The 56,916-nt window shown below is 73.2% G+C and carries 46 protein-coding genes (1 of these 46 only partly in view); 29 read left to right on the forward strand and 17 right to left on the reverse strand.

The window, feature by feature from the left end:
* The 4 genes from ACZ4Z3_RS39180 to ACZ4Z3_RS39195 form a co-directional block, all read left to right on the forward strand.
* A partial coding sequence (locus ACZ4Z3_RS39180; RefSeq protein ID WP_468505522.1) for an alpha-glucosidase C-terminal domain-containing protein occupies positions 1-378 on the forward strand: 378 nt, incomplete at its 5' end.
* A gap of 29 nt (positions 379-407) precedes the next feature.
* Entirely contained in the window at positions 408-1,790 is a 1,383-nt protein-coding gene (locus ACZ4Z3_RS39185; RefSeq protein WP_468505523.1) for a maltokinase N-terminal cap-like domain-containing protein, read from the forward strand.
* 4 nt (positions 1,791-1,794) lie between these two features.
* Complete coding sequence (gene glgB, locus ACZ4Z3_RS39190) at positions 1,795-4,044, forward strand: 1,4-alpha-glucan branching enzyme (RefSeq protein WP_468505524.1); 2,250 nt, start codon at positions 1,795-1,797, stop codon at positions 4,042-4,044.
* A gap of 43 nt (positions 4,045-4,087) precedes the next feature.
* Positions 4,088-4,486, forward strand: coding sequence for a MarR family winged helix-turn-helix transcriptional regulator (locus tag ACZ4Z3_RS39195; protein ID WP_468505525.1), 399 nt, complete (start codon positions 4,088-4,090; stop codon positions 4,484-4,486).
* Between the two features lie 85 nt (positions 4,487-4,571).
* On the opposite strand, the gene ACZ4Z3_RS39200 is transcribed toward ACZ4Z3_RS39195, so the two are convergent.
* The gene (locus ACZ4Z3_RS39200) at positions 4,572-4,991 is read right to left on the reverse strand and encodes an SseB family protein (protein ID WP_468505526.1); all 420 of its coding nucleotides are present in this window, start codon (positions 4,989-4,991) and stop codon (positions 4,572-4,574) included.
* 273 nt (positions 4,992-5,264) lie between these two features.
* Between ACZ4Z3_RS39200 and ACZ4Z3_RS39205 the strand changes: the two genes are divergently transcribed.
* Positions 5,265-6,554, forward strand: coding sequence for an alpha-L-fucosidase (locus tag ACZ4Z3_RS39205; RefSeq protein WP_468505527.1), 1,290 nt, complete (start codon positions 5,265-5,267; stop codon positions 6,552-6,554).
* Here ACZ4Z3_RS39205 and ACZ4Z3_RS39210 read toward each other — a convergent pair.
* The 3 genes from ACZ4Z3_RS39210 to ACZ4Z3_RS39220 all read right to left on the reverse strand — a co-directional run bounded on the left by ACZ4Z3_RS39210 (position 6,530) and on the right by ACZ4Z3_RS39220 (position 9,336).
* The gene (locus tag ACZ4Z3_RS39210) at positions 6,530-7,111 is read right to left on the reverse strand and encodes a cysteine hydrolase family protein (RefSeq protein ID WP_468505528.1); all 582 of its coding nucleotides are present in this window, start codon (positions 7,109-7,111) and stop codon (positions 6,530-6,532) included. The two genes, ACZ4Z3_RS39205 and ACZ4Z3_RS39210, sit on opposite strands and share 25 nt — an antisense overlap.
* Entirely contained in the window at positions 7,108-8,574 is a 1,467-nt protein-coding gene (locus ACZ4Z3_RS39215) for a purine-cytosine permease family protein (RefSeq protein WP_468505529.1), read from the reverse strand. Before ACZ4Z3_RS39215 ends, ACZ4Z3_RS39210 begins: the two co-directional genes overlap by 4 nt.
* Positions 8,575-8,721: 147 nt before the next feature.
* Positions 8,722-9,336, reverse strand: coding sequence for a TetR/AcrR family transcriptional regulator (locus tag ACZ4Z3_RS39220; RefSeq protein WP_468505530.1), 615 nt, complete (start codon positions 9,334-9,336; stop codon positions 8,722-8,724).
* A gap of 88 nt (positions 9,337-9,424) precedes the next feature.
* On the opposite strand from ACZ4Z3_RS39220, the gene ACZ4Z3_RS39225 reads away from it, so the two are divergent.
* The 8 genes from ACZ4Z3_RS39225 (at position 9,425) to ACZ4Z3_RS39260 (ending at position 20,045) form a co-directional block, all read left to right on the forward strand.
* Entirely contained in the window at positions 9,425-10,207 is a 783-nt protein-coding gene (locus tag ACZ4Z3_RS39225; RefSeq protein WP_468505531.1) for an SDR family NAD(P)-dependent oxidoreductase, read from the forward strand.
* 128 nt (positions 10,208-10,335) lie between these two features.
* The gene (locus tag ACZ4Z3_RS39230; protein WP_468505532.1) at positions 10,336-10,650 is read left to right on the forward strand and encodes a hypothetical protein; all 315 of its coding nucleotides are present in this window, start codon (positions 10,336-10,338) and stop codon (positions 10,648-10,650) included.
* 50 nt (positions 10,651-10,700) lie between these two features.
* Positions 10,701-12,212: a S8 family serine peptidase gene (locus ACZ4Z3_RS39235; RefSeq protein WP_468505533.1), complete on the forward strand. Its 1,512-nt coding sequence runs from the start codon at positions 10,701-10,703 to the stop codon at positions 12,210-12,212.
* A gap of 29 nt (positions 12,213-12,241) precedes the next feature.
* On the forward strand, positions 12,242-13,855 hold the full coding sequence (locus ACZ4Z3_RS39240; RefSeq protein ID WP_468505534.1) for a hypothetical protein: 1,614 nt from the start codon (positions 12,242-12,244) through the stop codon (positions 13,853-13,855).
* Positions 13,852-15,000 (forward strand): hypothetical protein, encoded by a 1,149-nt coding sequence (locus ACZ4Z3_RS39245; protein WP_468505535.1) that lies wholly within the window; start codon positions 13,852-13,854, stop codon positions 14,998-15,000. The genes ACZ4Z3_RS39240 and ACZ4Z3_RS39245 overlap by 4 nt, the downstream gene beginning before the upstream one ends.
* Before the next feature lie 41 nt (positions 15,001-15,041).
* A complete protein-coding gene (locus ACZ4Z3_RS39250) occupies positions 15,042-17,240 on the forward strand; it encodes an endonuclease (protein WP_468505536.1) in 2,199 nt (732 codons plus the stop codon).
* 88 nt (positions 17,241-17,328) lie between these two features.
* Entirely contained in the window at positions 17,329-18,783 is a 1,455-nt protein-coding gene (locus tag ACZ4Z3_RS39255; RefSeq protein ID WP_468505537.1) for a glyceraldehyde-3-phosphate dehydrogenase, read from the forward strand.
* A 98-nt stretch (positions 18,784-18,881) separates the two neighbouring features.
* Positions 18,882-20,045 carry an aromatic acid exporter family protein gene (locus tag ACZ4Z3_RS39260; protein WP_468505538.1) on the forward strand — a complete coding sequence of 388 codons (1,164 nt, stop codon included), beginning with the start codon at positions 18,882-18,884 and terminating at the stop codon, positions 20,043-20,045.
* Between the two features lie 15 nt (positions 20,046-20,060).
* On the opposite strand, the gene ACZ4Z3_RS39265 is transcribed toward ACZ4Z3_RS39260, so the two are convergent.
* The 10 genes from ACZ4Z3_RS39265 to ACZ4Z3_RS39310 form a co-directional block, all read right to left on the reverse strand.
* Positions 20,061-21,290, reverse strand: a complete 1,230-nt coding sequence (locus ACZ4Z3_RS39265) for a PP2C family protein-serine/threonine phosphatase (RefSeq protein WP_468505539.1) — start codon at positions 21,288-21,290, stop codon at positions 20,061-20,063.
* A 151-nt stretch (positions 21,291-21,441) separates the two neighbouring features.
* Positions 21,442-22,269: an endo alpha-1,4 polygalactosaminidase gene (locus ACZ4Z3_RS39270; protein ID WP_468505540.1), complete on the reverse strand. Its 828-nt coding sequence runs from the start codon at positions 22,267-22,269 to the stop codon at positions 21,442-21,444.
* Positions 22,266-22,931, reverse strand: a complete 666-nt coding sequence (locus ACZ4Z3_RS39275) for a spherulation-specific family 4 protein (RefSeq protein ID WP_468505541.1) — start codon at positions 22,929-22,931, stop codon at positions 22,266-22,268. The genes ACZ4Z3_RS39270 and ACZ4Z3_RS39275 overlap by 4 nt, the downstream gene beginning before the upstream one ends.
* Positions 22,928-23,968, reverse strand: a complete 1,041-nt coding sequence (locus ACZ4Z3_RS39280; protein WP_468505542.1) for an NAD-dependent epimerase/dehydratase family protein — start codon at positions 23,966-23,968, stop codon at positions 22,928-22,930. The genes ACZ4Z3_RS39275 and ACZ4Z3_RS39280 overlap by 4 nt, the downstream gene beginning before the upstream one ends.
* Positions 23,969-23,975: 7 nt before the next feature.
* Entirely contained in the window at positions 23,976-24,689 is a 714-nt protein-coding gene (locus ACZ4Z3_RS39285) for a nucleotidyltransferase family protein (RefSeq protein WP_468505543.1), read from the reverse strand.
* A 70-nt stretch (positions 24,690-24,759) separates the two neighbouring features.
* Positions 24,760-25,761, reverse strand: coding sequence for a GDP-mannose 4,6-dehydratase (locus ACZ4Z3_RS39290; protein WP_468505544.1), 1,002 nt, complete (start codon positions 25,759-25,761; stop codon positions 24,760-24,762).
* Positions 25,762-25,825: 64 nt separating this feature from the next.
* Positions 25,826-27,244, reverse strand: a complete 1,419-nt coding sequence (locus tag ACZ4Z3_RS39295; protein ID WP_468505545.1) for a hypothetical protein — start codon at positions 27,242-27,244, stop codon at positions 25,826-25,828.
* Positions 27,241-28,749, reverse strand: a complete 1,509-nt coding sequence (gene pelF / locus ACZ4Z3_RS39300; protein WP_468505546.1) for a GT4 family glycosyltransferase PelF — start codon at positions 28,747-28,749, stop codon at positions 27,241-27,243. Before pelF ends, ACZ4Z3_RS39295 begins: the two co-directional genes overlap by 4 nt.
* Before the next feature lie 87 nt (positions 28,750-28,836).
* A complete protein-coding gene (locus ACZ4Z3_RS39305; RefSeq protein WP_468505547.1) occupies positions 28,837-30,981 on the reverse strand; it encodes a hypothetical protein in 2,145 nt (714 codons plus the stop codon).
* 417 nt (positions 30,982-31,398) lie between these two features.
* The gene (locus tag ACZ4Z3_RS39310; protein ID WP_468505548.1) at positions 31,399-31,923 is read right to left on the reverse strand and encodes a hypothetical protein; all 525 of its coding nucleotides are present in this window, start codon (positions 31,921-31,923) and stop codon (positions 31,399-31,401) included.
* Between the two features lie 507 nt (positions 31,924-32,430).
* Between ACZ4Z3_RS39310 and ACZ4Z3_RS39315 the strand changes: the two genes are divergently transcribed.
* The 4 genes from ACZ4Z3_RS39315 (at position 32,431) to ACZ4Z3_RS39330 (ending at position 38,073) form a co-directional block, all read left to right on the forward strand.
* The gene (locus ACZ4Z3_RS39315; protein WP_468505549.1) at positions 32,431-35,196 is read left to right on the forward strand and encodes a M4 family metallopeptidase; all 2,766 of its coding nucleotides are present in this window, start codon (positions 32,431-32,433) and stop codon (positions 35,194-35,196) included.
* Positions 35,197-35,298: 102 nt separating this feature from the next.
* Entirely contained in the window at positions 35,299-36,183 is an 885-nt protein-coding gene (locus ACZ4Z3_RS39320; protein WP_468505550.1) for an SDR family oxidoreductase, read from the forward strand.
* A gap of 33 nt (positions 36,184-36,216) precedes the next feature.
* Positions 36,217-36,375: a hypothetical protein gene (locus ACZ4Z3_RS39325; RefSeq protein WP_468505551.1), complete on the forward strand. Its 159-nt coding sequence runs from the start codon at positions 36,217-36,219 to the stop codon at positions 36,373-36,375.
* A 252-nt stretch (positions 36,376-36,627) separates the two neighbouring features.
* Positions 36,628-38,073: a family 43 glycosylhydrolase gene (locus ACZ4Z3_RS39330; protein ID WP_468505552.1), complete on the forward strand. Its 1,446-nt coding sequence runs from the start codon at positions 36,628-36,630 to the stop codon at positions 38,071-38,073.
* A 767-nt stretch (positions 38,074-38,840) separates the two neighbouring features.
* Here ACZ4Z3_RS39330 and ACZ4Z3_RS39335 read toward each other — a convergent pair.
* Both ACZ4Z3_RS39335 and ACZ4Z3_RS39340 read right to left on the reverse strand, forming a co-directional pair.
* Positions 38,841-40,238: a hypothetical protein gene (locus ACZ4Z3_RS39335; RefSeq protein WP_468505553.1), complete on the reverse strand. Its 1,398-nt coding sequence runs from the start codon at positions 40,236-40,238 to the stop codon at positions 38,841-38,843.
* On the reverse strand, positions 40,235-41,512 hold the full coding sequence (locus tag ACZ4Z3_RS39340; protein WP_468505554.1) for a glycosyltransferase: 1,278 nt from the start codon (positions 41,510-41,512) through the stop codon (positions 40,235-40,237). The genes ACZ4Z3_RS39335 and ACZ4Z3_RS39340 overlap by 4 nt, the downstream gene beginning before the upstream one ends.
* A gap of 691 nt (positions 41,513-42,203) precedes the next feature.
* On the opposite strand from ACZ4Z3_RS39340, the gene ACZ4Z3_RS39345 reads away from it, so the two are divergent.
* From ACZ4Z3_RS39345 to ACZ4Z3_RS39390, 10 genes are all read left to right on the forward strand, one after another.
* Positions 42,204-43,199, forward strand: coding sequence for an NAD-dependent epimerase/dehydratase family protein (locus ACZ4Z3_RS39345; protein ID WP_468505555.1), 996 nt, complete (start codon positions 42,204-42,206; stop codon positions 43,197-43,199).
* 93 nt (positions 43,200-43,292) lie between these two features.
* The gene (locus ACZ4Z3_RS39350; protein WP_468505556.1) at positions 43,293-44,960 is read left to right on the forward strand and encodes a carbamoyltransferase family protein; all 1,668 of its coding nucleotides are present in this window, start codon (positions 43,293-43,295) and stop codon (positions 44,958-44,960) included.
* A complete protein-coding gene (locus ACZ4Z3_RS39355; protein WP_468505557.1) occupies positions 44,957-46,045 on the forward strand; it encodes a glycosyltransferase family 2 protein in 1,089 nt (362 codons plus the stop codon). The genes ACZ4Z3_RS39350 and ACZ4Z3_RS39355 overlap by 4 nt, the downstream gene beginning before the upstream one ends.
* Complete coding sequence (locus ACZ4Z3_RS39360) at positions 46,042-46,743, forward strand: D-glycero-alpha-D-manno-heptose-1,7-bisphosphate 7-phosphatase (protein WP_468505558.1); 702 nt, start codon at positions 46,042-46,044, stop codon at positions 46,741-46,743. Before ACZ4Z3_RS39355 ends, ACZ4Z3_RS39360 begins: the two co-directional genes overlap by 4 nt.
* Positions 46,740-47,867 (forward strand): glycosyltransferase family 9 protein, encoded by a 1,128-nt coding sequence (locus tag ACZ4Z3_RS39365; protein ID WP_468505559.1) that lies wholly within the window; start codon positions 46,740-46,742, stop codon positions 47,865-47,867. Before ACZ4Z3_RS39360 ends, ACZ4Z3_RS39365 begins: the two co-directional genes overlap by 4 nt.
* Positions 47,864-48,829, forward strand: coding sequence for a glycosyltransferase (locus tag ACZ4Z3_RS39370; RefSeq protein WP_468505560.1), 966 nt, complete (start codon positions 47,864-47,866; stop codon positions 48,827-48,829). Before ACZ4Z3_RS39365 ends, ACZ4Z3_RS39370 begins: the two co-directional genes overlap by 4 nt.
* On the forward strand, positions 48,826-50,094 hold the full coding sequence (locus ACZ4Z3_RS39375; protein WP_468505561.1) for a glycosyltransferase: 1,269 nt from the start codon (positions 48,826-48,828) through the stop codon (positions 50,092-50,094). Before ACZ4Z3_RS39370 ends, ACZ4Z3_RS39375 begins: the two co-directional genes overlap by 4 nt.
* Before the next feature lie 123 nt (positions 50,095-50,217).
* Positions 50,218-50,874, forward strand: a complete 657-nt coding sequence (locus ACZ4Z3_RS39380) for a D-sedoheptulose-7-phosphate isomerase (RefSeq protein WP_468505562.1) — start codon at positions 50,218-50,220, stop codon at positions 50,872-50,874.
* A complete protein-coding gene (gene rfaE2 / locus ACZ4Z3_RS39385; protein ID WP_468505563.1) occupies positions 50,871-52,466 on the forward strand; it encodes a D-glycero-beta-D-manno-heptose 1-phosphate adenylyltransferase in 1,596 nt (531 codons plus the stop codon). Before ACZ4Z3_RS39380 ends, rfaE2 begins: the two co-directional genes overlap by 4 nt.
* A gap of 3 nt (positions 52,467-52,469) precedes the next feature.
* On the forward strand, positions 52,470-53,750 hold the full coding sequence (locus ACZ4Z3_RS39390) for a glycosyltransferase family 9 protein (protein WP_468505564.1): 1,281 nt from the start codon (positions 52,470-52,472) through the stop codon (positions 53,748-53,750).
* A 92-nt stretch (positions 53,751-53,842) separates the two neighbouring features.
* On the opposite strand, the gene ACZ4Z3_RS39395 is transcribed toward ACZ4Z3_RS39390, so the two are convergent.
* On the reverse strand, positions 53,843-55,219 hold the full coding sequence (locus ACZ4Z3_RS39395; protein ID WP_468505565.1) for an MFS transporter: 1,377 nt from the start codon (positions 55,217-55,219) through the stop codon (positions 53,843-53,845).
* Positions 55,220-55,702: 483 nt separating this feature from the next.
* On the opposite strand from ACZ4Z3_RS39395, the gene ACZ4Z3_RS39400 reads away from it, so the two are divergent.
* Together ACZ4Z3_RS39400 and ACZ4Z3_RS39405 are read left to right on the forward strand one after the other, a co-directional pair.
* Entirely contained in the window at positions 55,703-56,725 is a 1,023-nt protein-coding gene (locus ACZ4Z3_RS39400; RefSeq protein WP_468505566.1) for an NAD-dependent epimerase/dehydratase family protein, read from the forward strand.
* A 172-nt stretch (positions 56,726-56,897) separates the two neighbouring features.
* Positions 56,898-56,916, forward strand: partial view of a hypothetical protein gene (locus ACZ4Z3_RS39405; protein ID WP_468505567.1) — the beginning only. 545 nt of this gene lie beyond the right edge of the window; the window shows 19 of its 564 coding nt (coding positions 1-19); its start codon is at positions 56,898-56,900; its stop codon lies beyond the right edge, outside the window.

Genomic DNA, 56,916 nt, shown 5'->3' on the forward strand with positions numbered 1-56,916 from the left:
GTCACCAACGTCGAGGCGTCGATGTCCTCACCCTCGTCGCTGCTGCACTGGACCCGCCGCATGATCGAGATCCGCAAGCAGAACCCCGCCTTCGGACTGGGGTCGTACACGGAACTCCACTCGTCCAACCCGGCGGTCCTCGCCTATCTGCGCGAGTACAAGGACGACCTGGTGCTGTGCGTGAACAACTTCTCCCGGTTCGCGCAGCCCACCGAACTCGATCTGAGCGCCTACGACGGACGCCACCCCGTCGAACTCATCGGCCAGGTCCGTTTCCCCGCCATCGGTGAACTCCCCTATCTCCTCACCCTCGCGGGCCACGGCTTCTACTGGTTCCGGCTCTCCCGAGTCCTCTCCCGCGCTGCCCTAGGGCGTTGAAGCGCGGGCCGGTGAAAGGACGCGTCACCATGCCGAAGACCGCATTGCTCCGGCCGAGCAGCGACAGGGGCGCCGCCGACCTGATGACCTCGCTCGCGGGACTGCTGCGCGACTGGCTGCCCCGGCAGCGCTGGTTCGCAGGCAAGGACCGGCCGGTCACGGACCTCGCGCTGCTGTCCATGACGGAGCTGTATCCGGGATGTCTGCATCTCCTGGTGCACACCGATCATCCCGGTCACAGCAGTCACGGCGGGGTCCCGGCTCCCGGCGGCACTCCCCCGGCCGGCGACTGCTACCAGCTGCTGCTCGGCGTACGGGACCATCCGGCGCCGCGCCTGGGCCGGGCCCTCATCGGTCAGGTGCAGGAGGGTCCGCTCGCGGGGCACACGGTCTACGACGCGCTGTACGACCCCCGGTCGGCGCACCTGCTGCTGGAGCGGCTGCGGAACCCGGGCGCGGCGGGCCCGCTGCGCTTCGAGGCGGACCCGTCGGCGCACGTACCGGCCGGACTGGCGCCGCGTCTGCTGGACGCCGAGCAGTCCAACTCGTCGCTGGTGTACGGCGACGCGTTCATCCTGAAGGTGTTCCGGCGCATCCAGCCCGGCGTCAATCCCGATCTGGAGGTGCCGGGCGCCCTGGCGGGCCAGGGCTGCGGCCGGGTGCCGGCGCCGGTGGCGTGGTTCCGGACGACCCGTCCGTTCGCGGCGACCCTCGGTGTGCTCCAGCCGTTCCTGCCCGACGCCTCCGACGGCTGGACGCTGGCGCTGGGCGCGCTCGCCGCCGGCGACGACTTCACGGCGCAGGCCCGTGAGCTGGGGCGGGCCACGGCGGAGGTGCACCTCGCGCTGGCGTCGGCCTTCCCCGCCGGGGAGCACGACGAGAACGCGCGGACGGCGGCCGCGATGACCGAGCGGCTCGACGCGGCGGCGCGCAGTGTGTCGGCGCTGCGGCCGTACGTGCCGGGGCTGCGGACCGCGTTCCGCGCGCTGCTCACCTGCGATGCCGGGCCGCCCGCGCAGCGCGTCCACGGCGATCTGCATCTGGGGCAGGTGCTGCGGGCCGGCCGGGAGTGGTTCGTCATCGACTTCGAGGGCGAGCCGTCCCGTCCGCTCGCCGAGCGGTGCGGCGCCCAGTCCCCGGTGCGGGACATCGCGGGGATGCTGCGCTCCTTCGACTACGCCGCCCGGCAGCGACGACCGTGGCGCCCCGAGTGGGCGCGCCGGTGTCGCGAGGCGTACTGCGCGGGCTATGCCGCCCGCGCCGGCTGGGACCCGCGCAAGAAGCACGGTCTGCTGCGCGCGTATGAGACCGACCGGGCCGTGTACGAGGTTCTGTACGAGGCACGGCACCGACCCGACTGGCTCCCCGTACCGATGGCGGCGATCGAGCGTCTCGCCGTAAGAGGAGGCTGAAGCAGTGGCCCTGCGCGACATCACTCCCCCCGAGTCGGCCGGTCCGCCGCCGCACCCGCCGGGCACCTTCGCGGGTGCCCCTCCCCTGTCCGCCGAGGACCGAGGGCGGCTGCTGGCGGGCGCCCACCACGACCCGCACTCCCTGCTGGGCGCGCACCCGGTGCCCGGCGGGATCGCCGTCCGGGCGCTGCGGCCGTACGCGCACGCGGTGCGGGTCGTGATCGACGGGGTGCGCACGTACCTCTCGTCGGAGGGCGACGGTCTCTTCGCGGGGGTGATGCCGCTCGACACGATCCCCGACTACACGCTGCTGGTGTCGTACGAGGACGCCGACCTGGAGATCCACGACCCGTACCGGTTCCTTCCGGCGCTCGGCGACCTGGATCTGCATCTGATCCGTGAGGGCCGCCACGAGCAGTTGTGGAAGGCGCTGGGTGCCGAGCCGATGGTCCACCAGGGTGTGGCCGGCACCCGTTTCACGGTGTGGGCGCCCAACGCGCAAGGGGTGCGGGTCGCCGGGGACTTCGGCTGCTGGGACGGTACGGCGTTCCCGATGCGGTCGCTGGGGTCGTCCGGGGTGTGGGAGCTGTTCCTGCCGGGCGTCGGTGAGGGCGCCCGGTACAAGTTCGAGATCACCTCACGGCACGGGCACCGTCTCCTCAAGGCCGACCCCATGGCGCGGCAGGCGGAGGTGCCGCCCGCGACGGCGTCCGTGGTGACGGTCTCGCACCACGAGTGGGGCGACGCGGAGTGGATGGCGCGGCGCGGGGACACCCCGGTGCACGAGGCGCCGTTCTCCGTGTACGAGGTCCATCTGCCGTCCTGGAAGCCCGGGTTGACGTACCGGCAGCTCGCCGAGGAGCTTCCGGCGTACGTGCGGGACCTGGGTTTCACGCATGTGGAGTTCATGCCGGTCTCCCAGCACCCGTTCAGCGGGTCCTGGGGCTACCAGGTCACCGGGTTCTACGCGCCCACGGCCCGGCTCGGCGGCCCGGACGACCTGAAGCATCTGATCGACTCCCTGCACCAGGCGGGGATCGGCGTGATCATGGACTGGGTCCCGGCGCACTTCCCCAAGGACGACTGGGCGCTGGCCCGCTTCGACGGGGAGCCGCTGTACGAGCCCGGGGACTGGCGGCGGGCCGAGCATCCGGACTGGGGGACGTACGAGTTCGACTACGGGCGTACGGAGGTCCGCAACTTCCTCGTCGCGAACGCCGTGTACTGGTGCGAGGAGTTCCACGTCGACGGGCTGCGGGTGGACGCGGTCGCGTCGATGCTCTACCTCGACTACTCACGTGACTCCGGCCAGTGGTCGCCGAACGTGTTCGGCGGGCGTGAGGACCTGGACGCGGTGGCCTTCCTGCAGGAGATGAACGCGACCGTGTACCGGCGGGCGCCGGGCGTGGTGACCATCGCGGAGGAGTCCACGGCGTGGGACGGCGTGACCCGGCCGACGGACGGCGGCGGGCTGGGCTTCGGGCTGAAGTGGAACATGGGCTGGATGCACGACTCGCTCGGCTACATGGCGAAGGAGCCGGTGCACCGCAAGTACCACCACAACGAGATGACGTTCTCGATGATGTACGCGTACAGCGAGAACTACGTGCTGCCGATCTCGCACGACGAGGTCGTGCACGGCAAGCAGGCGCTGGTGTCGAAGATGCCGGGCGACTGGTGGCAGCGGCGGGCGAACCACCGCGCCTATCTCGGCTTCATGTGGGCGCACCCCGGCAAACAGCTCCTCTTCATGGGGCAGGAGTTCGCCCAGGGCGGTGAATGGTCCGAGCCGCACGGCCCCGACTGGTGGCTCCTCGACCCGGCGTACGGCGCGGAGCCCGATCACCGGGGTGTGCGGGACCTGGTCCGTGATCTGAACACGCTCTACCGGGGCACACCGGCGCTGTGGCAGCGCGACAGTGATCCGGCGGGCTTCCAGTGGGTGAAGGGCGACGCCGCCGAGGACAACGTCTTCGCGTTCCTGCGGCTCGCCGCGGACGGCACCCCGCTGCTGTCCGTCTCCAACCTCAGCCCCGTGGTCCGCCACGACTACTGCCTGGGGGCGCCCGGCGACATCGCCGCCTGGCAGGAGGTCCTCAACACCGACGCCGCGGCCTACGGAGGCGGTGACGTCGTCAACCCCGACCCGGTGAAGGTCGAGCCCGCCCCCTACGACGGCCGCCCGGCCACGCTCCGGCTGACCCTGCCGCCGCTGGCGACGATCTGGCTCAAGCCGGTGCAGATCCCGGTGTGAACTGCGCGGACGGACTCCCCACACCCTCTGTTACCGTGCACATATGGCAGCGAACACGGCCGATGCCCGGCTCGAGGAACGGTGGCGGGCCATCCTCGCGGTGCATGCCCGCACGATGTGCGAGATCGACCGCGCGCTGCATCCCCACGGCCTCGGGGCCAGCGACTTCGAGGTTTTGGACGTCCTCGCGTCCGGGCTCGCCGCCGCGGACGCGGACGACCACTGCCGGGTGCAGAACATCGCGGGGAAGGTCCACCTCAGTCAGAGCGCCCTGTCCCGGCTGATCGCACGGCTGGAGAAGGACGGCCTGGTCACGCGCGCGGTCTGCGCCGAGGACCGGCGAGGGGTGCGGGTCGCGCTGACCGACAAGGGCCGCTCGCTGCACTCCGAGGTGCTGCCCCTGCAGCGGGACGTCCTCGCGAGGACGCTGCGGAGCGACTGATCCCGGCCCGCGGCGGCCCCGGGCTCCCCCGGGAAGGGGGCGAGGCCTGTACGCCCCGAAGGCCCCCCTCCCTGGCGGACGGGGGTCAGAACTCGTGCCCCCCGAGCAGTGTGCCGACGTCGTGGGCGTCGAGGGTCAGGCCGTACGGTGAGCCGGCGTCGATGGTCAGGGACAGATCACTGTCGGGCCACTGGGAGGCGAGGGCCCCGAGCGGCACCAGACGGTAGCGGGAGACGAACGGCAACAGCTCGGCCATCGCCGGCTCCGAGGTGAACACCGGCACGACCTGTTCGCCTCCGGGCTGCTCCAGGACGGGCAGCGCCACGGCCGTGGGATCGTTCAGGGCCGCGTCGTCGGCGTCGTCCGGCACGGGGACCAGGACGTCGCTCCCGGCCAGGGTGTCCAGCGCGGCCGTGTCGCCGTTGTCGAGGGCGAGGGCGGTCAGCGCCTGCTGGGCCGGTGTGGCGTCCTGGGGCGCGGGATGGTTGTTGGCGGGTATGTCCATTGGAAGATCCCTGATAGTGGGGACGGGCCGCCCGGACAAGATCCGTACCGGGCGCGACGCCCCTCGCGTACCCGATCCACGGACAGCCATTCCTGCAACCCCGCCGACGCCCCGCCGATGCCCGGTGCGGCGGACGGGGCGCAGGTGAGGGGCTCACTTCGGACACGGTCCGTCGGCACCGACCCCGCTGGGGCCGGGCGGCGGGTGAGAATCGACCAGCAGTGGTGACCGGCGCCCACGCGTCCGCCGAGGCGCTGCGCCTAGCGTGGGCGCATGACCATGCAACCCTGGTTTCCCGCCGCCAAGCTGGGCATCTTCCTCCACTACGGCATCTACGCCGTGGACGGGGTGCCCGAGTCCTGGTCCTTCTACTGGGGCGAGGTGACGCACGAGCAGTACATGAAACAGCTCGACGGCTTCACCGCCTCCCGTTACGACCCGCGGGCCTGGGCCGACCTGTTCGCCCGCGCCGGGGCACGGTACGCGGTGCTCACCGCCCGGCACCACGACGGTGTCGCCCTGTGGGACACCGCGCAGGGCGACCTGAGCGTGGTCCGGCGGAGCCCGGCGGGCCGGGACCTGGTCGCCGGGTACGTCGACGCGCTGCGCGAGCGCGGCCTGAAGGTCGGCCTGTACTACTCGCACTCCGACTGGAACCACCCGGACTACGCGAGCGTCCGCCACCCCGACATCGAGCGGTGGCCGGAGAGCCACCCCGGTGGCAACGACGCCAACCCGTACTCCCATGCCGCGCCCGGCGAGGAGGACCCCGTGGCCTGGGACCGCTTCCTCGCCTACCGCGACGCCCAGGTGGGTGAGCTGGTCGAGCGTTTCCGCCCCGACCTGCTCTGGTTCGACGGCGAGTGGGAACGCACCGAACAGCAGTGGCGGATCGCGGAGTTGGCCCGGCTGATCCTCTCGGAGAACCCGGACACCGTCCTCAACGCCCGCATGCTGAGCCACGGCGACTACGCCACCCCGGAGCAGGGCGTGCCGCTCGAAGCACCCGACGGTCCATGGGAGTTGTGCCTCACCGTCAACGACTCATGGGGCTTCCAGCACCACGACGACAACCAGAAGTCGGTGCGCCAACTGGTGCGCTACTTCACCGAGACGATCGGGATGGGCGGCAATCTGCTGCTCGGCGTCGGGCCCCGCGAGGACGGGACGATCACCGACGAGCAGGTCGAGCGGCTGGAGGGGCTCGGCACGTGGATCGGCCGCCACTCCGACGCCGTGTACGGCACGGTCGCCGGGCTGCCCGCCGGCCACCACTACGGCCCCAGCACGCTCTCCGCGGACCGGCGCACCCTGTATCTGATGTGCTTCGACGTGCCGCGCGAGTCCGTGGCGGTACGGGGACTGCGCAACCCGGTCACCCGGGTCACCGTTCTCGGCACGGGCACCGAACTGGACCACCGGGTGATCGGCGGCCTCGACGCCGTACCCGGCGTGACCTGGATCGACGCCCCCGGCGAGGCCGACCTCGACCCGTACGCGACCGTGCTCGCCGTCGAACTCGACGGGGAACTGGACCTCTACCGGGGCGCGGGGCGCGACTGAGCGAGGACCTCCTCGACGGTCACCACGCGCACCAGGGGCCGGTACAGGCCCAGTACGTGCAGGGCCTTGGCGTGGGAGTCGTCGTCGGCGCCCGCGCAGGCGTCGGCGACCACCAGCACCTCGACCCCGGCGTCGGCGGCGGCGAGGGCGGTGGACAGCACACAGCAGTCGGTGCTGACCCCGGCCAGGACCAGGGGCCCGTCCCCGCCGAGGCGGGCGGCGAGGTCCGGGCCCCATTTGCCGAAGGTGGGCGCGTCCAGGAGGTGCCGCGCGTCGCCGGGGAGGCCCTCGGAGAAGTCGTCGACCAGGTGCCAGAGCGGGGCGTCGGCCGGCCGCAGGGCGAACGTCCACCGGTCGTAGTACGCCCGCCAGGCGCCCTCGGGGTGCTCCGGCGCGATGAAGCGGGTGAACACGACGCGGTCGCCGAACGCCGGCAGCAGGCGCCGCACCCCGGCCGCGGCCTCGTCGAAGCGGGGTGCGGCCCACGGGCTGTCCGGCTCGGCGAAGACCCGCTGCATGTCGATGACGGCGAGCAGACCGCAGGAGCCGCTGGTCATGCGCGTCCCTCCTGCGCCCGCACCCGGCTCCGGGACAGCAGCAGGGTGCCGAGGAAGCCGACCGCCAGGGCGATGAGGACGCCCAGGTTGGCGAAGGCCCAGTCGCCGGTCCTGCCGCCGAGGCCGAGCGGGCCGAGCAGATAGCCCTGCCAGTCCAGCCAGCCCGCCGCCGTGTTGGTGACCAGGCCCCAGCCGAGGGCCGTGGCGGCGAGGGTGAGCAGGAGGGGGCCCGGTGGGATGTCGCCGTAGCGGCCGTCCGGGCGGAACAGGTCCTCCTCGGCGTAGTCGCGGCGCCGCAGCAGCAAGTCGGCCAGCATCACCCCGCACCAGGCGGCGATGGGCACGCCGAGCGTGGTGAGGAAGCCGATGAACGGGCCCAGGAAGTCGTCGGCGAAGAAGACGATGTAGACGGCGCCCGCGATCATCAGGACGCCGTCGACCAGCGCGGCCAGCGGGCGGGGCACGCGCAGGCCCGCGGCGAGCAGGGCGAGGCCGGAGGAGTAGATGTCGAGGACCGCGCCGCCGACGAGACCGAGCACGGCGACGGCGGCGAACGGGATCAGGAACCAGGTGGGCAGGAGCGTGGTGAGCGCCCCGATGGGGTCGAGGGCGATCGCCTCGCCGAGTTCGGCGGAGGAGCCGGCGAGGAGCAGTCCGAAGACCAGCAGGAGCAGCGGGGCCAGGGAGGCGCCGAAGGTGGTCCAGCCGACGACGCCCCGGCCGGAGGCGGTGCGGGGCAGGTAACGGGAGTAGTCGGCCGCCGCGTTGACCCAGCCGAGGCCGAAGCCGGTCATCATGAAGACGAGGGCGCCGATGAACTCCTGGGCGGAGCCCGCGGGTAGGGCGCTGACGGTGGACCAGTGGATGTGGTCGGCCACCAGCACGACGTACACGATCGTCAGTATCCCGGTGACGACGGTGATCACGGTCTGGAGGCGCATGATGAGGTCGAAGCCCATGACGCCGACGACCACGACGAGCGCGGCGACGAGGACGAGCGCCACCACCTTGGTCTCGTCGCCCCCGCCGGTGCCGAACCTGCGGAAGACGGTCGCGGTGGCCATGGTGGCGAGGGCGCACAGGACGGTCTCCCAGCCGACGGTGAGCAGCCAGGACACGGCCGCGGGCAGCCGGTTCCCGCGCACCCCGTAGGCGGCGCGGCTGAGCACCATGGTGGGCGCCGAGCCGCGTTTCCCGGCGACCGCGACGAAGCCGCACAGCAGGAACGAGAAGACGATGCCGAGGATCCCGGCGGTCAGGGCCTGCCCGAAGGAGATGCCGAAGCCGAGGGCGAACGCGCCGTAACTCTTGCCGAGGACGGAGACGTTGGCGCCGAACCAGGGCCAGAAGAGGGTGCGGGGGGTGCCCTTGCGGTCGGCGTCGCCGATCACGTCGAGGCCGTGGGTCTCCACCTGGAGCGGGCGGGCCGCGGGGGTGCCGTCGGAGGGCGGGGCGTCCGTCATCGTCGACCTGCCTGTCTGATCGCGCTGATCACGTCCAGGGGACCGTAGGTGGGCCGGTCGGACGCGTCAAGGAGGCACCCGCACGGGACGGCGAGCCCCCTCGGGTACCGGCGCGCCCCTCTCGGATGCCGGCCGTGCGCGGGCGGGTCAGCGGCCGGCGCCGTCCGGCAGCACCGCTTCGGCGAAGGTCCGGGCCGCGCGGGCGGGGCCGTCGGCGCCGAGGGCCTGCACGGAGGCGTAGGCGCCCTCCAGGATCAGGGTGAGCTGGTCGGCGAGCAGGGCCGGGTCGGGGACGGGGACGGGTGCGGTGCGGGCCAACTCCTCGGTAAGGTCTCCCATGCGGGCCCGTACCCACGCCTTCAGCTCGACCGCCAGGCGGTGGCCGGTGGAAGCCGTGTCGGGTAGTTCGGACAGTGCCATCAGGAAGGGGCAGCCCCGGCAGCGTTCGGGCGCGGTCTGGGCGCGGAGTGCGTCGAACAGGGCCAGGACGCGCTCCCTCGCCGCGCGGCCGTCGGCCCTGGTGGCCGCCGTGAACCACTCCCGGTAGCCGTCGGCCGCGCGCTCGACGTACGCGGCGATCAGATCGTCCTTGGAGGCGAACAACCGGTAGAGCGTGGTCGGGGCCACCCCCGCCTCGGCGGCGATCCTGTCCACGCCGACGGCTCGGATGCCGTTCCAGTAGAAGAGTACGTGCGCCACGTCCAGCAGGTGTTCGCGTGTCTGCGCCGCAGTGCGTCTCGGGGCCGTCCTTGCTTTCGCCACGCAGGGCAGTCTACGGTGCCAACAGTTGATAGGGAACGTTCCCTAACATCGAGTGTCGCGCCGTGAACTCGGCGGAGAGGGTGGGGACATGACGGGATCCAGGGGACTCGCGGGCAGGACCGCGGTGGTGACGGGCGCCTCGCGCGGCATCGGCCGCTCGATCGCGGAGCGCCTGGCCGCCGAAGGGGCGCTGGTCGCGGTGCACTACGGCAGCGACGAGGCGGCGGCGCGCGCGACCGTGGCGACGATCGAGGAGGCGGGCGGCCAGGCGTTCGCGGTCCGCGCGCTGCTGGGCGCGGACGGGGACGTGGACACGCTCTTCGCGGGATTACGGGCGGGGTGGGGCGACCGACCGCTGGACATCCTCGTGAACAACGCGGCCTTCATCGACTACGGCGCCACCATCGACAAGGCCACCCCGGAGTCGTACGAGCGGCTCTTCGCGGTCAATGTGCGGGCGCCTCTGTTCATCACCCAGCGGGCGCTGCCGCTCATGCGCGACGGGGGCCGGATCGTCAATGTCTCCTCCGGCGTCACCTGGTTCGCCACACCGGAGATCGTGTACGCCATGTCCAAGGGCGCGCTCAACGTCTTCACCCGGTCGCTCGCCAACTCCCAGGGCTCCAGGGGCATCACGGTGAACACGGTCTCGCCGGGCATCACCGACACGGACATGAACATGAACTGGCTGCGCGACAGCGCGGACGCCCAGCGGTCCGTCGCCGCGATGACGGCGCTCGGCCGCCACGGCGAGCCGGCCGATGTCGCCGACGCGGTGGTGTTCTTCGCCTCGGACGACGCGCGCTGGATCACCGGGCAGACCCTGGAGGTCAACGGCGGGCTGCTGCTGGGGCCGCCGGGCGAACGCTGAGGCCCGCCCCGGCCGCCGGGCCGGTGTGGCCCTCACCTCGGCTGGCGAAAAACCCCTTTTGCACATATTCACCGCAGCTGTCAGCATCGAAAGGGGGACAGCCGACTCAAGGAGAGACCGGGGACACCGTGGCAGCTGAGCAAGGCGACGGCCCCGGTACGGAGTTCGTCGAGGCCCTCGTGCGACTGCGTGCCGGAGCATCGGTCGGCGAACTGGCCGCCTGGGCCGCCGTCCACGGGCTCGAGGTGACCCCCATGGCCGCGGGCGCCCTCCTCACGGGTCCCGCCGACCGGTTCACCGCGGCCTTCGGCGAACCTCCGGGTCCCCGGGCGCAGTCCCGGTCGCTCCCGGTCCCGGCGGCGCTCGGGGACACGGCGCGGTCCGTCACCGTACTGCCGCCGCCCGCCCTCGGCACCGACACGGACGCCCCCTTCCCGGACTGAGCGACGACCGTCCCGGCCGCCCACCCCCACGGCGCCCCCTGGAGGACACGATGACGCTCCCGATGACCCCCCAGTACGGGCAGCCCGCGCCGGAGAACGTGTACGGCTATGTGTCCGCCCGGTCGAGGGGCGGGGTGCCGATGACGCGGGCCACGCGGTGGGACGCGGCCGAGCCGTTCCGGACGGACCCGGAGAGCCAGGAGCGGGCCGAGGCGTACCTCCTCGCGGCCGGGCTCACCATCACCGCCGAGAGCCGGCTCGGCTTCGCCGTGAGCGGGCCGCCCGCCGCGTACGAGGAACTGACGGGCGGCCGGGTCGAGACGTACGAGGACCTGCACCAGGTCGAGATGGACCACATCCGGTACGTGACCCAGCTGGACATCGTGGGCGAGCGGCAGCCCGCGTCGCACGGGGTGGGCGATGTGCCGGGCACCGACGCGATCGAGGCCGTGGCGCTGGAGTCGCCTCGCACACCGGCGCGTCTGGTGCCGTCGGCGCAGCCGCCCAACGTCGACCGGTTCCACCTCCGCCTGCCGGGCGACGTCGCCATGCTGCTGGGCGCCACCCGGGCCCATGCCCGGGGCCAGGTGGGTCTGGGGGTCCAGGTCGCGATGGTGGACACCGGGCAGTTCCCGCACACCTACTTCGCGGCGCACGGCTACCGGATCGCCCCGACGGTCGCGGTCCTGCCCGGCACCAACCCCGCGCAGGATCCCGTCGGGCACGGCACCGGGGAATCGGCGAACGTCTTCGCCGTGGCGCCCGGGGCGGAGCTGCGGCCCTACCGGGCGAGCGACAACTCCGGGAACCTGACGGGAGCGTTCACGGCGTTCATCCGCGCGAAGGCCGACTGCGTGGCCGCGAGGGCCGCGGGCACTGCGCAGGTGCTCACCAACTCATGGGGCGGGTCTCGGACCTTCCCTCCCGTGGGCCCGCCCACGGAGACGGACAATGTGTTCGCCCTGGAGATCCGCGACGGGATCGAGCAGGACGTGACGGTGGTGTTCTCCGCGATGAACGGGCAGTTCGCGATGGAACCGCAGGTACCGGGTGTGCTCTCGGTCGGTGGGGTGTTCGTGGGACCGGAACTGGAGCTGCGGGCCTCCGACTACGCGAGCGGGTACACCAGCCCCTGGTTCGAGGGCGTCGTGGTGCCCGTGGTGTCCGGCCTGGTGGGGATGCGGCCCCGGGCGCAGTACCTGATGCTGCCGGTGCCGCCCGGCTGCGCGCTCGACGTGTCGGAGAGCCGCGTCCAGGGGGACGGGCGGCGGCCCGAACGCGGCGACGACACGGGGCCGAACGACGGGTGGGCGCTGTTCTCCGGTACGTCGGCGGCGGCGCCGCAGGTCGCGGGGGCGGCGGCGGTACTGCTCGGGGCCCGCCCGGAGCTGACCCCGGCCCAGGTCGTGGAGGCGCTCGCCGAGACGGCGGTCGACGTCACCATCGGCTCGAACCATCCGCGATTCAACCGTCCGGCGCGGATCGGGCCCGACGAGGCCACCGGCGCGGGTCTGGTGAACGTCGACGCGGCCCTGTCCTTCGCGCTCGACCGGTTTCCCTGACGGCCCGCAACGCGAAGCGCGGAGGAGCCATGTCGCTGTGGGAACGCACCCCCGAGCGCCGTCGGGCGACCGCCTGGCCGCAGGCGGGGACAGCGGCCGGGGCGGCGGCGGTCACGGCGGCCGACGAGGGCGGCGGGCTGCGGCCGGGGACGCTGCACCGCGGGGTGAGCGGGGTGGACCGGGGCCCGGTGCCCATGTCCGCCGAGCAGTTCGACGGGCTGAGGGACCCGATGGCGAGGGTGTTCTTCCGGCGGGACCGCTGGCCGATGACGCTGGAGGAGGTGCTCGACGGGCTCACAGAGGCGGGGGAACTCCCGGCGCAGTCCGTGTACCTGATCGGTGAGGCCGGTCAGATCCCGCCGCACGAGGCGCCGGGGCTGCGCCGCGACTTCCGTTTCGCGATCAGCCGCGCGGTCCCCGGCAAGGACGCCGACCTGCTGGTCAGCAGCGATCCCGGCTCGCTCTTCCTCCAGGTCGCCGCCTGGGACCCCCAGGCCGGGGTCTTCAACTACTACATGCGGATCTCGCCCGCCTGGGTGTGGACCGGTGACTCCTGGTCGGCGCTGGCCCCGGAGTCCCGGGGCAAGGGCTGCTTCGACAGCCATGTCAACGGCAGCGTCGTGATGAAGGAGCTGAAGCAGCCCTGGAGCAACTGGCAGTCCATGTCGGCGACGATCCAGCTCGCGCCCGACGACCCGCTGCGCGCCAACCCCCTGTATCGCCAGGTCATCGGCGCCGAGCGCCTGGAACTGACGGTGAAGGGCCTCGTCTCGCGGTGGACCGCCGCGCGCCTGTCGGCGGTCGTCGCCGACGGCCTGGTGGCCCACCCCGACCGGCTGCTGCGGCAGTTGTTCACCAGCACCACGGTCAACCTGGCCAGTACGTCCACGCAGAGCGCGACCGTCGCCTCCTCGGGCCAGGACCTGGTCCTGCCGCTGGGGTTCTGGCTGAACGCCGACGCCCTGCTGAACGACCTCGGTCTGCCGGTGGGCGTACGGAGCGCGCCGTCCGCGCCCGCGTCCCTGTACGTGGACAGCGTCGCCGCGTTCGGTTTCCGGATGGAGGAGCGGGTCAGCGGGTTCGCGCGGCCCGGCGACACGTTCTTCGCCTTCATGGTGCCCGAGGCCGCGTACGAGGACAACGACGTGGTGCGACAGGCGGTGGAGCGGGGCCTCGTGCCGGCCAGGTTCGCGGCGTGCGCGCTGATGGTCGACTTCACCGAGCCGGTCTTCAGCCCGGTCCGCGCCCACCTGATGCGATACGTGCCGAACACACCGGTGCCGGTGGCGACGTGGTGCGACGACATCGCCGCGGCCGTGGTCGCCGCCGCCCGGACTCTGCCCGTCGACAGTCCGGAGGCGGAGTTCGCGCGCAACTGGGCGGTCCCGGCGGCGGAGTGGCGCGAGGTGTTCGCCCGGCGGGTGGACGCGTATCTGGAGAAGGTCGCGGCCCGGATCCGCACGGCGTCGGGCTTCGACGACTGTGTGCGGCTCGCGGAGTCGCGTCGCCGCACGTTCAAGGAGATGCGGCTCAACGAGTTCGCGCTCACCCTGCCGACGACCGGCATCCCCGCCGACGCGCCTCGGCTGCGCATGCACGAGGACGGCACCGTCGGTGTCTCGACCAGCGGAGGTTCTCCATGACCAGCATCACCACGTACGGGCCTCCCGGCCGACTCGCCGACCTCGACGACGTGGGCAGACAGGCCTGGCACGTCTTCATCAGCGACAGCGTCGACCAGGCGATCGCCGGCCCGGACCCCGCCGAGGTGCTCCACAACAGCCCCCGGCCACAGTTCTACAACCTCACCAGGACGGACACCGCCGAGGACGCGGTCCGGGCGGCCGTCACCTGGACGGCGTTCCCGAACCGGCTGAGGTCCGCGATCTCCGACCGTCAGCGCTGGCAGCGCGCCGACGCCAGCCGTGACGTGCAGGACGAGTACTGCGAGTGGAGCGTGACCCGCGACGACTCGGGGAGGATCATCCGCGTCGCCTTCACCTGTGAGGGCCCCGAGTACTGGGACGTGCTCGCGCGGACCGACCCGGACAAGGTGCTCGACCTCTACCGGGCGCACATCGACCCGTCCGTACGCAGGAGCGATCTCTTCGGCCCGGACGGCCGGTACGTGCGGCGCAACAAGTGGAACGACTCCACGACCCAGGGCGCGATGCACCTCATCCAGCCGTCCAACACCCTCGGCGCCGAGATCGAGTTGGCGGCCGCCGCGACGATACGGCGGGTCGTCGGCGGGCGGGAACTCACCGGCGCGCAGGAACTCATCGCCTGCGCCAAGTACGGCGTACCGGACCGCAACAGCGATCCGCACATCGGTGAGGTGGTCAACTCGGTGGCCCGGCAGAAGGCGGACATCACGCTCACCGACCCCGTCGGCATCTACTTCGACGACCTGGCCACCGACGGCTGGAAAACCCCCGACGGCTCCGACCCCAAGAGCTTCTGGAGGTTCGAGCGCGGCGACACCGACGTCCCCGTGCGGGCCGTCTACGAGGTCCCCGGCGACCGGGGCTTCACCGTGGGCGACATCACCATCGGCGGTCGGCCCATCGAGTTCGGCGCCCAGATCACCGACTTCGTCACCGTGAAGCTCACGGCCACCGCCTGCCGTGTCGGACTGAGCACGGCCCGGCCGCAGACCGCCTGCGTGGAGGTGGCCGCGGAAAACGGCCTGCCACCGGGCGCCCTCTCCCCCGGCGCGCTCTCCGCGCAGGGCCACCTCGGCACCCGTCCCGACCAGGCGTCGCGCAGCACACGGCTCGTGGCGTAGCACACCCGACCCATCCCACCGCCAGACCCGGGAGGCGGATCATGACGACGGCGGAACTCTTCTCCCCCACGGAACCCGGCTACCTGTCCCAGCTGACGAGCGCCGCCGCGCGCTACGCGGACCGCACCGAGCGGCGGGAGCGGAACCGGGAAGTGCTGCGCACCCGCGGCGTACTGCACGCCGACGAACCGGAGCGGGTCGAGAAGCGGCTGGCGCGGCTCGGCGCGGACTGGTCGCTGGCGACGGCGATCGAGCGGGAGCCGTCGGACCCGGTCGCGGCGGCCGGGAGCACCCTGCGGCTGCCGCCGGAGAGCTTCGGCAGCGATGTGCTGGGGCTGGAGCGGCTGATCGGACGCAACAACCTCACCCCGGTGGCGTTCCTGGAGGAGGGCGCGCTCGTCTCCCGCTCGGTCGGGCGGGTCACCATCAACGGGCCCGGCGGCGGTCACGGCACCGGCTTCATGGTGTCGCCGTCCCTGCTGCTCACCAACAACCATGTGCTGCGCAGCCAGGAGGAGGCCCGCCGCAGTGTGGTCGCGTTCTCGCTCCAGGCCGGGACCGACGGCAGGCCGCTGACACCCGCGGTGTTCCAGCTGGAACCGCACCGGTTCTTCGTCACCGACCGGGAGCTGGACTTCAGTCTGGTCGCGGTGGCCGAGCGTGGGGAGCGGGGCGAGGCCCTGGCGTCCTTCGGCCGGCTGACGCTGAGCGAGGCGCAGGGCACGGTCGTCGTCGGGGAGTTCGTCAACATCATCCAGCACCCGCGGGGCGAGCCCAAGCAGTTGGCGCTGCGCGAGAACCAGATCGTGGACATCCTCGACCGGTTCACGCACTACGAGAGCGACACCCGTGAGGGTTCCTCGGGTTCGCCGGTCTTCAACGACCAGTGGGAGGTCGTCGCGCTGCACCACTCGGCCGTTCCGAAGACCGACGCCGAGGGACGTCCGCTGAGCGTCGACGGGGTGCCGTGGACGCCGGACATGGGCGACGACCGGCTGGCGTGGAAGGCCAACGAGGGGGTGCGGATCAGCCGGGTGCTGCGCGCCCTGCGCGAGATCACCCTGACCGGGGCGGCCGCCCGGCTCCGAGACGAGGTGTTCGTCCCCCGGACCGCCGCGGCCGGTCCCGCCCCGGCGCCGGTGGAGAGCGCCCCGCCGCCGGCCGCGCCCGCTCCGTCGGGCAACGGTGCCGCGGCCCGGCCCGGACCCGGCGGTTCGCGGGCGTTCGTCGCCGACGGCACCGCCCATCTGACGATTCCGCTGCGGATCAGCGTCGGTCTCGACCCGTCGGTGTTCCCCGTCGCGAGCATGACCGCCCCGCCGCCCGGCCCCGTGACCCCGGCGCCGCCCCCGGCCGGGCGGCCCGGTACGGCGTCCGCCGCGGAGCGCGACGTCGACGCGGCCCTCGTCAACCACCGGCTCGCCCTGGAGCGGCCGTACTACGACCGGCCCGCAGACGCCGCCGCACGCGAGGCCTATTACGCGGGCGTCGCCACCGACGACGGGGACGCGCTGCGGCGCGCGCTCACCGAGCTGCTGACCCGGACCCACAACCCGCGGCCCCGGTACAAGCCGATGCGGCTCGTCTACCCGTGGGTGGATCTGCACCGGGACGGCCGGCTGCGCAGCATCTACTCCGGGAACGACTTCTCCGCCGAGGAGTTCATCCGCGCGGACGCGGCCGTCGAGGCGGCCCGGACGGCCCGCATCCAGGAGCTGTTCCTGCACGAGGGGACGGCGGGACCGGCCGAGTTCGAGGCGGAGTTCGACGCGCTGGAGGCGTCGATGCCGTTCAACTGCGAACACGTGGTGCCGCAGTCGTGGTTCCTGAAGAAGGAGCCGATGCGGGGCGACCTCCACCATCTGTTCGCCTGCGAGGTCGGCTGCAACAGCTTCCGCGGCAACTTCCCGTACTTCGACTTCCCCCACTTCGACGAGGCGGTCCGGGACGCCTGCGGGCTGCGCGAGTCCAACGGGTTCGAGCCGCAGGAGGGCAAGGGCACGGTCGCCCGCGCCACCCTGTACTTCCTGCTGCGCTACCCGAAGCAGGTCGGCGACACCGCGCGCGAGTTCCCGGAGGACCGGCTGCCCCTGCTGCTGTCGTGGCACGCGAGCGAGCCGGTGACCGAGTACGAACTGCACCGCAACGCCGCCATAGGGGAGCTCCAGGGCAACCGGAATCCGCTGATAGACCACCCGGAGTGGGCCGAGCAGATCGACTTTTCGGGGGTCTGGCCCTGATGTGTCAGGGCTTGTGACCACCCCGGTGACGGGATCCGACGGGCGGCGGTTTAGCATATGAGCGCCGCCTAGCTCGAAAGATAAATCTGTGACTGTCAACGAGGACTCGTTCACCCTTTGGAAGCACCGCGAGGAGATCGCGGAGTCGATGATCCCGATCATCGGGAAGCTGCATCGCGAGCGGGACGTCACGGTCCTGCTGCACAGCCGCTCCTTGGTGAACAAGTCGGTGGTCAGCATCCTGAAGACGCACCGCTTCGCCCGGCAGATCGCCGGTGTGGAGCTCGCGGTCACCGACACGCTGCCGTTCCTCCAGGCCCTCACCACCCTCGACCTCGGGCCTTCCCAGATCGACATCGGCCTGCTCGCCGAGGCGTACCAGGCCGACGACCGGGGCCTGTCGATCGACGAGTTCACCGCCGAGGCCGTCGCCGGTGCCACCGGCGCCAACAAGATCGAGGGCGCGGAGGGCCGCGACGTCGTTCTCTACGGCTTCGGCCGCATCGGCCGCCTCGTCGCCCGGCTGCTAATCGAGAAGGCCGGGTCCGGCAACGGGCTGCGGCTGCGCGCCATCGTGGTGCGCGGCGGCGGGGGGCGGGCCGCAGAAGACATCGTCAAGCGCGCCTCGCTGCTGCGCCGCGACTCCATCCACGGCCAGTTCCAGGGCACGATCACCGTCGACGAGGCGAACAGCACGATCGTCGCCAACGGCAACACCATCAAGGTGATCTACGCGAACGACCCGTCCGAGGTGGACTACACCGAGTACGGCATCAAGAACGCCATCCTCATCGACAACACCGGCAAGTGGCGCGACCGCGAGGGCCTGTCGCAGCACCTGCGTCCCGGCATCGACAAGGTCGTCCTGACCGCGCCCGGCAAGGGCGACGTCCCGAACATCGTGCACGGCGTCAACCACGACACGATCAAGCCGGACGAGCAGATCCTGTCCTGCGCGTCCTGCACCACCAACGCGATCGTGCCGCCGCTGAAGGCGATGGACGACGAGTTCGGTGTGCTGCGCGGTCACGTGGAGACCGTCCACTCGTTCACCAACGACCAGAACCTGCTGGACAACTACCACAAGTCGGACCGCCGCGGCCGCTCCGCGCCGCTCAACATGGTCATCACCGAGACGGGCGCCGCGTCGGCCGTCGCCAAGGCGCTGCCCGATCTGAAGGCGCCGATCACCGGCAGCTCGATCCGCGTGCCCGTCCCGGACGTGTCGATCGCGATCCTCAGCCTGCGCCTCGGCCGGGAGACCGACCGCGAGGAGGTCCTCGAGTACCTCCGGGGCGTCTCGCTGACCTCGCCGCTCAAGCGCCAGATCGACTTCACCAACGCGCCCGACTCGGTCTCCAGCGACTTCATCGGCTCCCGCCACGCCTCGATCGTCGACGCGGGCGCCACCAAGGTCGACGGCGACAACGCGATCCTCTACCTCTGGTACGACAACGAGTTCGGCTACTCCTGCCAGGTCATCCGGGTCGTCCAGCACGTCTCCGGCGTGGAGTACCCCACGTACCCGGCCCCGGCGGTCTGACCGTCCGGGCAGGGCTCTCACGGTCATGGGGCCGGGTGGACGACGCGTCCACCCGGCCCCGTGGTGTGACGGCCGAGGTCCGTGGCACTAGCAGTGCCATGGATCGGACGAGGCGAGGAACGGAAGTGGTGCGGCGGCACGGCGGGGCCGTCGTACAGGCGGTGCGGCGCGCCTGGTCGGGGCCGGGCCGGGAGCGGGACCTGACGGCGCAGGCCGGGAAGGCCGCGCTGGCCGCGTGCGTGGCGTGGGCCGTGGCCGGCTGGTGGCTGACGGCGCCGATGGCGTTCGTGGCGCCCTGGTTCGCGATCGTGCTGGTGGAGTCGACGGTGTACCGGTCGGTCGCCCACGGTCTGCAGCAGCTGGCCGCGTTCGCGGTCGGCACGGTCGCGGCGACGGCCGGTGCCCTGCTGCTGAACCACACCCTGGTGGCGATGGTCCTGGTCCTGCCGGTGGTGCTCCTGCTGGCGCAGTGGCAGCGGCTGGGCGCCCAGGGCATCTACGCCGCGACCGGCGCCCTGTTCGTGCTCACCGGCGGCCAGGTCACCGTGGCCGCCGCCGGGGCCCGCCTTGCGGAAGCGGTGTTCGGGGCACTGGTCGGGATCGCCGTCAACGCCCTGATCCGTCCCCCGCTGTATCTCCGCGACACCCGCGCCGCCCTCTCCGAGGCCGCCCGGGAGGCGCAGGCCATCCTGGAGGCGGTGGCCGACGGGCTCACCGACGGCGCGGGCGATCCGGATCCGCACGCCGCCGGGGAGTGGCACGAACGCGCCCTGCGCCTGTCCCGCCTCGTCGACCAGGCCCGGTCGGCGATCGGCTGGAGCCGGGAGAGCATGTGGGTCAACCCGCGCGGCCGCCGCACCCGGGCCCTCGCGCCGCCCGGCCGGGCCTACGACGACGCCCTCACCGTGCTCGACCATGTCGCCGTGCACACGGCGGGCGTGACCCGCACCGTGCTGGAGACCTCCGCCCACGGCTCCCGGCCGGCCCGGCCCGTGCCGGAGATCACCGGCCCGTACGCGGACTTCCTGCGGCACACCGCCCGCGCCGTCGGCCTGTACAGCCGGACCCGGTTCTCCGCGGCCGGCGCCGACAGTGACGCCGACCGCGCGCTGCGGGAGACCGTCGAGGAGCTGTCCCGCACTCTCGACGACCTGCACCGCCGACTGCCCGACGCCGTCCGCGACGACCCCGACGCCCTCAGCACCCACGGCACCCTGCTGGCGCAGGCCCGCCGGCTGGCCGATCAGCTCGCCCAGGGGTGATCCGGCACCGGCCGGTCACAGGTCGATGATCACGAGGGCGGTGTCGTCGGTGGCGCCGCTCAGGGGCAGCAGATCGAGCAGGAGGGCGTCGGCGAGGTCCTCCGCGTCGGCACGGCGATGACGGGTGAGGGCGTCGGCGAGGCGGGCCAGACCGGTGTCGATGTCCTCGACGCGGCGCTCGATCAGCCCGTCCGTGTACAGGACGAGGGTGTCGCCCTCGGTGAAGTCGACGGTGGCCTGCGGGCGGGCGACGCGGTCGGGACGCGCGCCGAGCGGCGGGTCGGTCGCCTGGTCGAGGAAGGTGACCGAGCCGTCCGCGCACAGCAGCGCGGGCGGCAGATGGCCCGCGCTGCTGTACATGATGGTGTGGTCGCTCCAGTCGATGCAGGTCTGGACGACGGTGGTGTTCTCGGCGCCCTCGACGGAGTCGGCGTACAGGCCGAGGGCGTCCAGCGCCTCGGCGGGACCGTCCGCGACGAGGGACGCTGCGCTGAGCGCGCTGCGCAGCTGGCCCATGGCGCAGGCGGCGGCGAGCCCGTGCCCGACGACATCGCCCACGGCGACACCGATCCGGTCCTCGCCGGGCATGTCGACGAGGTCGTACCAGTCGCCGCACACGTTCAGCGCGCCGGTGGCCGGCCGGTAGCGCACCGCCGCGCGATGGTGGCGGACGGGGCTGGGCGCGGGCAGCATCGCCCGCTGCAGGGCGAGGGCGACCTCGCGTTCCCGGGCATGCGCCCGGCGGAGGCGATCGTTGACCTCCTGCAGCTCACGGGCTCGGGTGTACAGCTCGGCCTCCAGGACCTGGGCCCGGTCGCCCAGCGGGCGGGAACGGGCCCGGATCAGCTCCGTGACCTCCTCCACCTTGTGGATCAGCAGCACCACCGTGCCGTCGGGGCCGACGAGGGGTGCGTTCACCGGGCTCCAGTAGCGCTCCTCCCACTCGCCGGGCTTCTCCGCCGACTCCACGTCGTAGCGTTGCAGCGCCATCGCGTCCCGCTCGCCGCTCTCGACCACCCGGGCCAGGGAGGCGGCCAGGTTCCGCATGCCGCTGGCGCCGGGGTCGGTGGGGTTGTCGGGGAACACGTCGAAGAGGTACCGGCCGACCACCTGTTCCCTGGTGCGGCCGGACTGCCGCAGGAACTCGTCGTTCGCGTCCGCGTAGACCAGGTCGGGCGTCAGCAGCGCCACCATGCCGGGCAGCGCCTGGAACACAGCCGCGTAGTCCGTCTCCGTCTCCGCCATGGTGCGCCGCCTCAGCGTCTGTGCTTGTGCTGCGATCTCCACCATAGGATCCCGCAGCCGGGACGGCGCGTCTCCGGCACCGAGAAAAACCGCTGGTCACGCAGTGTGGCCGAAAGGGGGGCGCGGAGCGACCGGCGGGCGGCGCGGGCGCTCAGCAGGGCTTGCGCCATTCGTCCAGCTCCGGTCGTTTCACCATCGAGGACAGCCGCAGGCGCCGGGACTCCGAGCAGAAACTGCTCCTCGGTTCGGTGTACTCGACGTGGAACACGGCCTTCCCCGCGTCGATGAACGGGCTGAGGTCGGCGCACTCGTCGTACTGGGCGCACTCCTCGTTGACCGCGAAGTCGAAGTGGGCGAGGAGTTGGGGGATCTGCGGGAGGTCGTTCTTCAGTCCCACGGACAGGCCGCGCTCGTGGGCGATGTCGGCGATCATGCGGTTGTAGGCGAGCTGGTGGCGGGCGGTGAGCGGGAAGCCGGTGTCGTTGCCGTAGCCCTCGACCAGGTCGGGTTCGACCGCGTCGAAGCCCTTGTCCCGGCACATGTCGAAGCGGCGTTCCATCAGCGGCCGCAGGACGTCCAGGCGTCGGATGTCCAGCCAGCGTTCGCCGGCCCAGCCGTTGGTCTCGCCGAGCACCGAGCGGGGGAAGGCGTCCTTGTCGGGCCGGAAGTCCTCCCAGGCGCCCACGTTGACGTAACAGATGACCTTGCGGCCGTCGCGGTGCAGCCGGGCCACGTCCGCCGCGGAGTTCTCGAAGCCGTCGATGTCGTAGACCGGCACGTCCGCCGACGGGTCGACCTTCCCGTCCAGCTGCCACTGCCAGGCCAGCCCCGGCCGGGGCCGCCACCGTTCCCCGGCCGGGCCGGAGGTCGGCGTGCCGCGCCCCTCGGCCGGTCGGTCCGGGGTGCCGGTACAGCCCGCGAGCGCCGCCGCCACCAGGGTGGCCAGCAGGGTCGTGTACGCCAGTGCCGTCCGCCTCATCGTTCGGCGCTCCCGGTCAGCGCGGGCGTCAGCCGGGCCCACGGGTTGGGTGGTTCGCCGGTGACGGGGCCGCAGACGCCCGCGCCCCGCTCGTGCGCGGTGCGCACGGCGAGCGGCACGAGCGCCTCGGGCACCCCGTAGACGAGGTGGCACAGCCGTTCGGGCGGGTGGCGGGCGGTCCACGCCGGTCTGCTGAACGACGCCACGTACGTCGACCAGTGGCCCTCGAAGGTGACGGTCAGGTCGGCGAGGCGGGCGTAGCCGGGGGCCGGGTGCACGCCAGGGTTCAGGACGACCGTCTCCGCGCCGAGCCGACGCAGCGCGCGGACCAGGCGACGGCAGGCGGGCAGGCCGTCCGGGGTGGCCGTCACCTGGTCGAGGAAGCAGCCGTCGACCGCGTACCACTGCCGGTGACGGCGTACGTCGTCGGCGATCTCGGCGCGGTCGCGCATGCCGTAGTCGGTGTCGACGTAGCCGAGGAGCCGGGCCCCGGCCCTTCGGAGCGCGGCGGCGGCCGCGCCGAACGCGGGGTCGGGCTCGTCGCCCGGCCCGTTCGCCGGGTTGAGGACGACCGCGTAGATGCGGGCCGCGGCCGTGATCAGCCGGTGCCAGGCGCCCGGGTCCTCGGCCGGGTGGACGTAGAGCGGCACGAGCAGACTCACCGCGGGCCTTCCCAGAGCGCGGTCAGGGCGTCGTCGAGGGAGTACTCCGGCCACCAGCCGAGCGCCTCCTCGGCGGCGGAGATGTCCGAACACTGCCACGACACGTCAGCCGACCGAACGGACCCGCCCCCGGCCCCCGCCCCGACGCCGCGCCCTCCCGCCGCCCCGACCTGACCGGCACGCGCGACCTGACCGGCATGACCGGCGTGGCCATCCGGGCCGGGTGAGTACGCCGGAGCGGCGAGGCCCGCCGAGGGGCCCGAGCCCGCCGGGCCCCCCGCCCCCGGCGCGCTCTCCTCGATGCGGCCCCGGAAGCCCGCCTTGGAGGCCAGGAGGTGTACCAGCTCGCGTACCAGGACTGCCTGGCCGCCGCCGATGTTGAGGATCGGGGGCAGGGGGCCCGGTGCCGTGGCCGCGAGGACGGTGGCCCGGGCGACGTCGCGGACGTCGACGAAGTCGCGGTACGCGGAGAGGTCCCCCAGCCGCAGCACCCCGTCCCGGTCGGTCGTGCGCAGCAGGCGGGTGATCCGGCCGGGCAGTCCGCTCGCCGGTGCCCCCGGCCCGACGGGGTTGCCGACGCGCAGGACCACCGCGTCCAGGCCGGCGCCGGCGACCGCGACCGTGCCGGCCAGCTTGGTGGCGCCGTACGGGGCGGTCGGGCGGGTCGGCGCCGACTCGGTCGCCCGGGTGCCGGGCGCGCCGGGCCCGTACTCGGCGGCCGAGCCCAGGTGCACGAGGCGGGCGCCGGGCGCCGCCTCGCGCAGGGCGGCGCACAGGACCGCCGGGCCGCGGGCGTTGACCTCCGCGAGGGTCACGGCGTCGCCTCCGGTGGCGCCCGCGCAGTTGACCACGGTGTCCGGCGCGAGGGACGCCAGGGCCTTCGCCAGGTGTTCGGGTCGGACGGTGGCGAGGTCCACGGGGAACTCGGCGGCCGGCGAGCGCCCGCCGCCGAGGACCCGCGCGCCGGGCAGGGTGCGCAGCCGTGCGGCGACATGGCCGCCCAGATAGCCGGTGGAACCCAGGACGAGAATGCGCATGCGGTGCTCAGGCTCCCTTGAGCAGAAGCGACTTACGGGTGGTGAACTCGGCGTTGGCACGGTCGTAGTCGTCGGGGCGCCCTATGTCGAGCCAGTACCCGTCGAACTCGTAGGCGTGCGGCTGGTTGCGGGCCCTGATCAGGTCGAGGACCAGTTCGTCGAAGCCCAGGGGCAGTCCGGGCGTGTAGCCCTCCAGCGTCGAGCGGGACACCCCGTAGACGCCCATGGAGACCCGGTAGTCGATGCTCGGCTTCTCGGTGAACGCGACGACCTTGCTGTCGTCGGTGGTGAGCACCCCGAAGTCGATGTGCACCTTGCGGGCGTACGTGGCGATGGTGAGCGGCGCGCCGGACTCGCGGTGCCGGCGCAGGACGTCGGCGTAGTCGAGGTCCGTGAGGACGTCGCCGTTCATCACGAGGAACTCCTCGGGGAGCCGGTCGCGCAGGTTGAGCAGCGGGCCCATGGTGCCGAGGGGACTCTCCTCGGTGGCGTAGTCGACGGTCAGGTCCCACTGGGAGCCGTCGCCGACGTAGGCGCGGATGATCTCGCCCAGGTGGCCGATGGCGATGGTGCAGTGGGTGAATCCGGCGGTGGAGAGCTGGCGCAGCACGATCTCCAGGATGGCGTGCTGGTCGCCGATGGGGACGAGCGGCTTCGGCAGCGCGGTCGTGTAGGGCCGCAGCCGTACGCCCTTGCCTCCCGCCAGGATCACTGCGTGCATGGTGCTCCTCCTTCAGGGACTTCGTGGACCGCGCGGCCTCGCCGGCCGTGCGGGTCGTGCCGGACGGGAGTCAGATGTTGTAGATCCCGGTCTTGTAGCGGGCGAGGTTGGCCGGGTCGCGGAAGAACTCCACGGTCTCGGCGAGTCCTTCCTCCAGGGAGTGGGCGGGCTGCCAGCCGGTGGCGGCGGTGAGTCTGCTCGCGTCGGCGACGAGCCGCATGACCTCGGAGTTGGCGGGCCGGATCCGGGCGGCGTCCTCACGGACGTCGAGGCCGGTGTCCATCACCTTGCCGATGAGGGCGACGAGGTCGCCGACCGCGATCTCCCCGCCGGTGCCGGCGTTGAAGGTGCGGCCCACGACCCGCTCGGCGGGCGCGGTGCCGACGGCGAGGAACGCCTGCGCGGTGTCCTTGACGAAGGTGAAGTCGCGGGTGGGCCGCAGGTCCCCGAGGGTGATGGTGCGCTCCCCCGCCGCGACTTGACCGATGACCGTGGGGATCACTGCGCGCATGGACTGGCGGGGTCCGAAGGTGTTGAACGGCCGCAGGGTGACCACGGGGGTGTCGAAGCTGGCGTGGTAGCTGTCGGCCAGCCGGTCGCCGCCGGCCTTGGAGGCGGCGTACGGGGACTGGGTCTGGATGGGGTGGTCCTCGGTGATCGGCACGGTCTGCGCGGTGCCGTACGTCTCGCTGGTGGAGGTGTGCACCAGGCGGGGTGTGCCGAGGGCGCGGACGGCCTCCAGCACGTTGAGGGTGCCGGTGACGTTGGTGTCCACGTAGCTGTGCGGGGCCCGGTACGAGTACGGGATCGCGATGAGCGCGGCCAGGTGGTAGGCGGTGTCGGCGCCGTCGAGGAGGCCGCGCACCGAGCCGGGGTCGCGGACGTCGCCGAGGACGATCTCCACGTGGTCGAGGACGTCGGGGTGGAGGGTCTCCAGCCAGCCGTAGGAGGAGAAGGAGTTGTACTGGGCCATGGCGCGCACGCGGTGTCCGGAGGCGACGAGTGCCTCGGTGAGGTGGGAGCCGATGAAGCCCTCGGCTCCGGTGACGGCGGCGAGCGGTGCGGAGGTCAACGGTGGTGTCCTTCCGGTAGGTCGGATGTGGGGGCTGTGGCGGGGTCGTGGGTGAGCGCGGGGCTCAGGCGTGCGGCGCGGGCCGGCCGAGCACGCGCAGCGCGCACGCCGACAGACACAGCGCGGCGGCGGCGCAGCTCAGCGGCAGCGCCGGGTCGCCGGGTGGCAGGCGCAGCAGAGTGATCGTTCCTGCGGCGCCGGCCGCGGCGAGGCAGATCAGGGCCGGGGGCCAGGCCGCGCCGAACGCCTGGAGCAGCAGCGCGGTCCACAGCGCGGCCGCGAGGAGCAGCAGGGCCGCCGGGTCGGCGCCGGTGAGCAGGGCCGCCGGCAGCAGCGGCAGCAGGTAGGCGAGCAGGCAGAGGCCGAGGACGCCGGCCGAGCGGAGCAGGAACCCGGCGGGGGTCGCGACGGCCCGGAGGGCGGCGAGGGACAGGCCCCGGTAGCGGTAGAGCAGCCATTCCGCCGGCCCCATGCTGACGGTGAGGACGATCACCGCGTACGGCTCCTCGCGTCCTTCGAGCAGGACGAGCACTCCGGCGGCCAGTCCGAACAGGCCGTAGGGCAGGGACGGCAGGAGGCGGGGGCGGGTGGCCCCCGGTACGGCGTCGACGGCGAGCGTGGTCCGCAGCACCCGGCCGGTGACGGCGAGGGTGGCGGTCAGGGCGAGCGCCGGCAGTCCGGCCCGGAGCACGGGGCCTGGCTCCCACCACGGCAGGACGGTGGCGCCGGCGATCAGCGGGCTGAGCGCGGCGAGCAGCAGCCGTTCGCGGGCCAGCACCAGCAGGACGCCGGCCGCCGCGAGGTAGGCGGACTGCGCGGCGGCGACCAGGGTCACCGGTCCGCCCCCGGCGGGCAGTGCGGCGGCGGCCGTGGCGACGACCGTGCCCAGGGGCGCGCCGGTCAGGAGGGTACGGGCCGCCTCGTGCCGTCCGGTCGCCATGCGCAGATGGGCGCGGTGGCCGAGGGCCTGGCCCCAGGCCCAGGAGACGAGTCCGGCGACGATCAGGGCGGGGGCGTGCCCGCCGGGGTTCCACAGGGGCGCGGTGAGCAGATAGGCGAGGCCGGGCAGCGCGAAGAGCACGCCGCGCAGCAGGCAGCGCACGGTGTCGGGGCGCCATACGTCGGGTTGAGCCGGGGGCTCGGGGAACGTCCTCGGCACCCGTTCGTAGAGCGCTGCGGCCAGGGAGAAGAGGTTCGGGTGGCCGTACCGCTCCTTGATCACGGTGGCGGACAGGCCCTCCGCCTCCAGGAACGCGGCCACCTCGTAGGGGTGGACGGCGGGCCCTATGCGGTCGGCGAGTTCGGCGGCGAGTTCGCTGACCGCCGCCTCGTCGGGCCCCTGGCGGGGCAGCCGGATGGTGAGGGTGGTGTCGTCGGCGAGGGCCCAGCTGGGGCGGCGGCGAGGGCGGTGCCGGTCGGCGAGGCGGATGGTGAGCGTCTCGTGTTCGACGCCGCCGGGTTCGAGTGACATCGGCCCGCTCATCCGGCCACCGTGCTGATCGCGGTCAGCTCCCCCGGTGGGAGCGGTACCTCCGCCGGCGTGCGGACCAGGGCGGGGAGTTCGAGGTAGATCGACCGGAAGGTGTCGATGGTCTGACGGAGCGTGAACTGTTCGATGACCCGCAGCCGGGCCGCCTCGCCCATCGCGGCGCGGCGGGCGGGATCACCGAGCAGTGCCAGCGCCGCCGCGGCCATCGCCGCGGGGTCGCGGGGCGGTACCACGAGCCCGGTGTCGCCGACGGCCTCGCGGACGCCGCCCACGTCGGTGGAGACGGTGGCCCGGCCGCACGACATGGCCTCGATCAGCGTGAAGGGGAAGCCCTCGCTGATGCTGGAGAGCATCACGACGTTGCCGGCCGCGTAGGCGTCCTTGATGTCGTCGACGCGGCCCTCGAAGGTGACGGCGCCGGCGTGTCCGAGTTCGGCGGCGAGGGCCTCGCAGCGTTCGCGGTAGGCCTCCCCGCCCTTGGGGGTTCCGCCGAACAGCCGCAGCCGGGCCTCGGGGAGTCGTTCCCGGACGAGGGCGAAGGCCCGGATGAGGGTCTCCAGGTCCTTGATCGGGTCGACGCGGCCCGCCCAGCTGAGGGTGAGGGTCTCCGGTTCGGGCCCGGCGGGTGGGAACGCGGTGGGGTCGACGCCGTTGTAGACGGTGCGTATGGACTCCGGGTCGGCGCCGCCCTGTTCCTCCCAGAGCCGGTTGTAGCGGTTACCGGGGGTGATCAGGGCGGCCCTGCGGTAGGTCTCCTCCGCGAGGAGCCGGAAGAAGCCGAGGACGACCGCCTTCACCGGCCAGCGGTACGGGGCGGTGCGATAGCCCAGATAGCGTTCGCGCAGGTAGACGCCGTGCTCGGTGAGCAGCAGGGGGACGCCGTGCCGGTCCAGTGCGGCGAGTCCGGGCAGGACGGCGACGCCTCCGCTGACCGCGTGGGCGACCCCGGTCTCGGGCGGGGGTGCGGCCAGCGGACGCAGGGCGTGTTCCAGCAGGGAGGTCGCGGTGAGCGCGTCGTGCAGGGTGGGCCGGGACTCGTGCACGGCGAGGCCGGGGCGGTTCCACACCGAGGTCAGCAGGGTGATCGCCCGGTCCGAGCGCAGGAACGGGCTGAGCGCGCCGTCGGCGGCGGCCCTGGCCATCGTGTACAGCGCGGGTGCGAAGCCGGGTTCGGCTCGGGGGTCGAGCAGGGCGGTGAGGAACTGTTCGTAGGCGGTGGCGAGCCGGTTGCGGGCGCGGCCGCGCGGCGGGTCGCCTGGCGGCGGGTCGCCCCACATGGGGACGGACAGCACGCGGGAGACCTGCGCGGGCAGCTCCCAGACGAGGGGTTCGCGTCCGGTGCCGGTGACGGCGATGACGTCGAAGTCGAGGTCGGGCATGCCCTGGACGAGTTGGTCGCACCAGACGCTGACGCCGCCGTGACTGTGGGGATAGGTGCCTTCGGTGAGCAAGGTGACGCGCGTTGCGCCAGGGTTTCGCGTTCCGTGCGGAACGGGCATCGTTGTGCTCCACGGCCGAGGTGTGGGGTGGTTCGTACCGCTCCCGGCCGCCGGGTGGGCGGCCGGGACCTTCGGTCGGTGTGCGCCTCAGTCGTCCTCGGCGGACGTGTCCGCGCCGTAGGGGACTCTCTCGCTCACACCCGCGGGGATCCGGGTGTCCGGTGCCGGTTTCGTGGCCTCGCCGGGTTCGACGGGGGAGACGGTCGGCGCGTCGGCGGAGGACGGCAGGGTGAGGGTGAGGGGTGCGCCCGTGGCGGTGGTCCAGCCGGAGGCGGCGCCCGCGTACGCCTCGCCGAAGACCGCTCCGCCGCGGGTGGTTCCGGTGGGGAGGGTGGCGGTGACGGCGGTGCCGTCGGGCGCGTCGACCGTGACGGTGGAGCCGATGCGGTAGGCGGTGACGTCGCCGGCCTGGAGGGCGGCCTGCCAGGCGGCCCGGCGCTTGAGTTCGGCGCCGATGTCCTTCATCCGCAGATTCACCACGGGGGTGTTGTCGGCGAAGAGGGCCGCGTAGCCGTCGAGGACGCCGCTGAGCACGGGGTAGGCGATGCGGTCCTCGGCGAGGTTGGACTGGTGGATGAAGTGGGGCCTCGGGTCGTTGGCGAGGACGTGGCCGAGGGCGATCCGCTTCTCCAGGGGCACGATGACCTGTGCGTAGCCGGTGGCCGTGTCCAGGGGTGCCGTGAGGCAGGTGGTGGTGGCCGGGTTGTCCTCGCAGATGCCGCTGCCGCCCTGGGCGCGGCTGGTGTAGATCCAGTTGTACTCGTCGACCTGTTCGGCGGCGCGGCCCGCGTTGTAGAAGACGTTCATCGGGTGGCGGGGCACGGTGGTGGCGGGGCCGACCTGGCGCTGGGCGGGTTCGCGGGAGTTGTCGGAGCCGAGCCAGGTGATGTCGTTGTCGTCGACGGCGAGCGCCAGGTTGGGGTTGTCCTGCGGCTGCTGCGGCAGGACCTTCATGCCGGAGTGCTCACCGGTGACCAACTCGCCGTTCTCCAGGGGCAGTTGGTTGATCTGCCCCCAGACGCGGTTGGTGGCGATCTCGTCGGAGATCTCGTTGCGGCTGACCCAGCGGGTGGAGCCGTCGGCGTTCGTCGCGCATTTCCAGGGCACCACGGTGGTGTTCTGGACGCAGCCGAGGAAGGGGTGCGAGTAGGTGTGGTTGATCCAGCGGAACTTGCCGCGCTGCGCGATCAGCCGGTCGGCGAGGGCGTCGGTGCCGTTGTGGTCCTCGCGGTGGTCGACGCTGCCGGCGCCGTTGTAGGCGAAGTCGAGGGTGAAGTTCTTCTGGTTCTGCCAGGTGATGCCGTGGTCGACGTCGCCCGGGGTCATGCGGATGGGGTCGGGCTGCGCGTCCGGGTCGGTGCAGTCGACGTCGCCGGGGGTGCAGTTGAGCTGGGTGTTCCAGCGGTCGTCGGCGGCGAACACGTCGTCGACGTGGACGGCGAAGTAGTTCCGGGAGGCGCCGAGGTGCACGCCGCCGGTCATCCATGCGACGATGCCGCGGGCCAGCAGCCGGAACTGCTGCTGGTACTGGTTGTAGACGAACGTGACGACGAGTTCGCGGCGTCCGTCGTGCCGGTACTCGCCGACGAGGCTGCCCCGTGCGGACTGGCCGGGGATCGCGGCGTCGACGTACGGGGTGAAGTCGGCGCCCGCCACGGGTCTCGACAGATAGGCGTAGCTCTCGCCGATCGCGGGGTCGTTGTCCTCGAAGGGCACCGCCCCGTCGAGGTAGCCGAACGGGCCCGCCTTGCCGGCGGCGGTGACCTGGGCCTGGGCGCCGTCCATGCCGCCGGAGTAGCCGCCGTACACCGGGTACTGGAGTCCGGCTTCGGGGCGGGCGTAGGTGTAGGCGTCGACCTGGGGTATCCCGTAGGCCTGCTCGTAGGCGACGAGTGCGGCCATCTCGGCGGAACCGGCCGGGAACGGGTTGTCGTTGGGCAGGACGACGGCCTGGAACCTGGCGCGCGGGCGGCCGTCGACGGTGTCCGCGAGGAAGCCGGCGTCGACGACGGGCCGGTCCGACCGGGTCAGGTCGATCTCGGTGTACGGCGTGCCGGCCGCGGTGAGTTCGGCGGCGATGGCGTCGGTGGACGGGCCTCCGTCGCTCACCACCAGGACCCGCAGGTCGATGCGGGGTGCGATGTCGTCGGCCTGTGCGGGGCCGGCGGGCAGGCCGAGTGCGGCGATGAGCGCGCCCACCGTGAGCACGGTGGTGCGTAAGGTCCGCTTCATGCGGTGAAGTCCCCTCCCCGGGCAGGGGTGAGCACGCCTCTCCTGAGCGGACGCACCCCCTTGCGTGACGCCGGCGTCCCCCTCAGAAGCCAGTCGTCGACGCATCCGTCGCGTCACATAGTGGTGTCTGTGTGGAGCTTTCGTGGTCATGCGGAGAAACATGACGGAAAAGCGAAGGTGTCCAAACGGAATCACATGGAACCGATTGAGGTGGTTTTCCGTCGCCACCGGGGGTGCGGAGGGCCGGTTCCGGATGACCATGAGGGCCCGGCGCGCTGGTCCCGACCCTGTGCCGTATACCGGCGGGCCGTGGGGGCCCGCCGGTCGAGCTGTCAGTGGTCCATACCGCGACAAGTGCGTGATCGCAGATCATTTCAGGTCACGCCCCCCGCGGATGCCCACATCCTGGACGAACCGTCAGGCGCAGAGGACCCGCGTCTGGGGCGTGTAGACCGGGCCGCCGCTGGTGTTCGTGGAGTCGCTGAACTCGGCGTAGTAGTACGAGTAGAAGCCGATGTTGCCGTTGCAGCCGGAGTCGGCGGCGACCTGGAGCGTCAGCGTGACGGTACGGCTCTGACCGGGCGGGATGGTGGCGCCGTAGTTGGTGCCGAGGTTGGCGGGGCCGGTCCCGGAACAGGGCGTGGCACCGGCGGCCGTGGTCAGGCTGCACCCGGCGAAGGCGTACTTGAGGTCGGGGCGCTGGGTGGTCAGCCAGGTGGGCTCGATGGTCTGGTACACGAACCAGATGTCGTAGGTCTTGTTGTTCGTGATCGTCATCGACAGGTTCACCGTGCCGCCGGGCGTGGTCGTGGCGCTGTCGGTGGCGAAGGTCAGCCCGGCCGGCGCGGGGTCGGCGCTCGCGGTGGGCGCCATCCCGAAGACGGCGAGGGCGAAAGCGAGGACGGCGCCGAGGCCGAGACGTGTCATCAGTGGTGATCGCATGGGCCGGGAGGCTAGGCACACGACGAGCGGGTCGTCTGCCCCTGTGCGAGCACACCGGCGCCCCGTCGGCCGAAAGTGTGTGCGGGGTGAAGGTGGTGTGGGGAATACGCGGAGGGTCTCCCTCCGCCCCATAGACGCAGGGTGACGAGTGGGTCACAGAGGGGTCGGGAGCGGCCGTTGGGGCCGGGGCGGGCCGTGAGGGCTCTGTGGCGGCAATGGCGTGTTCGAACCGTATGGCCCGCCGCCCGGCGTGTGGACTGCCGACCGTGCGCCGTTCTCACCCCCCGTCCGCCCCCGCCCGCAGCGACGGCCGACCTGTTCGTGAAGGGCCGGAAGTCGCCTGTGGGCGCCCCCGCCCCATTGATGGGACGCCGCATCGCCTGTTCCATGGCCCCTGGCCGGCGGTCGACCGCCGCCGGGGATCCGACTTCCGTGGGGGAGACAGTGCGTCAGCACAGAGCACGTTGCGGGAGATCAGCGGGCTTATCGAGAGCACGGCGAGGCGGGATGTCGGGTGCGGCGGCGCTGTTGGGCGTCGCCGCACTCGTCGTGTCGGCGGTCCCCGCCGGCGCGGCGACCGGGGACGACACACCCCCGCCGGCCCCCGGCGAGGTGGTGCCGGGGCAGCGGACGGCGACACCCGCGCTGGTGGACGACATCCGGGAGCGGGCCCCGGCGGCCGGCAGCGCGGCGGACGCGGCGCGCTCGTACCTGGCCGCCGAGCGGGACCGATACCGCATCGCGAACCCGGTGCGGGACCTGGAACCGGCCGGGACCATCAGGGCGGGCGGCGGCCGGGAGACCGTACGGCTGCGGCAGGAACACCGCGGGGTGCCGGTGCTCGGCGGCCAGTACGTCGTCCGCATGGAGAAGGGGGACGACGGCCGGAGGGTCGTGACCGGCACTTCGGGCAAGTACTTCACGGGGCTGCGGACCGGCACCACGGCCGAGGTCGACGACGCGCTCGCCGTCGAACGGGCGGTCGACGCCGTACGGGCCGATCTGGACGCCGAGGACTTCACCGCGTTCGAGAAGGCCGACGAGGACGGGGCAGCGCTGACGGGCACCTCGCACGGCCTGGTCGTGCTGCCCGCCGGCGCGGGTGTGCTCACCCGGCACATCACCGTGCGGGGCACGAGCCCGGTGGGCGGCGAGCCGGTGCTGCGCGAGGTGTACATCGACGCGCACGCCGGATACCCGGTGCTCCAGTACAGCGGTATCAGGACGTTCGGCGCCCCCCGAACGGCCGTGGCGGGGAAGGCGGCCGGCCGGGCCGCGCGGGCCGCCGATCCGACGGGCTCCGGCGTCAAACTGGACGGGAAGTCCGTCGAGTTGCCGGTCAGGCAGGACGAGATCCAGGGCACGTACGCCCTGCGCGACCACACCCGGATCCAGAACGACAACGGCGACTTCCTCGGCACCTGGGACGCCAGGGGCCTCGGGGTCACGGACGTGGCCGGTGTGTGGCCGGCCGAACTGCCGCTGTTCTCGTCGCCGACCCCGGCGTTCGGCGCCGAGGCCACCGAGGCGGGCGCGGTCGACGCGCACTGGGCCGCGGGCCAGGTCTACGACTACTTCAAGAACCGGCACGGGCGGGACAGCCTCGACGGGCGCGGCATGTCCGTCCACTCGCTGGTCGGGGTCAGCGACGGCGGTCAGCCCTATGTGAACGCCTTCTGGGACGGCCAGAAGACGGTGTACGGAAACGGCGACGCGGAGTACCTCCCGCTCTCCGCCGGGCTGGACGTCGTCGGCCACGAGATGACCCACGGTGTCATCGACCACTCGGCCGACCTCGTCTACGCGGGCCAGTCCGGGGCCCTGAACGAGGCACTCGCGGACTACTTCGGCAACGCCATCGAGACGGACGTGTACGGCGTCTCCATGGACGACCCCACCGCGGGTCTGCTCGGCGAGCGGCTGTGCCGCGGCAAGCCGGCGGGCGAGTGCGCGTTCCGCGACCTGAACGACGGGCGGACGACGGCCAAGTCGTTCCTCGGCGTCGGCTTCGGCACCGACAGCGGGGGCGTCCATCTCAACTCGACGATCTTCTCCGGAGCGTTGTGGGACGTGCGTGAGGATCTCGGGGCCCGGCGCGCCGACCGGGTGGTGTACCGGGCTCTCACCGAGTACCTCACCCCGCTCGACGGGTTCACCCAGGGCCGGGACGCGGTGATCGCCGCCGCGAAGGACCTGGGGGTCGTCGGGCAGGACCTCACGGCCGTGCGGCGGGCCTTCAACGCCCATGGCATCGTGCCCGACTGGGAGCTGGCCCTCGGTGTCGACTCCGACACGCTGCTCGAACGCGTCAACACCACCGACACCCGGCTGGGCGCCGGCGGCGACTGGTGGACGGCCTCCTCCTCCAACGAGGACGGCACCGAGCCGTACTCGGTGTGGGCGGGGCGCACGGACGGCAGCGGGCGGCTGAAGCTGATGAGCCCCAACGACGGCCGCTATCACGTCAATCCGACCACCGACGGGAAGACGGTGGTGTGGCAGGCCCACGGGTCGAACGGCATCGACATCCTCGCGCGGCCCCTCGCGGGCGGCCCGGTGAAGGTCCTCGCCCACCATCGGAGCATCGGGCGCGCCCTCGACGTCGACGGTGACGTGGTGGCGTACGCGTACAACAACCACGGCGGGCGGGCCGCCATCGCCCAGGTCAGCCTGAAGGACCCGGCGAACAGGGTCTCCCGCGGCGGGGGCACCTACCACCGGGCCACCTGGCCGTCGGTGAGCGACGGCAAGCTGGTCTACCAGGACTGGCGGCGGGTGGCCCATGTGTACGAGTCCAGCACCCGGGTGATCGACCTCGCGACCGGTGGGGAGAGCGTCGTCCAGACCGCCGCGCCCGGCACGGGTCTGGGCCCGACGGCCGTCGCGGGCGGGCGGGCCTACTGGCTGCTCGACGAGATCGACGGGAACGGGACGACGGCGCTGCGCCGCGCCGGACTCGACGGCTCGGACGTCACCGACCTCAGCCCGGAGACGGGTCCGCGGGCGCTCAACGTCTCCCAGGTGACTGCCTCCGACGGGGCGGTGACGATGGTCGCCCGGACGCCGGACACGGTGCTGCGCAACGAGTCGCTGTCCAAGCTGTGGCAGTTCCCGACGGACGGCGAAGGACCGCGCCGGGGCCGGGTCTCCTGCAACCGGGGCGAGCAGCTCTCGGCCGCGGCGGCGCCGGGCACCCGCGTGGTGTGGCTGGACGCGACCACCGGCACCAGCGAGGTGGTGACCCGGGCCAGGTCGAGCGGCCGGTGCGACTGACCGGACCCCGCGTATGGACTCCGCGCGCCCGGGCACTCGGGGCGCGCGGGGTCCGTGAGGACGCCGTTCATCGAACCGACGCGACACGAAGGGCCTGTGCTCATGAGCGACGACGAGCGGCGGAACCCGGTCGAACGCCATCCCCGGCCGGACTTTCCGCAGCAGGACCAGGAACATCCGGGCCGGACCGGCGCCATGGACCCGCCCCCGGACCACGGGGAGGAGTCCTATCAGGGCAGCGGGCTGCTCACGGACCGCACAGCGGTGCTGACGGGTGGTGACTCCGGGATCGGCAGGGCGGTCGCCCTGGCGTACGCCCGGGAGGGCGCGGACGTGCTGTTCACGCATCTGCCGGAGGAGGCGGACGACGCCCGGGAGACGGCTCGGCTGGTTGAGGACGCCGGGCGGAAGGCGATCGCCGTGGCGTGCGACATCCGGGACGAGGAGCAGTGCCGTGCGCTGATCGAGCGGGCGGTCGCGGAGTTCGGCCGGATCGACGTGCTGGTGAACAACGCCGCGTACCAGATGGCCCAGTCGGACGGCATCGAGGGAATCTCGACCGAGCAGTTCGACCGGGTCGTGCGGACCAACCTGTACGGCATGTTCTGGGTGTGCAAGCTGGCGCTGCCGCACATCCCGGCGGGCGGGTCGATCATCAACAGCACCTCGGTGCAGGCGTACAAGCCGAGTCCGCATCTCCTCGACTACGCGATGACCAAGGGCGCCATCGTCACGTTCACGCAGGGGCTGGCACAGATGCTCGCCCCGCGCGGGATCCGGGTGAACGCGGTGGCGCCGGGCCCGGTGTGGACACCGCTGATCCCGGCCACGCTGCCCGACACGGAGGAGTTCGGCAAGCAGGCGCCGCTGGGCCGGCCGGCCCAGCCCGCCGAGATGGCACCGGCCTATGTGTTCCTCGCCTCCGACCGGGCGAGCTACATCACGGCGGAGATCCTCAACGCCACCGGCGGCACCCCCCTGCCCTGACGGACCGTCCCTGCGGGGGCGGAGCGGCCGACGATGACGACGAGTGAGCCCTCGGGTACCGAGGGACGGGCGCCGGTTCTTCCTGCGGAGGTTCCTCCTCCTGTTCCGGCGCAGCTCGTCGTCATGCGGCGGCTCCTCGTCGTGCCGCAGCTCGTCGCCATGCGGCAGGAGTTCCTGTTGACGGGCGCCTGACCTGGGCTTCCCGTCCGTCCGGCAGGGACTGTTCGGGTGATCCGCGACGTTCGGGATATCGGTTTCGTTCGCCCCATTGACCACGCCCTTGCACCGCCTTTACGTTTCGTCCGCGGTTCCGCACATCGTTCGCAGTATCGAACATCGGCCAGCGGCGTCGCCTTGCGCCGGTGGAGCCGCAACAGCACCAACTGTCGGCCGTGGCCGCTCGTCCCCACGACCGTCTGATCCCGAAGGGCCGCAACAGAAATCATGAGACATCTCGCCAGACGGGTTCTGGTGGCCGCGGCGGCCGCGCTCGCCGTGCTCACCTCCGTGACCACCCCTGCCCAGGCCGCCGTGCCCGCCTCCCCCGCCGTCACCTTCACCAACCCGATAGCCGAGCAGCGCGCCGACCCGCACATCTTCAAGCACACCGACGGCTTCTACTACTTCACCGCCACGGTCCCCGCGTACGACAGGATCGTCATGCGCCGGGCCACCACCCTCCAGGGCCTCGCCACGGCTCCGGAGACCACGATCTGGACCAAGCACCCCACCGGTGAGATGGGCGCCCACATCTGGGCACCGGAGATCCACTTCATCGACGGCAAGTGGTACATCTACTTCACGGCCGGCTGGTCCAACGACATCTGGCGGATCCGGCCGTACGTCCTGGAGACCAGCGCCGCGAACCCGCTCACCGGCACCTGGACCGAGAAGGGCAGGATCAGCCTGCCCATGGACACCTTCTCGCTGGACGCCACCACCTTCACGCACAACGGCACCCGCTACCTGAGCTGGGCCCAGGAGGACCCGGCGCTCGGCAAGGGCACGCAGATTTACCTGGCGAAGATGGCCAACCCCTGGACCATCGAGGGCACCCCGGCCATGATCTCCAAGCCCCAGTACGCCTGGGAGACCGTCGGCGCCCGCGTCAACGAGGGCCCGGCCTTCATCCAGAAGAACGGCAAGGTCTTCATGACCTTCTCGGCCAGCCGCACCGACGCCAACTACTGCCTCGGCCTGCTGACCGCCGACGCCACCGCCGACCTGATGAACCCGGCGTCCTGGACCAAGACTCCCACGCCGGTCCTCAAGAGCAACGACAAGACCGGCCAGTACGGCCCCGGCCACAACACCTTCACGGTCTCCGAGGACGGCAAGTCGGACATCCTCGTCTACCACGCCCGCAACTACCGGGACATCGTCGGCGACCCGCTCAAGGACCCCAACCGACGCACCCGCTACCAGAAGATCTACTGGAACGCCGACGGCACCCCCAACTTCGGCATCCCCGTCGCCGACGGTGTCACCCCCGTCCGCTTCTCCTCGTACAACTTCCCGGACAAGTACATCCGGCACTGGGAGTTCCGGGCCAGGACCGAGTCCAACGTCACGGAACTCGCCGACTCGCAGTTCCGCGTCGTCCCGGGCCTGGCCGGCAACGGCACCGTCTCCCTCGAATCGGCCAACTTCCCCGGCTACTACCTGCGCCACAAGAACAACGAGGTGTGGGTGGAGAAGGACGACGGCAGCACCCTGTTCGACAATGACGCCTCGTTCCACGAGCGGGCCGGTCTCGCCGACCCCGCGGCCGTGTCGTACGAGTCGTTCAACTTCCCCGGCCGCTTCATCCGGCACTACAACCACCTGCTCTACACCCAGCCGGTGACCACCACCATCGCCCGGCAGGACGCCACCTTCTACAAGGAGTAGGACCGGGCGGACGGAAAGGCCACACGGAGAGCGATGCGATCAGTGAGCCCTCCGCGCGTCACCTCGGGCGACGCGCGGAGGGCGACCTGCTCACTGCCCCCCCTCCCCACTCCTTCGTACCGGCGGCCGAGGCCTTCGCCGGCAACGGCCGACGCGTGTCAGTCTGCGGTCAGTGCGGAGTGCGGCGGACCGCCTGCGAGGCGCCCTGTGTCGGCGAAGCGGGCACGCGAGAAGGAAACGGACTGCTCGCCCCCGAGGGGCTTCGCCTGCCGGTCAGCAGCCTGCTGGGCGCGCCAGGAGAACCGGTGATCGCGCCGACGACGCCGACGGGCACGGCGCCCCGGGTCGGGCAACCGACCTACGGCAAACAGGGGCTCGAGGGTGACGCCGCGCCGCCGGTACGGCCGGCCGTCGTGTCGGTTGCGTACAGCGGCGGTGGCAGCAGCCACGGCGGCTGCGGCCCGGCCTGTCCGGTGAACCGGACAGTTCTCCTGGGTCGCCACCGACGGCTACTTCCAGCTCAGGGCCCGCCCCAGCGGCAAGTGCGTCCACGTCGCCGGCGCCTCGACCGAGAACCTCGCCCCGCTCGAACAGGCGCACCTGCGGCACAACGGCCGGCTTCCAGTGGTCGCGTTCCTGACGACCCGCTTCCACCCCGTCACGACACAGCCAAGAACACGAAGCACACCCAGGGGCCATGACCGGCCGGCGGCGACAGTGCTCGGGGGCCGCATCGCCCTGCCGCCCCCGAGGCACTCAGCCGGCCGTCACGGGCCCACGACGACGGTCCATCCGGGGTTGTACGTGTCCGGCACCGGATATCGCCGCCAGTCGCGTGCCCAGTGCGGTGGCTTCCGCTCGCGAAGGACCACCGCACTGGGGCGCGTCCGGGGATCCGTCTCCGTGACAGCGCAGCCCGCGGTGTAGGCGATGGGAATCGTCGAACTGTTCCCCGCGAGGGCACACGGCGGGTGCACCCCGTGCTCACGCAGCACGGAGACGATCCGGTCCCAGTCTCCGCGGGCCTGTTGCTGGATGCCCGCATGCGTGTGGACGAGACCGGCCTGGATGCCCCCGTGCCCGAGGAGTGCCAGGGCCAGCACCGCGGCTGCCGGCAGCGAACGGCGCGCGCGGGCCCGGTGGACGACGGCCAGGAGCCCGACAGCGGCGGGGAGCGCCAGCAGCGCGTACGCCGGCAGCAGGAACCGCGGCGCGGCATAGGGGACGAGGAAGAGATACGGGGCCGCCGTGGCCGCCGCCACCGCCACCGCCGACCACAGCGGCGCGGCGGACCGGCCCGCCCGGCGCTCCGCCCACAGTCCCAGGCCGACCAGCAGCGGCAGGAGCACCCACCACTCCGTCACGGGCAGGATCACGCTGTCGCCCGTGCAGGGACGGCACAGCAGCGGGCCGTCCAGCGCCGTGAGATGGGCACGCAGGGAGAACACGGCCCGCAGGCCGCCCTGGACCTCGTCGGCCTCCGCGAGCCGGTTCCGCACCCCGCCGAACCGCAGCTCGGCCTCGACGACCCAGGGCAGCGCACCCGCCACCAGTCCGACCGCCACGGCCGACAGACGCCCCCGCAGGCGGCCGTGGTCGCGCAGTGCGGGCATCACTACGGCTGCCAGGAGCAGCGGCGCGGCGACGGCCACGCCGTCGTTGGGCCGCATCAGTGTCACCACCGCCAGGCCCGCCGCGACGCCCGTGTACCGGCGACGCGGCGCGAGGAAGCAGCCCACCGCGGCCGTGGCACCCATCGCGGTGTAGTGGTTCGGCATCGCGGAACCGGCGTAGAACACGGTGATCCACAGGCTGCCGTACAACCCGGCCGCCACCCACACCGCCGCCGGGCGGCGCACGATCCGCAGCCACGGCCGGAATCCCAGCCACAGCGCACCACCGGCCAGCAGGAGCAGCCACACCCTGAGCAGTACCGTCGAGTCGCTCCAGGAGGCGATCGGAGCGAGCAGCAGGGGGACGCCGCGGGTACGCGGGGCGCTGAACGGGGTCGCGGGACCGTACGGTCCGAAGCGGCTGGCATACACGATCTCGTCCCAGCCGAGCGGCAGCGTGACCGGTACGAGGACGGCCGACAGCAGGCAGAACCCGGCGGCCACGATCAACAGCTTCCGCTGGGCCGAGGCAGCCGTACGATCCGCGTTCATCCGACCCAGCCCAGCTTGCGCCGCCCGCGACGCACCGCTCCGCGGGCGAGGATGCCCGCGGTGGCGGTGAGCGCGGCAGCACGGGCCCGCCAGTCGGCCGTGCCGGGCCATGGGGGAGCGGACCGCCCGGCCCGCTCCTTCACCAGTGTGCTGAACAGGTGCTCGTAACGGTCGGCGATGTCATTCGGGGCGAATCGTTTCTCCGCGCCGGCCCGGGCGGCCGTACCCATCTCAGCACGCCGTCCGTCGTCCCGCATCAGTGCCACCAGCGCGTCGGCCACACCCCGGGTGCTGTCGCGCGGGACAAGGAGGCCGTCCACACCGTGGCGGATGATCTCGCCGGGCCCATGGGGGCAGTCCGTGCTCACCACCGGCAGGCCGCAGCGCATGGCCTCCACGATCGTCATTCCGAACGACTCGTGCGCGGAGGTCACCGCGGCGATGGAACCCTTGACCCACTCGGCCTCGATGGGAGTGGCCGCACCCATCAGGAAGACCCGATCCCCCAGCCCGTGGTGGGCTATCCGGTCGGCTATCCGGGCGCGCTCCGGGCCGTCACCGTAGATGCGCAGGGACCAGTCGGGACAGGCCGCGCCGGCCAGGGCGAACGCGTCGACCAGCATCTCGTACCGCTTGACGCGGGCCAGCCGTCCCGCCGCGACGACGACCTTGGCCGCCGGGTCGGCCGGTGGCACCGGGGGTTCGGGGACGCTGTTGGGGATGGCCAGCACCTGGGTGCGCGGCAGCCGCATGCCGCGCCGGTGGTCGCGCGCGTCGGCCTCGGTCATGGTGACCAGCGCGTCGAGACCGCCGTACCAGCGCTGGAGTTCCGTCCGCAGGCGGTGCGGGTGGTTGTCGTGGGTGAGGTGCTCCTGGCCGACGAGTACGGCATGTCGTGGCCCGAACCGGGCCACCAGTGCGTTGAGTCCGGCCCTGGTGCCCACGACGACGTCTGCGTCCGTCTCCCGCAGCCAGTCGATGACCCGCCGCTCGGCGAGTTGGTGGTACTGGTCCGAGCGGCTGTCCCCCTTGGGGAAGAACTCACCGGCCCGCTGGGCGAGCGGGTCCACCGTGTCCGCGGATCCCTTGCGCCGGTCCACCAGGGCCCGCAGCGGCACTTCCGGCGACCGCCCCAGTCGTGGCTTCTCGCGGTGCCGGAAGACCGACACGAGTTCCACCTGGTGTCGCCGTGCGAGCGTGTCGGCGAGTGTCATGGTCGTGCGTACGGTGCCGCCCACCGCGTAGGCATTGTGCAGCAGGAAGGCGATGCGCATGTGCGGCGTCCCCCGGTTTTTCTGTGATGAGTCGCCTCAGCCGCGGTCGCTGTTCCAGCGGGCCTGTGGGAAGTCGATGTGCTTCGTGTCGGCGACGGTGTCGGTGCTGGTCGTCGTTGGGTCCGCCGCCGTCGTGTCCGGCCTGTGACTGTCCCCCCGTGTGCCGGATGGTTCGACGTGCGGCGATGCCGCTACCGAATTTCCCTGCCGGCCGGTTGTTTGGCAGGCCCCTTCCGCCGCCGCATACAACTCCTGGGGCTCGGCTTCCTCACGTCTTGTCCGGGTGTGGGGTCGTTGCGGTTCCCGCAGCCTCACAGCCCCGGCCGTCCGCCGGGTGACGCAGTCGGCTGTGACTCCTGAAGACGACTACAAAGAAATAGTCCGAATTATCCGCATAAGTAACAATCGGCGGGGAACTCCAATGCGCATGTCATGTCCGTCACGGCGTCATCCACGGGACCGGGGGCCACACCGGTCCACCGGTCGCGAGCGCGACCGCCCCGTGCCACACTCACTGTTCGGGCGTCCCCCGCCGACGGTGCGCACCAGCCGCCGTTCCCACCCGGGGACCGGGGACCACGACCCCGACCCCTTCCCTCATTCCCCTCGTTCCGCCACGGGCGGTGCGCCGCCCTGCCCGGCGCGTGTTCAGGGGGGCGATACGCCGTCGCCCAGCACGGAGGAGATCGCCATGACCGCCGCCTTCTCACCGACCTGGCAGCACGCCGTCGTCACCGGCGGTGCGGGTTTCGTCGGTTCGCATCTGTGTACCGCCCTGTTGGACTCGGGCACCGAGGTCACCTGTGTCGACGACCTCAGTACAGGACGTGTCGCCAACATCGCCCCACTCCTGCAACGCCCGGGTTTCACCCTGGTCGAGGCGAACGTCGCCGAGGGCATACCCGTCGACCTGCCCACCGACCTGGTGCTGCACTTCGCCTCCCCCGCGTCACCGGCCGACTATCTGCGACTGCCCCTGCACACGATGGAGACGGGCAGTCTCGGTACCCGTCACGCCCTGGAGCTCGCCCACGCCAACGGCGCCCGCTTCGTGCTCGCCTCCACGTCCGAGGTGTACGGGGATCCGCAGCAGAATCCACAGGACGAACGCTACTGGGGCCATGTGAACCCCGTCGGGCCACGGAGCGTGTACGACGAGGCCAAGCGGTTCGGTGAGGCGCTGACCACCGCCCACGCCGACACCAAGGGCACCGACACCGCCATCGTGCGCCTGTTCAACACGTACGGTCCGCGCATGCGCGGTCACGACGGCCGGGCGGTGCCGACCTTCGTGCGGCAGGCCCTCGCCGGGGAGCCCCTCACGGTCACCGGCGACGGTCTGCAGACGCGCTCCCTGTGCTACGTCGACGACACGGTGCGAGGGGTGCTCGCGGCGGCGGCCCACGGCATGCGCGGCCCCGTCAACATCGGCAATCCGGGCGAGATCACCATGCTCGACCTGGCCCGGCTCGTCATCGTCCTCGCCGACTCCGACTCCGAGATCCGCTTCGTGGAACGCCCCACCGACGACCCGGCGTTGCGCTGCCCGGACATCACCCTGGCCCACGACAAGCTCGGTTGGGAGCCACGGATCGCGCCGGTGGACGGACTGCGGCGCACGATCGACTGGTTCCGCGCCGAAGCCGAGGCCGAGTCGCGCCGCACGACGCCGGCCGCGCCCCACTGACCCCGATCCGCGGCGCGCGAGCGCCCAGGATCACCCATCGGCCCCGCGCGCGCCCGGCACCGGCGTCACCCCCTCGCCGAAAGGTCCCCCTCCATGCGCATTCTCGGAATCAACGCGCTGTTCCACGACCCCGCAGCCGCGCTCGTCATCGACGGCCGTACCGTCGCCGCCGCCGAGGAGGAGCGGTTCTCCCGCCGCAAGCACGGCAAGCGGCCGGTGCCGTTCGCCGCGTGGGAACTGCCGGAGAAGGCCGCCGCCTGGTGTCTGACCCGGGCGGGCCTGCGCCCCCAGGACCTCGACGCGGTCGCCTACTCGTACGACCCCCGGCTCGCCCGGCCCGCCGATGAGTTGGGGCTCGACGACCCATGGGACCATCTGCGGCAGACCTACGCGCGGGAGGCCCCCGGCTTCCTCAGCACCGCGCTGCCCGGCCTGGATCCCGGCATCGTCCGCTTCGTCCCGCACCACATGGCGCACGCCGCGTCGAGCGCGTTCGGCGCGCCCGACGCCGGGGACTCCTCGGTGCTGGTGCTGGACGGCCGCGGTGAACGCGCCTCGCACCTGGCCGCCCGCCGCACCGGCGACCGGCTGGAGGCGCTGTACGCGCAGGAACTGCCCCATTCCCTGGGGCTGGTGTACGAGGAGCTGACCGAGCATCTGGGATTCCTGCGCTCCTCCGACGAGTTCAAGGTGATGGCCCTCGCCTCCCACGGGACCCCGCGCATGCTGTCCGAGCTGCGCCGGTACGTGCACCCCACCGGTGACGGCGGGTTCCGTGCCACGGGCGTGCCCTGGAACGAGCTGTGCGCGCCGCGCGGCCCCGACGAGCCGTGGACACGGGAGCACGCCGATGTGGCGGCGAGCGCCCAGGCGGTCCTGGAGGAGACGCTGCTGGACCTGGTGCGCTGGCTGCACGGCCGGACCCACGACAGCACGCTCACCCTGGCCGGCGGTGTCGCCCTGAACTGCGTCGCCAACTCGCGGATCGCCCGTGAGGGGCCCTTCTCCCGGGTGTGGGTGCAGCCCGCGGCCGGTGACGCCGGAACGGCCCTCGGCGGGGCACTGCTGCTCGCGGCCGAGCAGGGCGACGACCCGGAACCGATGCCGGGCGCCGATCTGGGCCGCGACTGGTCGGACGCCGAGCTGGGGGCGTGGCTGAAGACGGCGGGCGTGCCGTTCGAGCGGCCCGCGGACATCGCGGCCACCGTGGCGCGGGCGCTGGCGGACAACGGCATCGTCGCCTGGTTCCAGGGCCGTTCCGAGTACGGGCCGCGCGCGCTCGGCCACCGCTCCCTGCTGGCGCACCCCGGTCACGCCGGGAACCTGGAGCGCCTCAACGACGTCAAGGGCCGCGAACAGTTCCGGCCGGTGGCGCCCATGGTGCTCGCCGGGCGGGCCGGGGAGATCTTCGACGGTCCGCTGCCGAGCCCGTACATGCTGTTCGTGCACGACGTGGCCCCCGAGTGGCGTGAGCGCATACCGGCGGTCGTGCACGTGGACGGTACGGCCCGCATCCAGACCGTGGACGCGGGGCGGGAGCCGCTGGTGGCCCGCATGCTCGGGGAGTTCGAGCGGCTGACGGGGCTGCCGGTCGTCGTCAACACCAGCCTCAACACGGCGGGCCGTCCGATGGTGGACGATCCGCGCGACGCCCTGGAGTGCTTCGGCTCCTCCCCCGTCGACCTGCTCGCCATCGGACCGTACGCGGTGCGCCGGCCGGGCTTGTTCGGCACCGCCGGGGGCGAGGAGGTGGCACGATGAGCGAGTTCACCCGTCAGGGGCGGCGCCCCGGCGCGCGCGGCTACTCCGGTGACGGCGGCGGCGCGTACGCCGTGGTGGTCCCGACCCTGGGGCGGCCGAGCCTGGGGGCGTGTCTGGACGCGCTCGCCCGGTGCGAGGGGCCGATGCCGGTGCGGGTGGTCGTCGTCGACGACCGTCCCGAGCCGGACGTGCCCCTGGAACACGAGGTCCCCCCGGCGCTGCGGGAACGGACGACCGTGGTGAGGGGCCGCGCGGCCGGTCCGGCCGCCGCCCGCAACACGGGCTGGCGGGCCGCCGGCGCGGTGCCCTGGATCGTGTTCCTCGACGACGACGTGGTGCCCGGCCCCTGCTGGGCGGACGACCTCGCCCTGGACCTCGCGACGGCGCCCCCGGACAGCGCCGGGGTCACCGCCCGGATCGAGGTGCCCCTGCCGGCCGGGCGGCGGCCCACGGACTGGGAGCGGAACACGGCCGGCCTGGCGTCGGCCCGCTGGATCACCGCCGACATGGCCTACCGGCGGGAGGCGCTGGAGGCCGTGGACGGCTTCGACGAGCGGTTCCGGCGGGCCTTCCGGGAGGACGCGGACCTCGCGCTGCGCGTCCTCGGCGCGGGCTGGACGCTGACCGCCGGGACCCGGGTCACGCGGCACCCGGTGCGGCCCGCGGACCGCTGGGTCTCCCTGCGGCTCCAGGCGGGCAACGCGGACGACGTGCTGATGACCCGGCGGCACGGCCGTGACTGGTGGGAGCGGGCGGGAGCACGACGGGGACGGCTGCCCGGGCATCTGGCGGTGACGGCGCTCGCCGTGACAGGGCTGGCCTGCGCCGTCCTCGGCCGACCCCGTGGCGCGGCGCTGTGCGCGGCCGGATGGCTGGCCGGTACCGCCGAGTTCGCGCTGGCCCGGATCCTGCCGGGGCCGCTCACCCGCGACGAGGTCCTGAGCATGGCGCTGACGAGTGCGGCCATCCCGCCCGCCGCCGTCTGGCACCGGCTGCGTGGACACGTCACGCACCGGGGCGCGGCGCGGTTCCGGCCGGCGGGGCCCTCGACGCGGATGGCCCTGGAGGAAGGGGTGGCCTCATGACCGGTGTCCCGGGACGCCCCTGGCTGTTCGGCACGCCCGCTCCGGTCGCGGGCGGGACCGGTGCCGGCCTCCCGGAGGCCGTCCTCTTCGACCGGGACGGCACGCTCGTCTCCGACGTCCCCTACAACGGCGACCCCGAGCGGGTCGAGCCGCTGCCCACGGCACGGGAGGCCGTCGCGGCCGTACGCGCGCGGGGCGTGCCGGTCGGGGTCGTGAGCAATCAGTCGGGCGTCGCCCGGGGCCTGCTGACCTACCGCCAGGTGGACGCCGTACGGCGGCGCGTCGACGCCCTCCTCGGCCCGTTCGACGTCTGGGCGGTGTGCCCGCACGGCCCGGACGACGGCTGCGGATGCCGCAAGCCCGCGCCGGGCCTGGTGCTCGCCGCGTGCGCCCGGCTCGGCGTACGGGCCGCGCGGACGGTCGTCATCGGCGACATCGGCTCCGACCTGGCCGCCGCCCGCGCCGCGGGCGCGCGCGGGGTGCTGGTGCCGACGCCCGTGACCCGGCCCGAGGAGATCACCGACGCCGACCACGTCGCCCCCGACCTGGCGACGGCCGTACGGTTCGCGCTGGACCCGGCGACCGGTGGTGGCCGCACGACCGCCGTCGCCCCCGGGACCCGAGGCAGCAACCCGTCCGCTGTCGCCCCAGGGGACGGTGGTGGCCGCCCGGCCGCCGTCACGGGAGGCCGGCCATGAGCGCCACCACCGCCCTCCCCCGCAGCCTCGTCGTGCGTCTGGACAGTGCTGGTGACGTGCTGCTGGCCGGTCCCGCCGTCCGCGCGGTCGCTGCGGGTTCCTCCCGCACCACGCTGCTGTGCGGGCCGCAGGGAGTCGCGGCGGCACGGCTGCTGCCGGGCGTGGACGAGGTGCTCGTGCACGACGCGCCGTGGGTGGGACTGGAACCGGCCCCCGTGTCGCGGTCCGCCACCGACCGGCTGGTAGAGGAGGTGGCGGCCCGCCGCTTCGACCGCGCCCTGGTGCTGGTGTCGTACCACCAGAGCCCGCTGCCGACGGCACTGCTGCTGAAGCTGGCCGGGGTGGGCCAGATCGCCGCCGACAGCGAGGACTACCCCGGCGCGCTGCTCGATCTGCGCCACCGGCGGCTGCCGCACCGTCACGAGGCCCTGGCGGCCCTGGACCTGGCGCGGGACGCTGGCTGCGCGCTGCCGCCCGGCGACGACGGGGCACTGCGCGTCCTGCCGCCCCCGGACATGACGCCGCTGACCGGGACCGAACCGTACGTGGTGCTGCATCCGGGGGCCGCGGTACCGGCCCGCGCCTGGAGTCCCGGCCGGGCGGCACGGGCCGCGGCCGCCCTGTCCGCGGCGGGCCACCGCGTGGTGGTCACCGGAGGACCGGACGAGCGGGACCTCACCTCGTACGTCGCCGGCGGGCACGCCCTCGACCTCGGCGGCGCCACCGATCTGCGGCAGCTGGCGGGGGTTCTGGCCGGGGCGCGCGTGATGGTGGCCGGCAACACCGGGCCGACGCATCTCGCCGCCGCGGTGGGGACCCCCGTGGTCTGTCTTTTCGCGCCGGTGGTGCCGGCCGAACGCTGGCGCCCGTACGGCGTGCCGCACGTCCTGCTCGGGGACCAGGGCGCCGCGTGCGCCGGGAGCCGGGCCCGGCGGTGCCCGCTGCCGGGACACCCCTGCCTCGACGGTGTCGGCGACCGGCAGGTCCTCGCCGCCGTCTCGGCCCTCGGCGACAGGGCGAACGACCGCGCCGAGCGGACCGCCCGCCCCGGCCCGTGGAGCCGCGACGCGGCGCCGCCGGGCCGCGCGGGCGACCGTGCGACGGAACGAGGAGCGACCGTATGAACATCCTGCTGTGGCATGTGCACGGCTCCTGGACGACGGCCTTCGTGCAGGGCCCCCACACCTGTCTCGTTCCCGTGACGCCCGACCGGGGGCCGGACGGCCTCGGCCGCGCCCGGACGTTCTCCTGGCCGGCCTCGGTGCGCGAGGTGCCGCCGGAGGAGCTGCGGGAGAGGCCGGTGGACCTGGTGCTCCTCCAGCGGCCGCACGAACTCGCCCTCGCCGAGCGCTGGCTGGGCGGCCGACGCCCCGGGCGCGATGTGCCCGCCGTCTACCTGGAGCACAACGCGCCGGACGGCGACGTACCGGGGACCCGGCACCCGTACGCCGACCGCGACGATCTGACGCTGGTCCACGTCACCCACTTCAACCGGCTGTTCTGGGACTGCGGTACCACTCGTACGGAGGTGATCGAGCACGGCGTCGTCGACCCCGGGCACCAGTACACGGGACGGCTCCCCCGCGCGGCCGTCGTCGTCAACGAACCCGTACGGCGCGGCCGGTACACCGGCACCGACCTGCTGCCCGCCCTGGCGGAGGCGGCGCCGCTGGACGTGTTCGGCATGGGCACCGAGGGGCTGGCCGCTCACCTCGGCCTGCCGGAGGACCGCTGCCGCTCCGCCGACCTGCCCCAGAACCATCTGCACCCCGCCATGGCCCAGCGCCGCCTGTATCTGCACCCGGTGCGCTGGACGTCCCTCGGCCTGTCCCTGCTGGAGGCGATGCATCTGGGGATGCCGGTCGTGGCGCTCGCGACCACCGAGGCCGTCGAGGCGGTCCCGGCGGGCGCGGGCACCCTCTCCACCCGGCCCGAGGTGCTCGCCCGGGCCGTACGGCACTACCTGGAGGACCCCGCGGCGGCGGCCGAGGACGGCGCGCGTGCCCGGCAGGCGGCCCTCGAACGGTACGGACTCAAGCGCTTCCTGGACGACTGGGAGCGCGTGTTGACGGAGGCCCGCTCATGAACTCGATCCTGACCCCCTTCCGGCTCGGCGGCATCGCCTCCCCTCCGCGGTCCAGGTCCATCGCCCTGGTCTCGGAGCACGCGAGTCCGCTCGCCGTCCTCGGCGGGGTGGACGCGGGCGGCCAGAACGTCCACGTCGCCGCCCTCGCCGCCGCGCTCGCCGACCGGGGCCACGAGGTCACCGTGTACACCCGCCGGGACGCGCCGGACCTGCCCGACGAGGTGCCGCTGCGCCAGGGGGTGACGGTGCACCATGTGCCCGCAGGCCCCCCGGAGTCGCTTCCCAAGGACGAACTCCTGCCCCACATGGGGGAGTTCGGACGCTACCTCGCCCAGGTGTGGCGGTCGGGGTCGCCGGACGTGGTCCACTCGCACTTCTGGATGTCGGGCGTCGCCGCCCTGCGGGCCACCCGTGAGCTGGGGCTGCCGCTGCTGCACACGTACCACGCCCTCGGCACGGTGAAGCGACGGCACCAGCAGCTCGCCGACACCAGTCCGCCGCAGCGGATCGCGCTGGAGCGGGAGGTGGGTCTCGCCTGCGACCGGGTCGTGGCGACCTGCCGGGACGAGGTCGACGAGCTGGCCCGCATGGGAGTCCCGTCGAGCAAGGTGAGCGTCGTGCCCTGCGGGGTCGACACGGCGCTGTTCACCCCGCGCGGTCCGGCCATGGCACGCGGGCCCCTCCCCCACCGGGTGCTGCAACTGGGTCGCCTGGTGCCGCGCAAGGGCGCCGCCGTCTCGATCACCGCCCTCGCCCAACTGCCCGACACCGAGCTGGTCGTGGCCGGCGGCCCCCCGGCGGACCGGCTGGACGACGACCCGGAGGTCCGCAGGCTGCGTGCCCTCGCCGACGAGGTGGGCGTCGCCGACCGGGTCCGCTTCACGGGCGGCGTGCCCAGTCGGGAGGTGCCGCCGCTGCTGCGCGGCGCGGACGTGGTGGTGTGCCCCGCGGACTACGAGCCGTTCGGCATCGTGCCGCTAGAGGCGATGGCCTGCGGCCGGCCGGTGGTCGCCAGTACGGTGGGCGGTCAGCTCGACACGGTCGCCGACCCCGGCACCGGGCGGCTGGTGCCGCCCCGGCACCCCGAGGCGCTGGCCGCTGCCGTCGGCGAACTCCTCGCCGATCCCGAGGCCCGAGCCGCGTGCGGGGAGACGGGCCGGCGCCGCGTCCTGCGCCGCTACTGCTGGGACCGGGTGGGCCTGGCCACCGAGGCGGCCTACGAGCAGGTCGTCGACGCCCGGCCCGCCATGACCGGCGTGGTCTGACGGCCCCGCCACGGCATTCCGAACGCGAACCCCCACAGGTCCGTCCGACCGCGAACCCCCACAGGTCCGAAGGAGGTGCGGGTCAGGCCGCCGTCCCCTCGGGACGCGGCGCACCCGATCGCCATGACCGAATCCCGTGCACTGGACGCCGCTCACCTGCACTGCCGCTCCCTCGAACAGGCGCTCGGCCGACTCCGGCGGGACGGCCTCGGCCGGATCGCGGAGTGGGGTGGGCACCTCGCCGACGTCCTGCCGGCCGGCGGTCGGCTGCTCGCGGCGGGCAACGGCGGCAGCGCCGCCCAGGCCCAGCACCTCACCGCCGAACTCGTGGGCCGCTACCAGCGGGAACGGCCCGCGTACTCGGCGATCTCCCTGCACGCCGAGACATCGAGCGTGACCGCCATCGGCAACGACTACGGCTTCGACCACGTCTTCGCCCGGCAGGTCGCGGCGCACGGCCGTCCCGGCGACGTGCTCCTGCTGCTGTCCACGTCCGGTCGCAGCGCCAACCTGATCACAGCGGCCGTCACCGCCCGCCGGGCCGGACTGCGGGTCTGGGCGATGACGGGGCCCTCACCCAACCCGTTGGCCGACGCGGCCGACGAGACGCTGGCCGTCGACGCCGCCAGCACCGCGACCGTCCAGGAGACCCATCTGGTCGCGGTCCACCTGCTGTGCGAGTGCTTCGACGCCGCGGTCGCCGCGCCACCGCTCGGCGCGACCGTGGCCCCGGACGCCCGGCGTCCGGGCCCGGTACCGGTCCGCGGGAGGGCGTCATGACCGGGGTGCACCGGACGGACGGCGTACGGCGGGCGGCGGCGGGCAGGGCACGCGGAGCCTCCGGGCCGCTGGTGGTCGTGGGGGACACGCTGCTGGACGAGGACGTGGAGGGCACGGCCACCCGGCTGGCCCCTGACGCGCCGGCGCCCGTCGTCGATGTCACCGGCAGTCGGCGCCGCCCCGGCGGGGCCGGGCTGGCCGCTGTTCTGGCCGCCGCTCTGGCGGCCGGCGACGGCCGTGAGGTGGTGCTGGTGACCGCGCTCGGCGCGGACGAGGCGAGCGACGTCGTACGACGGGAGCTGCGCGGCCGGGTCCGGCTCGTGGAACTCCCCCTGGAGGGCACCCTCCCCGTGAAGACGCGGGTCCTCTCGGCCGGCCGTCCCCTCGTGCGGATGGACCGGGGCGGCGGCACGCCCGGCGCTCCCTGTGCCGCCGTACGGGAGGCCCTGGACCGGGCCGGCGCGATCCTCGTCGCCGACTACGGACGCCGCACCGCCGACGCCGTACGGGACCACCTGGCGGCCGTCGCACCGCACACACCGCTGGTCTGGGACCCCCACCCCCGGGGCGGGGCGCCCGTGCCCGGCGCCCGGCTGGTGACGCCGAACGCGGCGGAGGTACGGGGACTGTGCCCCGAGAGGGGCGGCGGCAGGGGCATGGAAGCGGACCCTGCAGACGGCCGACAGGGGGCCGACGACCCCTCGCTGACAGGCGGGGCCGGTGACATCTCGCCGGCCCCGCCCGGTGCCGGTGACGCCACGCTGCGCGCGTACGCCGAGCGGGGTGCGGAGCTGGCCGCCCGGTGGCGGGCGGCCGGGGTCGCCGTGACGTTGGGTGAGCGTGGTGCGCTGCTGACGAGGCCCGGCGGCGGCACGCCCATGCTGGTTCCGGCGCCGTACCGGGCCGTCGGTGATCCGTGCGGGGCGGGCGACTGCTTCGCCGCGGCGACGGCCGTGGCGCTGGCGGACGGCGCGCTCCCGGAGGAGGCCGTCCAGCGGGCCGTCGCCGAGGCCGCCGCGTTCGTGTCGGCGGGCGGTGCCGGCAACCCCGGGCTGTGGCACCGGGACCGTCCGTCCCGCCCGGTGGACGAGCCCGTCGCAGACGCGTTCACGCTGGCTGAGCGGATCCGGGCGCGCGGGGGCACGGTGGTGGCCACCGGCGGCTGCTTCGACCTGCTGCACGCCGGTCATGTGGGGCTGCTGGAGAGCGCCCGGCGCATCGGCGACTGCCTGATCGTGTGCCTCAACTCCGACGCGTCCCTCGCCCGCCGCAAGGGCCCGGGGCGCCCCCTGACTCCGCAGGCGGACCGGGCCCGCGTCCTCACGGCCCTCGGCAGTGTCGACGCGGTCGTGGTCTTCGAGGAGGACACCCCCGAGGCGCTGCTGCGGCGGCTGCGGCCCGATGTGTGGGTCAAGGGCGGCGACTACGCCGTCCAGGACCTCCCCGAGGCGGAAGTCCTGCGCGGCTGGGGCGGCCAGGCGGTGGTCCTCCCCTACCTCGACGGCCGCTCCACGACCCTCCTGGCCCACCGGGCGGCCCGCGCCGCCGTACGCGTCGACCGGGCCGGCCCCGTCGCGTCGTCCGGAGGCTGAACGGTGGACAGCGCGGAACGGGATGAGTGGGCGCCGGTGGGCGTGGCGGGGCGTGGGGTCGCGCTCGTCCCGGTGGTGGGGCGTGGCCGTCCCGTCGTGCTGGTGCTGCGGGCGCTCGGGCTCGGGGACCTTCTCACCGCCGTACCCGCGTTGAAGGCGCTGCGACGGCGGCTGCCGGGCCACGAGACCGTACTGGCCGCCCCCGCGCGGCTGGCCCCGGTGGCCGCGGCGACCGGCCTGGTGGACCGGCTGCTGCCCACGTCCGCGGCCGGGCGGGAGGTCCCGGCGGACCTCGCGTGGACGGGACCGCCGCCCGATCTCGCGGTGGACCTGCACGGCAACGGCCCGCCCAGCCATCGGCTGCTCCAGCGGCTGCACCCCCGCCGGCTTCTCGCGTACGCGCACCCGGGAACGCCCGACGTGCTCGGGCCGGTGTGGCGGGAGGACGAGCACGAGCGGGAGCGCTGGTGCCGGCTGCTGCGCTGGTACGGCGTCGAGGCGGACCCGGACGACCTGGGCGTCCCGGCGCCGACGGCGCCCTCGCCGGCGCCGGGCGCGGTCGTCGTGCATCCCGGGGCGGACGCCGGGGCGCGTCGCTGGCCGGGGGAACGGTACGCGGCCGTGGCCGGAGAACTACGGCGCCGGGGGCACGAGGTGGTGGTGACGGCGGGGGCCGGTGAGGAGGCGGGGGCCCGTTATGTGGCCGCGGCGGCGGGACTGCCGCCGTCCGCCGTACTGGTCGGCGCGAACGGCGATCTGCCGTTCGACCGGCTCGCCGCGCTCGTCGCGGGCGCCCGCTGCGTGATCGTCGGTGACACGGGCCCGGCGCATCTGGCCACCGCCCTCGGCACACCGTCGGTCGTCCTGTTCGGCCCAGTGGCCCCCCGTCTGTGGGGACCCCCGGCCTCCCCGCGGCACCGCGTCCTGTGGCACCCCTGCGGCAACCCGTCCCCCCGCCCCGGCGACGCCCACGGCGACCTCCCCGACGAACGCCTGCTCCGCATCACGGCCGAGGAGGTCGTCACGGCCACGCTGGGTGTCCTCAACACCGAGCGGGGCGTCGCTGAGCCGGCCGGCGAGGCGAGGGAACTGGGCGGCCGGGCAGGCGCGCCAGCCGGCCGCGCCATGGCCCGGAAGGTGCTGCGGCCCGGAAGCACCGCGTTCCCGAGGCGCTCAGGCGAGGTGGCCGCGAGTGGAAAGAGGCCGGAACCCCTCCCCCCGACGGCTCCGATCCACCCGACGGCTCCGCTCCCGCCGCGGCCCGGTCCCGGAGACAACCGGTGATCCGCCGGGCCACGGGAAGGGGCGGGTCGGCTGTCGGTGGCGGCGCGCAACCCCCAACGCGGGGCGAACGGCACCGCCCGGGCGCCGGGACCTCAGGCCGCCGTGCGCAAGCCGGGACGTGCGGCTGCCGTCCGGTCGTCGGCGGGGAGTGGCTCGGCGAAGCCCCGTACCTCGTGTTCCTCGGCGTCCGGGACCAGGGCGGTCGTGGCCCGGCGGCGGCGCAGCGCGAAGCCCGCCGTGATGGCGGCCGCGATGAGGAGGCCGCCGGTGACGAGGGCACCGCGGGCGCCGGCGAGTTCCATGAGGAGGCCGAGCAATGGCGGACCGGCGAGGCCCCAGCCGGTGCTGATGCTGCCCCAGACACCGAGGACCCGGCCCCGCAGGTGGGCGGGCGGATCGGTCTGGAGGACGGTGGTGCCCGCCGTGTCGGAGACGGACTCCAGCACGGCCATCGGCAGGACGAGCACCAGGAGCACCGCGAGCGACGGGGAGAACCCGGCCACCGCCTGGAGCAGCGCGCCCCCGGCCGCCAGTACCCCGACGAGACGGACGGACGGGCTGCGCAGCCGGGCGCCGAGCACCGCGCCGAGGATGCCGCCCACGGCGAGCACGGTGGAGACCGTGCCGAACGCCCCGGCGCCGCCCGCGAGGGGCCCGGTGACGAGCACGGCGAGCGTCAGCCCGTAGTTCCGCCCGAACATCGAACTGATGCCGGTGATGCCGGCGAGCGCGACCAGCCGGGGCCGGCGGAAGAAGTAGGCCAGCCCCTGGCGGACGGTCATGTCGGTGTGGTGGCCGTGACGCTCGGCCGTGGCCGTCGGCCGCGTCTTCGTCCTCGCGCGTGTTCCCCGTTGCGCGGGGATCACGGGCTTGTCGGTGGTGACGGCGGCGACAGTGCCGGTCCCGGACGTCAGGACCGCCTCGTGCACGGGACGGAGGAACGGGATGACCGAGGCGACGAACAGGAAGGACAGCCCGTTGGCGGTGTACGCGGCCGCCGTCCCGAGGAACCCGACGGTCACCCCGGCCAGCGCCGTCCCGGCGAGCCGTCCGGCGCTGTGCACCAGCGAGCCGACGCCGATGGCGGAGGGCACGTCCTCCTTGCGGACGAGGTCGTTGCCGAGGAGCGCGCAGGCGGGCCCGTCGACCGTGGCGACGAGGCCGGTCACGGCGGCGAGCACCATCAGCACGGTCACATCGAGCCGGTCCGTGGTGACGAGGACGGCGGTCACGAAGGCCACCGCGCCGAGCACCGCCTGGCTGACCGCCGCGGTCGTCTTCCGGGGCCAGCGATCCACGGCGGCACCGCCCACGAGGCTGACGAGCAGCGCGGGCGCGGCCTGGACGGAGATCGACAGTCCGGTCGCGGCGGCGGAGCCGGTGATCTGCAGCACCAGGAGGTTCTGGACGGTGAGCTGCATCCACGTTCCGGCGTTGGACAGGAAGTTCGCGAGGGACCACCAGCGCATGCTGGGGTACTTCAGGGAACGCCAGGGGGAACGCGAGGCGGGAGCGGGCGCGCGGCCCGGAAGTGAAGAAGGCACAGTGAGCTACTCGGAGACGGGTCCGTGGACGCGGGCAGGGCGGGACGAGGGGTTCGGCTGCGAGGTCTCGGAACGCCGGCTGCGCTGCACGGCCGCTCCACCGGATGACTCCGGAGGCCGCCCCGGCGGGTCGGTGTCCCACGCCGGGTGCGGCGTGGGCCCGTCCCGGGCACGGCATCGCCCATCGTGGCAGACGGGAGGTGCGGGCCCCCGGAGGTCGGCGGTGAGCCCGCTCCCCCACCCACCCAACTGCCCGCCACCGAGGCGCCTTTGCCCGCTCAGGTGGGCTTGCTCACAGCCCCCCACCACCACCGAACCGCCTCCCGGGCCGGGAGTGACCGGGACAACACCGCGTCACCCCTTCCACGACCCACACCCTCGGTCGACCAGCCCTGAAAGGCGGTGCCCATGACATACGTGAGGCTCGTCCCGTCGGCCCCCCGCGTCTGGGAGCGGGCCCTGGTCACGGGAGGCGCCGGATTCCTCGGCTCGCATCTGTGCGAACGCCTGCTGGAGCGCGGTGTCGCCGTGGACTGCGTCGACGATCTCTCCACGGGGTCACCGGACAACATCGCCCATCTGCGGGGACGACCGGGCTTCCGCCTCGTCGTGCAGGACATCGCCGACCCCACGGCGCCCGACCCCACGGCGCCCGGCCTCATCGACCGGCTCGACGGCCCGTACGACGTGGTCCTCCACTTCGCGGGCCCCGCCGCCCCCGCCGACCGTCGTCGCCTCCCCCTGGAGACGCTGGAGGCGGGCAGCACCGGCACCCGCAACGCGCTGGCGGTGGCCTGCCGGGACGGGGCGCGGTTTCTCCTCGGATCGTCCTCGGCCGTCTACGGCCGCGCACGCGGTCATCCACAACGGGAGGACGATGTCGGCGGGGTCGATCCGGTGGGACCGCGCTGCGCGTACGAAGAGGCCCACCGGTTCTCCGAGGCACTGGTCACCGCGTACGCGGGCACGGACGGGGCGGACGCCGGGATCGTACGGGTGTTCAGCACCTACGGGCCCCGGATGCGGGCCGACGACGGCCGGGTGGTGTCCACGTTCATCCGGCAGGCGCTCGCCGGGGAGCCGCTGACGGTGACGGGGGACGGCCGCCAGACACGGTCGCTGTGCTTCGTGGACGACATCGTCGAAGGGGTGCTGCTGGTGGCGGCGGGCCGTTCGGTGCGCCCGGTCAACGTCGGCGGCGGCGAGGAGACGAGCGTGGTGACGCTGGCCCGCCGGGTGCTCGCCGTGACGGGCTCCGACTCTCCGCTGCACTTCGTCGATCGCCCCGCCGGCGAGGCCGAGCGCCGGGTGCCCGACACCACGTGGGCCCGTGAGCTGTTCGGCTGGACCCCGAGGGTGTCGTGGGAGGAGGGCCTGGAGCGGACGGTCGCCCACTTCACCCGGGGCGGCGGCGCGTTTCCGCGGGTGTGATCGGGTACTCGCTGCGTGCACCACCCACAACCGCAACAAAACACGCAAAGGTGTTCACGGGGGCCCCAGGGGTACCCGGTGGGGCCGTCGATTCCCGGCGGCCCGCGAGGTGCCCGGCACACGACCGCTCCACCACGCCGGGTCCACGTGGAGACCGTGAAGGAGCAACCCGATGAGTCATGCGACACGGA

The sequence above is a fragment of the Streptomyces sp. NPDC030296 genome (assembly GCF_055572815.1).

Bases quoted from the DNA above. Each gene is read 5' to 3' on its own strand.
- ACZ4Z3_RS39285 (WP_468505543.1), bottom strand. From the start codon at position 24,689: ATGCACGCAGTGATCCTGGCGGGAGGCAAGGGCGTACGGCTGCGGCCC.
- ACZ4Z3_RS39225 (WP_468505531.1), top strand. From the start codon at position 9,425: ATGACGGGATCCAGGGGACTCGCGGGCAGGACCGCGGTGGTGACGGGC.
- ACZ4Z3_RS39235 (WP_468505533.1), top strand. From the start codon at position 10,701: ATGACGCTCCCGATGACCCCCCAGTACGGGCAGCCCGCGCCGGAGAAC.
- ACZ4Z3_RS39250 (WP_468505536.1), top strand. From the start codon at position 15,042: ATGACGACGGCGGAACTCTTCTCCCCCACGGAACCCGGCTACCTGTCC.
- ACZ4Z3_RS39315 (WP_468505549.1), top strand. From the start codon at position 32,431: ATGTCGGGTGCGGCGGCGCTGTTGGGCGTCGCCGCACTCGTCGTGTCG.
- ACZ4Z3_RS39360 (WP_468505558.1), top strand. From the start codon at position 46,042: ATGACCGGTGTCCCGGGACGCCCCTGGCTGTTCGGCACGCCCGCTCCG.
- ACZ4Z3_RS39335 (WP_468505553.1), bottom strand. From the start codon at position 40,238: ATGAACGCGGATCGTACGGCTGCCTCGGCCCAGCGGAAGCTGTTGATC.
- ACZ4Z3_RS39185 (WP_468505523.1), top strand. From the start codon at position 408: ATGCCGAAGACCGCATTGCTCCGGCCGAGCAGCGACAGGGGCGCCGCC.
- ACZ4Z3_RS39205 (WP_468505527.1), top strand. From the start codon at position 5,265: ATGACCATGCAACCCTGGTTTCCCGCCGCCAAGCTGGGCATCTTCCTC.
- ACZ4Z3_RS39245 (WP_468505535.1), top strand. From the start codon at position 13,852: ATGACCAGCATCACCACGTACGGGCCTCCCGGCCGACTCGCCGACCTC.
- ACZ4Z3_RS39395 (WP_468505565.1), bottom strand. From the start codon at position 55,219: ATGCGCTGGTGGTCCCTCGCGAACTTCCTGTCCAACGCCGGAACGTGG.
- ACZ4Z3_RS39200 (WP_468505526.1), bottom strand. From the start codon at position 4,991: ATGGACATACCCGCCAACAACCATCCCGCGCCCCAGGACGCCACACCG.
- ACZ4Z3_RS39370 (WP_468505560.1), top strand. From the start codon at position 47,864: ATGAACATCCTGCTGTGGCATGTGCACGGCTCCTGGACGACGGCCTTC.
- ACZ4Z3_RS39320 (WP_468505550.1), top strand. From the start codon at position 35,299: ATGAGCGACGACGAGCGGCGGAACCCGGTCGAACGCCATCCCCGGCCG.
- ACZ4Z3_RS39330 (WP_468505552.1), top strand. From the start codon at position 36,628: ATGAGACATCTCGCCAGACGGGTTCTGGTGGCCGCGGCGGCCGCGCTC.
- ACZ4Z3_RS39400 (WP_468505566.1), top strand. From the start codon at position 55,703: ATGACATACGTGAGGCTCGTCCCGTCGGCCCCCCGCGTCTGGGAGCGG.
- ACZ4Z3_RS39280 (WP_468505542.1), bottom strand. From the start codon at position 23,968: ATGCGCATTCTCGTCCTGGGTTCCACCGGCTATCTGGGCGGCCATGTC.
- ACZ4Z3_RS39380 (WP_468505562.1), top strand. From the start codon at position 50,218: ATGACCGAATCCCGTGCACTGGACGCCGCTCACCTGCACTGCCGCTCC.
- ACZ4Z3_RS39350 (WP_468505556.1), top strand. From the start codon at position 43,293: ATGCGCATTCTCGGAATCAACGCGCTGTTCCACGACCCCGCAGCCGCG.
- ACZ4Z3_RS39215 (WP_468505529.1), bottom strand. From the start codon at position 8,574: ATGACGGACGCCCCGCCCTCCGACGGCACCCCCGCGGCCCGCCCGCTC.
- ACZ4Z3_RS39240 (WP_468505534.1), top strand. From the start codon at position 12,242: ATGTCGCTGTGGGAACGCACCCCCGAGCGCCGTCGGGCGACCGCCTGG.
- ACZ4Z3_RS39375 (WP_468505561.1), top strand. From the start codon at position 48,826: ATGAACTCGATCCTGACCCCCTTCCGGCTCGGCGGCATCGCCTCCCCT.
- ACZ4Z3_RS39270 (WP_468505540.1), bottom strand. From the start codon at position 22,269: ATGAGGCGGACGGCACTGGCGTACACGACCCTGCTGGCCACCCTGGTG.
- ACZ4Z3_RS39260 (WP_468505538.1), top strand. From the start codon at position 18,882: ATGGATCGGACGAGGCGAGGAACGGAAGTGGTGCGGCGGCACGGCGGG.
- ACZ4Z3_RS39325 (WP_468505551.1), top strand. From the start codon at position 36,217: ATGACGACGAGTGAGCCCTCGGGTACCGAGGGACGGGCGCCGGTTCTT.
- ACZ4Z3_RS39365 (WP_468505559.1), top strand. From the start codon at position 46,740: ATGAGCGCCACCACCGCCCTCCCCCGCAGCCTCGTCGTGCGTCTGGAC.
- ACZ4Z3_RS39345 (WP_468505555.1), top strand. From the start codon at position 42,204: ATGACCGCCGCCTTCTCACCGACCTGGCAGCACGCCGTCGTCACCGGC.
- ACZ4Z3_RS39340 (WP_468505554.1), bottom strand. From the start codon at position 41,512: ATGCGCATCGCCTTCCTGCTGCACAATGCCTACGCGGTGGGCGGCACC.
- ACZ4Z3_RS39265 (WP_468505539.1), bottom strand. From the start codon at position 21,290: ATGGCGGAGACGGAGACGGACTACGCGGCTGTGTTCCAGGCGCTGCCC.
- rfaE2 (WP_468505563.1), top strand. From the start codon at position 50,871: ATGACCGGGGTGCACCGGACGGACGGCGTACGGCGGGCGGCGGCGGGC.
- ACZ4Z3_RS39210 (WP_468505528.1), bottom strand. From the start codon at position 7,111: ATGACCAGCGGCTCCTGCGGTCTGCTCGCCGTCATCGACATGCAGCGG.
- ACZ4Z3_RS39295 (WP_468505545.1), bottom strand. From the start codon at position 27,244: ATGAGCGGGCCGATGTCACTCGAACCCGGCGGCGTCGAACACGAGACG.
- ACZ4Z3_RS39355 (WP_468505557.1), top strand. From the start codon at position 44,957: ATGAGCGAGTTCACCCGTCAGGGGCGGCGCCCCGGCGCGCGCGGCTAC.
- ACZ4Z3_RS39195 (WP_468505525.1), top strand. From the start codon at position 4,088: ATGGCAGCGAACACGGCCGATGCCCGGCTCGAGGAACGGTGGCGGGCC.
- ACZ4Z3_RS39305 (WP_468505547.1), bottom strand. From the start codon at position 30,981: ATGAAGCGGACCTTACGCACCACCGTGCTCACGGTGGGCGCGCTCATC.
- pelF (WP_468505546.1), bottom strand. From the start codon at position 28,749: ATGCCCGTTCCGCACGGAACGCGAAACCCTGGCGCAACGCGCGTCACC.
- ACZ4Z3_RS39310 (WP_468505548.1), bottom strand. From the start codon at position 31,923: ATGCGATCACCACTGATGACACGTCTCGGCCTCGGCGCCGTCCTCGCT.